Here is a 56,068-nt window from a genome sequence, read left to right on the forward strand (position 1 = left end):
CTCAGCACGCTGGCGCGCAATTTTGAGGCGCTGGGCGATGCCCGACACATTATTGGTTCCGGTCCGTTTGTGGTCAGCGATGAGAAGCTGGGCCGCGAGGTGGATCTGAAAGTTCGCGCAGACTACCAGTGGGGACCGAAGAACGGTTCACAGCAGGGCCGCGCCAATCTGGATGCGATTAAAATTATCGTCACCCCGGAAGACAGCGTGCGCATTGGCGCACTGCTGGCAGGCCAGGCGGGAGCCATTCGCCAGGTGCAGGCCTACGATGAAAAACAGGCCGAACAGCAAAACTTCCCGATTTACGCGGCACCCACTCGCGGGATTAACGACAGCCTGAGCTTCCGCCCGGACAACGCGCTGGTCGCCGATGTGAAAGTGCGTAAAGCCCTGCTGCACGCTACCAACAGCCAGCAGATCGTCGACACTCTGTTCTCACCAAACTACCCGGTGGCGAAGTCGGTGCTGGCCAGCTCGGCGGCGGGCTTCGTTGACCTCAGCGACCAGCTGAAATTTGACCCGGCGCTGGCCAATAAACTGCTGGATGAAGCGGGCTGGAAAGCGGGCAGCGACGGCATCCGTCAGAAAGACGGCCAGAAGCTGGCGCTGACGGTGTATGAATCGCTGCCGCAGCCGCAGAATAAAGAGGTCTTACAGCTGGTAGCACAGCAGTGGAAACAGGTCGGCGTCTCGCTGGCGGTGAAAGCGGGCGATGCGGGCAGTAAAACCGTCGATAACCTCGACCCGCAGAAAACCCCGGTTTCCGTCACCGAAGTGGGTCGTGCCGATCCGGACGTAGTGAAAAGCCAGTTCTATCCGACCAACCGCGATGGCCTGTTGCAGAAAGGCGGCTCGAGCAGCCTGGTGAAAACCTTCCGCGACGACAAGCTCAACGGCATTCTTGAAGGCATCGCGGCCGAAACCGATCCGCAGAAACGCCTGGCGCTGACCGGCGATGCGCAGCGCTATCTGATCGAGCAGGCCTATAACATTCCGATCTTTGAAGAACCGCAGGTGTTTGCCGGCGCGCCGTGGCTGAAGGGTCTGACCTTCGAAGCCGTAGGTCGCCCGAGCTTCTACGGTGCCTGGCTGGAAAAACACTGAGGTAAACAGCGATGACGGGATATTTCACTCAGCGACTGGGACAGGCTCTGCTGGTGCTGTGGGTGGCGTTTACCGTCTCCTTTGTGCTGCTACAGGTGCTGCCCGGCGATGCGATTCTGATTAAATTTCAGAACCCTGATTTAGGACTGAGCCCGGCGCAGATCGAAGAGATGCGCCAGTCTTACGGGGCCACCACGCCGCTGTGGCAGCAGTATCTGCACTCTCTCGGCAGTATGCTGCGCGGAGACTTTGGCTTCTCCGTGCAGGCCGGGGTGCCGGTCAGCGAACTGCTGGCCGAAAACTTCCCTGCCACGCTGCGCCTGGCGCTGCCGGGCTTTGTGCTGGCCACGCTGCTGGCGGTGGTGATTGCCTTCAGCTCCAGCCTCACCGGGCTGCGCTGGCTGCGTAACGCCCTGCAGTCGCTGCCGTCTCTGTTTATCTCAATCCCCACCTTCTGGCTGGGGATTGCGCTGATTCAGGTCTTCTCCTTCCAGCTGCGCTGGATACCGGTTATCAACCCCGGCGAGTGGGTCGGTCTGATCCTGCCGGTGATCACCCTGGCGGTGCCAATTTCAGCGCCGCTGGCGCAGATCCTGATCCGCAGTATTGATCAGGTGCAGACCCAGCCCTTTGTCGCCGTTGCCCGCGCCAAAGGAGCCAGCCAGCGGCGGGTGCTGTGGCACCACGTGGCGCGTAATGCGCTGCTGCCGGTGCTGACCATTGCCGGTCTGCTGCTGGGCGAGCTGATTGCCGGAGCGCTGATCACCGAAACGGTGTTTGGCCTCAGCGGGCTGGGCCAGCTGACTCAGCAGGCGGTGAACAATCAGGACGTGTCGGTGCTGCAGGCGATCGTGATGATTTCCGCTACCGGCTTCGTGCTAATCAATTTACTGGTCGACGTCTTCTCTCCATTACTCGACCCGCGTCTTAAGCACTATCAGAGGGCGGCATCATGAGCCTCGCCGATTTGAACAGCACACACAAAACGCGTCGCCTGCACTGGCGCAACATCCTGCCACGGCAGTTTCGTCCGGGGCTGGTGCTGGCCTGGCTGACGATCGCCATTGCCATTCTCTGGGCGCTGTTTCCAGGCTGGTTTACCGACTGGAGCGCCACCGAAGGGGTGGCGGGGGCGCAGCGCCTGGCACCGCAGGCCGGGCACTGGCTCGGCACCGATCAGCTGGGACGCGACCTTTACGCACGCATCGTCTGGGGCGCATCCCACTCGCTGAGCGGCGCGCTGGTGGCCGTGGCGCTGGGTCTGACGGTGGGTACGCTGCTCGGCGTGATCGCCGGGGCACTGGGCGGACGCAGCGAAAGCGTGGTCATGCGGCTGGTCGACGTGCTGTTAGCGATTCCCGGCCTGCTGCTCTCGCTGAGCATTATCATTTTGCTCGGCTTCGGCACCGTTAACGCGGCGATTGCGGTGGGGATCACCTCCATCGCCAACTTCGCCCGCCTGGCCCGCTCGGAGGTGGTTCGCGTGCGCCATTCCGAATACGTTGAGGCGGCTTACGGCAGCGGCGGCACCTTCTTCGCGGTGCTTTGGCGGCACATTTTACCCAACTCGCTGACGCCGGTGCTGGCGTTCTCCGCGCTGCAGTTCGGCAGCGCCATTCTGGCGATTTCCACCCTGAGCTTCCTCGGCTACGGCACACCGCCGCCGACCCCGGAGTGGGGTCTGCTGATCGCCGAAGGACGTAACTATATTTCTACCGCCTGGTGGCTGACCACCTTCCCGGGGATTGTCGTGGTGCTGGTGGTACTGTCCGCCAATCGCATCAGCCATCATTATTCAGGAGGCCGCCGATGAGCGAATCGACCCAGCCGGTACTCAAAGTGAACAATCTGAGCATCGCCTACCGCAGCGGCGGCGAGCAAAAACGCGTGATCCACAACGTCTCCTTCAGCGTGGAGCGGGGCGAAGTGGTAGCGCTGGTCGGCGAGTCCGGCTCCGGTAAAACCACCACCGCACAGTCGATTATCGGCCTGCTGGCGGACAATGCGGTGCGCGAAGCGGGGCAAATCTGGCTGAACGGCGTGGAGATCACCCACTGGTCGCAGAAGCGCCTGGACGGCATTCGCGGGGCCGCCATCAGCCTGATCCCGCAGGACCCCGGCAGCTCGCTGAACCCGGTAAAAACCATTGGTGCACAGGTGGAAGAGATCCTGCTGCTGCATGAACCATTATCACGCCAGCAGCGCCGCGAGCGCGTGGTGGCGCTGCTGAAGCGCGTCGGGCTGTCGCATCCCGAACAGCGTGCGCAGCAGTATCCGCACCAGCTTTCCGGCGGCATGAAGCAGCGGGTGCTGATCGCCATTGCTATTGCGCTGAAACCGGCGCTGATTATCGCCGATGAGCCGACCAGCGCGCTGGATGTCACCGTGCAGAAGCGCATTCTCGATCTGATCGACGAACTGCGCCGTGAGTCGGGCACCGCGGTGCTGTTTGTCACCCACGACCTGGCCGTGGCGGCGGCGCGTTCCGATCGCATTCTGGTGTTCCGCCACGGTGAAATCCGCGAACAGGGCAGCGCGGAGGCGATTGTCCATTCGCCGCAGGACGCCTATACCCGCCAGCTGTTCGCCGATGCGCCCGCGCTAACCGGCGGCAGTTTCGCCCCGACTCAGCGGCAGCAGTTTTCCCAACCGGCGGTGGAAATCATCGGCCTGAACAAATATTTCTCTCTGGGTAAAGGAGAAGGTTTCCAGGCGCTGAACAACGTGTCTTTCAGCGTTCAGCGCGGTACGACGCATGCCCTGGTCGGAGAATCCGGGTCGGGCAAAACCACCCTCGCCCGCATCCTGCTTGGCTTCCAGCAGGCGGACAGCGGCAGAGTGGTGATTGACGGTATTGATGCCTCATCGCTGCGTGGCGAAGCCCTGCGCCAGCTGCGCCGAAAGATCCAGCTGGTCTATCAGAACCCGTTTGCCTCGCTCGATCCGTCACAAACGCTGTACCGGGTGATTGAAGAGCCGCTGCTTAACTACGAACCGCTGAGCCAGCAGGAACGCCGTCAGCGCGTGGAAGAAGCAGCGACCCGCGTGGCGCTGCCGCTTACCCTGCTGGACCGCAAACCGCATGAACTTTCCGGCGGTCAGCGCCAGCGCGTGGCGATTGCCCGTGCACTGATCCTGCGCCCGCAGATCCTGGTGCTGGATGAAGCTACGTCGGCGCTGGATGTCACCATTCAGGCACAGATCCTTACCCTGCTGCTTCAGCTACAGCAGGAACTGGGTCTGAGCTATCTGTTTATTTCACACGATCTCGCCACGGTCCGGCAGCTGGCGCACAGCGTTTCCGTGCTGCGTGCCGGGCGGCAGATCGATTACGGCAACACCGCCGAGGTGTTTAATCGCCCTGCCAGCGACTACACCCGCGAACTGATTGCCGCGATCCCCGTTTTGACTCGCGCTAAGGACACCGCATGACCGCTAAACGTCTTGGATTTTTCACCCGCCTGCTGGATAAAACCAGCGCGCAGGAACGCTATCACCTGGCCACGCTGCAAATTCAGCATGCGGAACGCTGGGGATTTGACACCGCCTGGGTCGCCCAGCACCACTTCCATGAACATGAGGGTGGCCTGCCTTCCCCGTTGCTGTTCCTCGCCAGCGTGGCGGCACAGACCTCGCGTATCCGCCTGGGCACGGCGATTATCACCCTGCCGATGGAAAACGCGCTGCGGGTCGCGGAAGATGCCGCCGTGCTCGATCTGCTCAGCCATCATCGCCTGGAACTGGGTCTGGGGTCCGGCGGCACGCCCACCTCATTCCTGCCGTTCGATCTGACTTTTGAGCAGCGTGCCGACGCCTTCTCGGCCAATCTGGATACGCTGCTACAGGCCTGGGGCAACGCACCGCTGGCTCATGAGGACAACCGACTGTATCCGGCCGCGCCGCAGCTGGCCGATCGCCTGTGGCAGGCCACGTTCTCCGTTGCCGGAGCCGCCCGCGCCGGTGCCGCCGGGCACGGGCTGATGCTGTCACGCACCCAGCCGCGCCCGGCAGGTCAGCCGGAGCTGCCGCTGGATGCCATTCAGAATCCGCTGATCGATGCCTATCTGGAGGCACTGCCTTCCGGTGTTGAACCGCGCATTCTGGCCTCGCGCACCGCCTTCGTCAGCCGCGACGGCAGTGAAGCGCGCCGCCTGGCCCTGCCGGGGCTCACCGCACAGGCGGAACAACATCGTGCCGCCGGGCATGTGGTGCCGGGCGATACGCTGGATGATTATATTGCCGTCTTTGATGCCCATCTCGGCACGCCGGAACAGGTTGTCGCCTCGCTGCGCAAGGACAGCACCCTGCCGCGCGTCACCGATATTTCGTTCCAGGTGCACTCTATCGATCCGCCGCATCAGCACATTTTAACCTCTATTGAACTGCTGGCCACCGAGGTCGCCCCGGCGCTGGGCTGGCGACCGGCCGTTAGCGCACAGAACCACAAGGAAACCGTATGACTCAGTCTCAGGATTTACTGCAAAAACTGGCCGACATTGCGGCAGACAGCCCGCTGGCGGAAGCCCGCCTGACACGCGAGGCCGCGACTACCCATACCCAGGGCAGCTACGATGTGTTGTTTAGCGGCAACGATTCGGGTGATTTCCCACTCTCTTTGCGCCTGGCTCTGGCAGAGCAGATTGCCCGCTGGCACGGCGAAGAAGCGCTGGCGGCACACTATGCCGGGCGGATCACCACCACTCCGGCAGAAGATCGGCTGGCCTCCGCGCTGGCACATGCCGAGCTGCTGACCTTTAAACCGGCCAGCGCAGAACCGTCCCATTTGCAGGTGCTGGAACAGGCGGGATGGAGTAAAGAAGCCATCGTGACCCTCTCTCAACTGGTGGCGTTTATCAGCTTCCAGAGCCGTCTGCTGCGCGGTTACCGCCTGTTGAACGGCGAAAACGGTTCGGCGGCCAGCTCACAGCCGGTTACTGCGGCCGCCTGGCGCACCGAACCGCAGACCCTGAGCGGCAAAAATGCCCCACCGGCCTTCACGCGCGAAGAGCTGGGCTGGGAACCCTGGCTGGCGGCCAAACCGCTGGCCGAGTTCAACGCGCTGGAAAAAGCCACGCTGGCCAAGTTCGGCCACACCGATTCTGATTACTTCCGCCTGCTGGCGCGCAACCTGCCGCTGCTGGAACAGCGCACGCTGACCGATAAGGGGATTTTCTTCACCTCCGGCGGGCTGCCGCGCAAGGAGCGAGAGCTGGCCGCCACCGTCGCCAGTAAGGTCAACGGCTGTATTTTTTGCGCCTCAGTTCACGCCCGTAAGGCCGCGCAGCTGTCGAAACAGCCGGAAGACATTCAGCGCCTGATTGATACCGCCCCCGGTAAACCGCTGGCGGTGGATCAGTCCCCGCGCTGGCTGGCGCTGATCGACTTCGCCGCTTCGCTGTCCGCCACACCGCCAACGGCCAATGTTAAGCAGCTGGCGACCCTGCGTGAACAGGGGCTGAGCGAACTGGAGCTGGTGGATCTGATCCAGTCTACGGCGTTCTTCGCCTGGGCTAACCGCCTGATGCTGACTCTCGGCGAACCGTACACCGAAACCGTCTGACTTGACAGGGGAGCTGCGGCTCCCTTTTTAACAGGAGTGCTCTATGTCACAACTGCAACCCGCACTGGATCACGTGGTGATCAACGTCGGCCCACAGCTGGATGAGGCGGCAGCGCTGTTTCAGCGTCTCGGTTTCCAGCTCACCGCACGCGGCCACCACTCGCTGGGTTCAAGTAATCACCTGGCGATTTTCGACAATAACTACCTGGAACTGCTCGGTTATGAGCCGGATCGCGGCAATCTGCGCCGCGATCTGTGGCAATCGCCGATTGGCCTTTCCGGGCTGGTGTGGAAAACCAACGATGCCGATACGGTGTACCAGCATCTGCAACAGCAGCAGCTGGCCGATACGCCACCGGGGTCGTTTTTCCGTCCGGTCACACTGCCGGACGGCAGTGAGACGGAAGCCCGTTTTCGTACCGTCAGACTGCATGCCGATCGCGTACCGAACGGCCGCAGCTTCTTTTGCCAGCATCTGACTCCAGACGCGGTCTGGCAAAAAGACTGGCAGGTACATTCGAACGGCGTCACGCAGATCCGTGAATTCGTTATCGCAGCGGATCATCCCGGACAGGCCGCCGAGGTTTATCTTCAGCTGTTCCCTTCCGTGGCGCTACAGGAAACGGAAAGCGGTGAACGGGTCATTGATGCAGGCGTGGCGCGGATACGCTTTGTTCCGACCGAGGCGGCGAAAGCCGAGTTCGGCACGCTGCCGAACGACTACAACGGTTCGGCCAGAATGGTGGCGCTAAGCCTGCACAGCACCTCGCTGGAACAGGTGAAAAACAGCCTGTCCCAAAGCGGTATTCCTTTCCATGAGGATCGGCAGGGCGTTCGCGTTGATGCCCGTCACGCATTCCAGCTGGCGCTGCGCTTTACGCAGTAAACCGGGGCGAAAAGGTCAGTACGGCGCCATGGGTCACACGGACCAGGCAGGTCAGAGTCGCTTAGACCGGTCGTAAAAACAGCGGGCATTTGCCCGCTGTTTAATTTAACCGTCGGCAAAAAACCGGTGCTTAGCCGAGATACTCGATAATCGACAGACCGCCGTTATAGTCGGTGCTGTAGATAATGCCTGCGGCATCCACAAACACATCACACGACTGGATCACCTGCGGGCGTCCCGGCCTTGTATCCATCATTTTTTCCGGGGCGGCAGGCACCAGCGCACCGGTTTCCACCGGGTGATACGGATTGCTGATGTCGTAGGCACGCACGCCAGCATTCTGCCAGGTAGCAAAGATCAGCGATGAGCTGACAAAGCTTCCCGGGCGGTTTTCATGCAGGTTGTGCGGACCAAAGTGCGCCCCTTTCGCCACGTAGTCGATTTCACCCGGCTGCGGGAAGGTCGAGATGCTGACCGGGTTGGACGGTTCACGAATATCAAACAGCCAGATATGCTTTTCCCCGTCTTCCTGGTTATCCAGCACCGCTTCATCCAGCACCACCAGAAGATCGCGATCCGGCAGCGGCAGCGCAGTATGCGTTCCGCCACCGAACGGCGGGCTCCAGTTGCGATGGCTGATCAGCGTCGGCTGACTGCGGTCGCTAACGTCCAGCAGCGTCAGGCCGCCGTCACGCCAGCTGCCATAGGCAGTATCGCCGCTGATAATCGCATGATGCAGCGCATAGCGTTTACCTTCCGGCCAGTCGGGCTGTTCGCCTTCTGCGGCGTTCATGCCCGGCAGCCACCAGCGGCCAGCCACTTCCGGCTTTTGCGGATTGGCGAGGTCGATGGTCAGGAAGATATAGTCGGTAAAACCGTCCAGCAGCGCGGAAACGTAGGCCCAGCGGCCGCCCACGTACCAGATGCGGTGAATACCAATACCGTTCAGTGGCAGGAAGCTGATTTCACGCGGGCGGTCGGGAGTCGAGATATCAAAAATGCGCAGACCGGCGCTCCAGCCCTTATCCTGCACATCGCTGACCGTCTCCCCCACCGAGCGGGTGTAATACACCTTCTCATCGGCAAATCGCACGTCGGCAAACAGATCGCGGGCGTTGATCACCAGCAGCAGATCGTCATGCGCCTGGAGATGCACATTCCACGTTCCCGGCGGCGCGGCAATATAGCCCGCAAGCCGGGGGTTTTTCGCATCACGGACATCAATAATTGAAAAACCGGAAGAAACCATATGGCCCACGTAGGCATAGCCACGGTGAACCATGACCTGTACACCGTCCGGTCGCCCACCCTGGTCGCTGTGACCAATCAGGCGCATGTTCCGGCTGAATTCCGGGATCGGTAAACTGTCTGACACGCTGTCGTCCTTACTTTTTGTATTTCGCTTCCAGGGTAGCAAACCACGGCGCCACGAAGTCTTCGGTCTGGCCCCAGCCCGGGATGATTTTGCTCAGGCCCGCCACGTTAACCGGGCCAGGCTGGGCTGCCAGCAGCGCCTGCGGAATGGTGGTGGCTTTGAACTCGTAACTGTCCGGCGTGGCTTCACCCGCCAGCTTCAACGCCACCAGGCGTACGTTGGTGGCACCGATCAGTTTTGGATCGACCGCCGCAGTGACTTTCCACGGGCTGCCGGCTTCACGCATCAGCTGCAGATCCTGGTTGGAAACGTCGATGCTGTAGAGTTTGATTTCGGTACGGCCATTCTCTTTCAGTGCCTTCATCGCCCCCTGGCTGAAGGCGTCCCAGGTTCCCCAGATCGCATCCACTTTGCCTTTCGGGTATTTGGCCAGCAGCGCGCCCACTTTATTGGCGGTATCACCCTGCACATCGGAGGAAACAGCACCGACGGACTCCAGCTCGTGAATACCCGGGTTTTCCTGCAGCAGCTGCTTATAAGCGGCCTGACGACGTTCCATCGGCGGGAAACCGGCGACCCACAGTTTGATGATGTTGGCTTTACCGTTGTGATCCTGCACCAGCTGACCGAAGGAGAGTTTGGTCAGCGAGGCATCGTCCTGCTGGGTAACGGTCGCGCCCGGAATAGTGCCATCAACGGAGGTATCAAACACCGACACCGCAATGCCGCTGTCGACGATCTTTTTAATCAGCGGCGCGGCATACGGCGCGCGCCCCTGTGACAGAATGATCCCGTCATACTTCTGGCTGATCGCCTGGTTGACGAAATCCTGGAATTTCGCGTCGTCGCCGTTAGTTAAAAAAGTACTGACCTTAAAGCCCAGCGCTTTACCCTGCTGGATCGCGCCCTGTACAAACTGCGTGGTGTTATCGTCGGAACCGAGGTTACGGATCACGGCGATACGTACCGGGCCATCATGGCTGGCAATTTTCTCCGGTACCGGAGTCGGCGTGGCGGCATGAACGGGCAGAGCGCTGGCAACTAACAGAGCCAGTACGGAAAAAATTGGTTTCATCAGAGATCCCTGTGTCAAAAAGTAAACTGGAGAATAAACGGCACGATAAGTCACTTTTTCATGCCTGTAACTGACTGACAAAGAAGTAAAAGGAATAAGTAACTATAAAAAAAGTATTAGCCTGTGGCAAAGGCTCTACAGCAGGATAGAGGCAAAGAAACACTAAGGATTATCATGGACATTACTGCAATTCAGGTCGTTCCCGGCCCCGCTAACTATTATTCCCATCCCGGCGCACTGACGCGTCTGGCAGATTTCTATAGCGAAGAACAACTTTCACATGCCGTGTGGCTTTACGGCGAGCGCGCAATTCATGCCGCGCGACCTTTCCTGCCTGCGGCATTCTCACAGAACGGGGCGCGACACCTGCAATACGGCGGTCACTGTACCGACCCCGATCTTGCCGAGCTGGCTCAGGCCGCCGGTGACGATCGCCAGGTGGTGATTGGCGTAGGCGGCGGTGCACTGCTGGATACAGCCAAAGCGCTGGCTCGTCGTCTGAGTCTGCCGTTTGTTGCCATCCCGACCATCGCCGCTACCTGTGCCGCCTGGACCCCACTTTCGGTCTGGTACAACGCCGCCGGTCAGGCCTCACACTATGAAATTTTCAACGATGCTAACCACCTGGTGCTGGTGGAACCGGAGATCCTGCTGCAGGCCCCGGTTGAGTATCTGTTGGCCGGGATCGGCGATACGCTGGCGAAGTGGTATGAAGCCGTGGTGCTGGCACCCGAACCCAAAAAACTGCCGCTGACTGTACGTCTGGGCATTGATACTGCTGCCACCCTGCGTGATGTGCTGCTGGGGCAGAGTGAAGCCGCGCTGGCTGACCAGCAGAAAGGCGTGCTGAGTCAGGATTTCATGGACGTGATTGACGCCATCATCGCCGGCGGCGGCATGGTAGGCGGCCTCGGCGAACGCTATACGCGTATCGCGGCGGCGCATGCTGTGCATAACGGTCTGACCATTCTGCCGCAGACGGCACGCTATCTGCACGGTACTAAAGTGGCCTACGGTATTCTCGTGCAGTGCGCGTTGCTGTCCGATGAAGCCGCCACGCGTCAGCTGATTGCGGCCTATCAGCGCTTCAATCTGCCAACCACGCTGGCGGCGCTGGGCGTGGACGTCAACGATCCGGCCCAGATCGATCCGGTCATCGCGCACACCCTGCGTCCGAAAGAATCGATCCATGCACTGCCGATCCCCGTTACGCCGGAAAGTCTGCGTGCAGCGTTCCTTCACGTTGAGTCCTTAGGTCAGTAAAACGCAGAGTGGACTCATCTTTACCCGGGGTGAGCCAGATATTTATCCACAGAATCGGGGGATAATTCAGTGAGTAACTGTATTAAACCTGAGAAGAAACACCTTGAAAAAACCATTAACGAATTGATAGGTGGTGGTTTTTTTAATTTGTGAATCGGCCAGGGGTGAACGATCGCCGTGGCCGATTTTATCACCGATATTTCAGACCAATCCGGGAACCCTGCGTGACAATGTCACGAAAATCATGCTGCGCGATGGGGCATGGAGACAAAGGCATTTTTTGCTATTCTGTCAGCGCGACTTTCCCGTCAGAAGCCTAATGAGTAAACCATGATGAAGGATAGAACAGATATGGCGCAGTCCCGTGAAGATAAAACCAAAATTATCGGCGTGGTCAGCGATGAATTTACCAATCCCTACACCGTCACCCTGCTGAATGAGCTGAGCCGCCAGTTAAACCAGCGCGGCTGCGTTACGGTGCTGCTGAACGTTAACTCGCGTGACGGCTTGCAGGCTGCGCTGAGCAGTGCAGCCGCGTTAAAGCCTGATGCGCTGATTTTCCTCTCTTCCCTTTTCAGCGACGAGTTGCGTATTGCCGCCGATATTCTGCCACAGGTTCCGGCCATTTATATCGGCAGTGCCGCACCAGACGCTACGGCAGACAGCATCGGCGTTGATGGCCACACCGCCGGTAAGCAGGTTGCCAGGCTGCTAAGTTCACAGGGCTATTCCCGTTTCGGTTATCTGCAGGCGCAGGACTCCGCACCGCTGCCGCAACAGGCAGGCTACAGTGAAGGGCTGACGGCAGCACATCATTCCGTCAAACAGGTGCTGACCGCCGGAGGCTTCGATCGTGAACACGCCTGGCGCGCCACGCTGGCCTACCTGAAGCAAACCTGGGCTTCCGAACGTATCGATGCCCTGTTTTGTGACAACGACGAGCTGGCGTTTGGCGCACTACAGGCAGTGCGTGACTTTGGCGAACGGGTTCACGTTGGCGTTGTTGGATCTGGGGACACCAGTGAAGCGCACTCCGCAACCTGGCATCTCACCAGCCTGTCGCAGCGCAGCGATCTGCTGGTTGGCGAAGCGCTCAGCCGCCTGCTGGATAACCACAGTGATCCGGAAGGCGCATGGCGTCACGGAGAACTGAAAGTCCGACATTCACACCTGAGCCGCGAGACCTTCAGTGAGCCCTCGCAGTGTGGCTGCGCCAGCCGTCATTGATCCGACGATGACAGCGCTACGATCCTTTTCATCCTGATAAACAGCCCGGAGCCGATTCCGGGCTGTTTTCTTTCATACCAAAACCGATCCCGGCTAAAGATCCTTTTAACATCCACTGTAGTAAGAGGATTCACTTTGAATATCCACTATAGAGAGAAGTACGCTGAAATAACTACTGTGGAGAGTATTAACCACTATAGAGAGTGATAACCACTGCAACGAGTAGATAACCACTGTGGTGAGAGCACTATCCACTGTGATGAGTAACGGCGAAATAAAGTGGGTTTAAAGAGGTGGAAACTTAAATGTTAGTAATTACTAACATGCCATATAACAAGGCATTACAGGTTAGTGGTCACCAGGGCGGCGCGGAATAACCACTGTAGAGAGTAACGCCACTCATTACAGTGGTTACCCTACTCTCTACAGTGGTGATTATTGATGGGAGGGAGGAAGATCGCTCACTACAGTGGATAGTGAATTGACGATCTTCTCTCTACAGTGGTTAATTAATCAGGATTTGCGGCCCTTGCGGATCTTCTCCAGCAGCTCCAGCTCTTCACGGGAGAGCATCACCATCTCCCCTTCTTTCTCTGTGCTGTCCGGGATGTCATCAAACTCGTCTTCGCCAATGTCAGGCAGACTGAGCGGGATGTCCGCCGGGCGCAGCTTTGGCCGTCTGTAGTGGATAACAAAGTACACCACCTTGCCGCGCTTCACTTCGGTATAGTCGAGGTAGCCAATTTCTTTCAGCTGCTCCATCGCCTTACGCACCGTGGCATTCTGCGTGATCGTTCGCGAGGTCAGATTCAGCCTTGCCCGCAGGCGGGCCATAGAGATCGGTGCCGGTGAAGGCGGCAGGCTTTCAATAAACGTATAGAGTGCCTGCGCGGACTCTTTACGCGAAAGTTCATTGATCGCCCTGAGCTGCAGCAGCACCTTTTTATCAAACTGATAGAGCTCAAAGATCTTCGGATCGGCCTGAAGCGTTACCGAGTCATTTTTGGTGCTGTACTTCGCCGACTGAACCAGGTGAGTCACGTAGTACTCCCCTTCTTTGCTGCTGAAAGCAATGGTGTTGGTCGCAATGCGCGTCAGAGACGCATCCAGACGGCTTCTGAGCCGCGCAGAGGACCTGACCGAGGGTATCCCACAGAGTTTGGCAAAATCGATGAAGGGCAGCGTTACGCTGTCTCCCAGCACCTTGTATTTAGCAAACGCATGAATGATCCCGACCCAGGTCTTAAAGTCGTTGTCCATATCCAGTCGGGCACCGGTGATCTTTATATTCTCATACCCTTCCGACTTGACGATCGACAGCTGCTTTAACTCTTCCGTGACGTCCATCGTCGACATCTGGTTCTTACGCCCGCGCGCGGTGGATTTCAGCGTGGGAACAAACAACCCCAGCCGCATCAGCGCCACGGGCTGCACGGTATTGTTGGTGTTAGGCGTGAGGTTGATAACTTCGCCGGTGCGTTTATCCGTTTCACTGAAAGCGTCGGCTATCATTTTGTTTTCTGGATCTTTATCCGGCATTTTTCACATTCCGTAAACTCACAGGCGAGGATCGCGATTACAGGTTACAGTGGATACTAACACTCACTATAGCGGATGTTCTACTCGCTACAGAGGTTTTATTACTTATCACAGTGGTTAGTTTACTCACCACAGTGGATAACAACCCCTTCCAGGAGCAGGTGTAGCGCGGCCTGAGCGCATGCAGGGATCTTTATGGTTCTTATAAGGTTCTTTATGGATCTTGTTACTGGATCTAAGCAGTGGATAAAATTACGTTATTTCAGGTCTGAAAACTGTGGAAAAGATCCGGTAACCGCCGATCCAGATTTATCTGTTCACTTAACATCCCGCCACCGCCGCATTTCTGAACGAATTCAGGCCCGATAAGGTTATTCACCGCGATTTCACTCCTTTCCTCACTACAGTGGTTTTGATCTACTCTCTTCAGCCGTTATCCGACTCTCTACAGCGGTTGTTTTACTCACCGTAGCGGTTATTTTACTCCTTACAGTGGATAACGATCGGGTCTGAGACCAGACAGGACAAGGGCTGTGAGGGTGCGGGGATCTTCTTGGATCTATTTATGATCTATTCAGGATCTAATTATTGGATCTGGCCTGTGAATAACGGGGAAAAAATGCACAATCCCGATGTGAATATGAGTAAAACAACGATCTTTTCTTTCAGTCATCCATTTAGAGATAAAAGCCACCTTTATGTTGATAATTATCTTCGTATGTAGGATTATTGATTTTAAGACGATAAGCTACATAAGTGGAGACATTGATGAATATGGATTCGCATCAGACTGAAAAGATCGCCCAGCGGGCAGGTAAAATGCTGACTTCTCTGACTGAACACATTCAGGCACAGAAAGAAGAAATGCGTGAGAACGAATACTTTCAGGTCTACGCCAAAGCCGCACTGGCTAAACTACCTAAACTGACTCGTGCAAACGTTGATTATGCCGTCAGTGAAATGGAAGAAAGCGGGTATGTTTTTGATAAACGCGCTGCGGGTTCCTCAACCAAATACGCAATGACTATCCAGAATATTGTGGATATCTATCAGCACCGTGGTGTACCAAAATACCGTGACCGTCATGCAGAAGCGCTGACCGTATTCGTCGGCAACCTGAAAGGCGGCGTGTCAAAAACTGTCTCCACCGTTTCTCTGGCGCATGCGATGCGTGCTCACCCTCACCTTCTGTTTGAAGATCTGCGCATTCTGGTTATCGATCTCGATCCTCAGTCTTCAGCCACCATGTTCCTTAACCACACAAGAGCTGTGGGTATTGTGGAAACCACTTCTGCACAGGCGATGTTACAGAACGTCAGCCGTGAAGAGCTGCTGGAAGAATTTATCGTCAGCTCGGTCGTGCCCGGTGTCGATGTACTGCCCGCCTCGATTGACGATGCTTTCATTGCTTCCGGTTGGGAAGGTCTGTGTAGTGAACATCTGCCAGGCCAGAATCCGCACGCCGTTCTGCGGGAAAATGTCATCGACAAATTAAAGTCAGATTATGACTTTATTTTTGTTGATAGTGGGCCCCATCTTGATGCGTTCCTGAAAAATGCCATTGCCGCTGCGGATCTGTTAATGACTCCGGTGCCACCGGCTCAGGTTGATTTTCACTCAACGCTTAAATATCTGACACGTTTGCCAGAGCTGGTCAGCATTATTGAATCCTCCGGCTGCGGTTGCCGCCTGCTCGGCAATATTGGTTTTATGTCCAAACTGTCTAACAAACCGGATCACAAAGTTTGTCACAGCCTGGCAAAAGAGATTTTCGGCGGCGATATGCTGGACGTTGCCCTTCCCCGCCTTGATGGCTTCGAACGCTGCGGCGAATCCTTCGATACCGTTATTTCTGCCAACCCGGCGACTTACATCGGCAGCAGCGAGGCGTTAAAAAATGCCCGTGCCGCAGCCGAAGACTTCGCCAAAGCGGTCTTTGATCGCATTGAATTTATTCGCATTAACTGAGGTGCCTGATGAACATTAAACGAAATACTATCGGGCGTACCTTCAGTGCGCCGGTATTAAACAGCGAACCGCAAGCAGAACCGGTCAAACAGATATTTACGCTGTCATCAGGCAAAAAAGCCGTTTTTACCCGCGTTACCGTTGCGGCAGCGGATGTCGCCAGCAAAACGTTCGTGGTTCAGGAAACCAACGGACGTGACCAGGCCGCGCTGACGCCTGAATCCCTTGAAGGCATTACCCGTACGCTGCGCCTACAGCAATTTTTCCCGGCGATTGGCGTGCGCAAAGGTGAGACGATTGAGATCCTTGATGGATCGCGCCGTCGTGCTTCTGCCATTCTGTGTAACGTCGGGCTGGATGTACTGGTCACCGATGTACCGCTGACCGCTGCCGAAGCCCGTAACCTGGCGCAGGATATTCAGACCGCGCGCGAACACAACATTCGCGAAGTTGGCCTTCGTCTGCTGGCGCTGAAGGAAAGCGGACTGACTCAGAAAGAGATCGCCGAGGATGAGAACCTGTCACAGGCAAAAGTGACCCGTGCACTGCAGGCTGCCAGCGTTTCTGCTGAGCTGCTGTCCATTTTCCCGGTGCAGTCTGAGCTGACCTACGGCGATTACAAGAACCTGCTGGCTGCGGAAGAGATGCTGGCCACCATGGATATTTCCATACCCGAACTGCTGGATAATATTGGCAGTGCGGTAGAAAACATCCGCGCTCAGTCATCTCTGGCTGAAGATGAAGTGAAGAATAAAATCATCGCGGAAATCAGAAAGGAAGCAGCCTTACTGGTGATGACTCCGGAGAAGGATAAGGTTATCACCACGCCGCTGTGGGACTTCAGCGACAAGAACCGCTATGCGCGCAAAAAGACGCGTGGACGCACCTTTAGCTATGAGTTCAATCGCCTGCCAACCGATTTGCAGAGTGCGATAGACAGCGCCATCGCTGCGGTACTGGCTAAGCATTTGAAGAGCTAATTTTTATTCTTCCCTGCATCGGCAACTCCAGAGAGGGTCAATGATGCAGGGTGTTTCTACTGATTTCCCGTCATTGAATTTCATGCCTTTCTCCCCATCAATTTCACTATTAATTTGCTGTTTTTAAAGGGATTTCACTTTGAATTTCACGATGAAATCTCCATGATTTCACTGCCTCAAGCCCTCAAGCCCTCAAGCCCTCAAGCCCTCAAGCCCTCAAGCCCTCAAGCCTCAAAGAACATGGAGCTGAGTATCAGGTTTTTAATATTGAGGTACTAAGTATTGAAAACCAAGCATTGAGCATCGAGCGTAAGGATTCAGGCGCAGATTTAATTATAAGTTCTTGCATGTAAAAACATAAAAATTAACTGCCTGACTGCCTGACTGCCTGACTGCCTGACTGCCTGACTGCCTGACTGCCTGAGTAAGTGAGTGAGTGAGTGAGTGAGTGAGTGAGCGTACAGCTCCTGTAAATGAGTGACACACATTTCGCCATGGGCTTATCTCAAGCCGCTCAGAACTCTTCCCGCATTGATAAATGTACACCCTTGCAAGCTCCGAAGGATGGACATATTAACGTTAATAAAACACTTGCGTGCATAGTAAATTGAGCGGATTGGGCGAAAATGCTGAAGAGCTGAAGAGCTGAAGAGCTGAAGAGCTGAAGAGCTGAAGAGCTGAAGAGATAAGTTTGCGATTGCAGGAGGTGTTATGCCGAAGAAAGAAGATAAATAAGATAACCGGAAGTGGGTCAAACCAACCGGAACTGCCTCCTGCCTGAGAGGTTGTCGTGGCTAAGCAGGGGGCAATATCCGGCTGGCTTTTAAGCGTTGAGAGCGCACAGCTCGTTCCAGTAGCTAAAGCGAATATGGCGCTTCAGTTCCCGGCTGAGGTTAAACAGATTCACGAATCCTCCTCTGTTGACTAGCGTTTAGCACTATCGCGACGCGGTCTGACAACCACGTCTGCAATCTGAGTGTCTTCTGAAGCGTCAACCACCAGACGCACCGCCGCCGCAACGGATTCCGGCGTGCTGTAGGCAAGGGGATCGATAGCGGCAAAATCACCGGCTCGCTCTCGACTTTTGCGGTTCATCGGCGTATCGGTCGGGCCCGGTGACACTGTCGCAACGCGCACGCCGTTTTCGCTCTCTTCAGTGCGCAGGGCATGGGCCAGAGCGTTGAGCGCAAACTTGCTGGCTGAGTACACCGCGTGTCCGGCGAGTGCCAGCGTGCCGGAACCTGAATTAATAAACACCACCTGGCCCTGCTCTTTTCGCAGTAAAGGCAACGCCAGTCGGGTCAGTTCTGCAGGGGCAAAAAGGTTGATAGAAAACTGCTTCTGCCACTGCTCGGGAGTGGCCTGTTCCACGCTCAGCCTTTCCGAAATCGCCGCTGAGTGGATCAGTACGGCAACAGCCGACAGGCGATCGGTAAAGTTTTTCAGAGCCTGATTATCGAGAAGGTCCAGCTCTACGGCTTCGATATGCTGGATTTGCTGTAGCTCAGCCAGCGCTTCAGCCGAGCGCCCGATGGCGTAAACCTGATGGTCGGTTGCCAGGTCGCGCGCGATGGCCAGGCCGATACCACTGGTGGCTCCGGTGACAATGGCCACCGGACGGGAAGATGCAGTCGTCATATTCACTCCATGTCATAAATGACAGTGACGCTACCATTCACACCGGCTCAGAGCGAGAGACTTATTCTGCTTTGGATACCCGCCAGGCGGGAATGATATTGCCCGCTCAGCACGGGCTAAAACCGGCGACCAGCGTATCAATCGCCAGCCGTAAACGCTGTGGCATTGCGGCAGTTTTTAACCATACCGCAGAGATGGGTAGCCCTTGAGCCTGGCTCTGCGGAAGCAGCTCAATCAGCTCGCCGTTACGGATATGCTCTCCGACCAGCCACTGCGGCAGCTGCGCAATCCCGTACCCGTCCAGTACCGCACGGTAAACTGCGCTCAGCGTGCTAAACCGCAGGCCCTCCTCGGGCTGCCACCAGAACGGTTTTCCGTCGCTGTCTTTCACTATCCATGACTGGGTACGTCCCTGCTCCGGCAGCGTAATATGCCGATGTTTTGCCAGTTCGCTGAGCGAGGCCGGTATGCCAGAGGCCTGAAGATAGTCCGGTGAAGCACACAGCTGCATCTGCTGCACCCCAAGCTGGCGGGAAGTGAGATCGCTGTGATGACCCGGGCTGCCGATGCGCACGGCCAGATCGATTCCCGACTCCGCAAGATCAATACGTCGGGTGGAAAAGTGCATATCAAGCGTGAGTCCGGGCCAGCGACGCGTCAGCGGCAGCAGCAGCGGCATCACCTGCTTCTCGCCAAACAGCGGCGGAGCGGCGACCCGCAGGCAGCCAGTGGGGATGGAGGCGTGCGCGGTGAGTCGGTTTTCTGCGGCATCAAGATCGGCAAGGATGCGCAGACAGTCCTGATAAAATCGCTGGCCCTCGCTGGTTAATGACAGCGTACGCGTGGTGCGTAAAAAGAGTTTAACCTGCAATCGCGCTTCGAGCCGGGCTATTGCCTTGCCTACCGTGGACCGCGACTGACCAAGCTGCTCTGCCGCCAGGCTGAATCCGCCCGCCTGCGCTGCCTGTACAAAAGCCCTGATACCACTGAGTCTGTCTCCGGGGATCATGGTCACCTCTGGGTTATGGACGACATCAATTCGCCAGTATGACGAATTATCAGCGCAGATGGCGAAAAAAATACACGTTAACCTTGTGCTGACCGATTTCGTATCACAGGAACGCACAATGACCGATCGAGTAAACAATACGCCCCGACAACAGATTGGACTAATCACCGGGATCTGCATCGCCAGCTTCGCCGGCTGCCTTGACTTCACTATTGTTAACACCGCTCTGCCCGCCATCCAGCAGCATTTCCCTGCCGGGCTTGACGGTGTGCAGTGGGTGATGACGCTGTTCGTGATTGCGCTCTGCTGCTGTATGGTACTGGCCACCAGACTGGCCGATCGCTATGGAAAACGCGAAGTGCTGTACGGCGGCATGCTGTTGTTCACCCTGGCTTCACTGAGTGCCGGGCTGGCAGTCAGTCTGCCGATGCTGGCCGTCAGCCGGTTGATTCAGGGAGCCGGTTGCGCGGTGCTGTATACCGCAACGGCGGCGATACTGGTTGAATCGATAGCTGAATCACAGCGTGGGCGGGCGCTGGGCCTGCTGTTTGCCGCGAACGGATTGGGTCTGACGCTGGGGCCGGTTGCGGGCGGCGTGCTGGTTGAGCTGCTGGGCTGGCGGGCGGTGTTTCTGATCAACGTTCCACTGATGGCGTTCAGTTATTTTTGCTGTTTGGGAAAGATAGCCGTAAAGCTGGGTTCGAAAACCCAGTCTGTCGATTACCCGGGTTGGATACTGCTGATCGGCGTACTGGTCCCACTCCTGCTGCTGACGGTTTATATCAGCCGCTGGGGCGCATTCAGCCTGGCCTCTCTGCTGCTGCTGGCTATCTCACTGGCGTCGCTGTTGCTGTTTATCCGCTATGAGCGCCGGGCTGCCAGTCCGCTCATTCAGCTGGGTGTTCTCCGTAATCAACTGTTCCGCCGTGCCTGCGGGCTTTCCATTCTGCTGGCAGTGTTCTACTGCTCCGCCTTCCTGTTGATGCCGTTTAAGCTACTGGAGCTGTATTCGCTGAACGCGGCGCAGCTGGGCGTGATGCTGCTGCCGGTGACGCTGGTGATGGCACTGGTCTCACCGCTGACGGGAAAGTTAAGCGACCGCTTCGGCCCGTGGCCGGTGCTGGCAGCGGGGTTTGTTATGCTGGCATTGTCGGGGATGTTGCAAAGTCGATTATCCGCACCGCCGTCGCTGGCGATGACCGTTGTGGCCTTTGTGCTGATGGGCGCAGGCTGGGGCGCTATCCTCGGGCCATCCGTTGCTGCCGCGCTGGCTGCGCTGCCTGAGGCGTTGCACGGTCAGGGAATAGGGATTTCATGGACGCTGCACAATCTTGGCGGGGCGCTGGGTTTAACGATCGCCACGCAGATCTATCAACGACTGGGAACGGAAACAGGTTACAGCTGGGTCATGGTTATTTTGGCGCTGCTGTCACTACTGGGGACGGGGCTGGCATTTGTTTCATGGCGCAGCACCCGCCGGAAACTGGCTGATGCTGCTACCGGTGCTGAGTAGGAACTCAACCGGAGATAGTTTTCGCCGCAAAGCGCTTACGTAATTTTTGCAGCTTAGGCGGGATCACGGCCAGGCAGTAGCGGTTTTCCTGGCCTTCACCGGCCCAGTAGTCCTGATGATAATCCTCTGCCGGATACCATGGCGCGTCATCTTCAATCGTGGTGACGATGGGATCGCTGTGATCGGCCTGCGCACGGACAATCGCGGCGCGGGCTTCTTCTTCCTGAGCCGGGTTCGTCGGGAAGATAGCAGAACGATACTGCGTGCCGATATCGTTACCCTGGCGGTTCAACTGGGTTGGATCGTGAGTGGCAAAGCTGATATCCAGCAAATCGCCATAGCCGATCTGCTGCGGGTCAAAACCAATACGGATGGCTTCGGCATGGCCGGTATCGCCATTGCACACCTGGCGATAGGTCGGATCGACCGTATGGCCGCCAATATAGCCGCTCTCGATGGACTCGACGCCAGCGATCTGTTTAAAAACGGCTTCGGTACACCAGAAACAGCCGCCTGCGATAGTTGCGTATTCAGTTGCCATTATTTTACTCCTCCAGGGAAATCCCCGTTTATCAGCCTTTCTATATAAGAGCAGCCAGCGTCATTTACAAGTCAGCGGCCACGCTTTTTTCACTCAGCCTGGCCGACTGGGGAAAAATCTCCAGCTGCAGATGCAATGCATGGCAGGCTCGCAGCAGGGTATCAATATGACACACCCCGGTTTTTTCCAGTCGGGAAATCGCCGACTGCGTGGTGCCACAGATCTCGGCCAGATGCTGCTGGTTGATGCCCTGTGCACTGCGAACACTGCGAATAACGATGCCAAAGTCGGCGGGTGTTCTGATTTTCATTCGCGCTCATCCTGCTGTGGGTGAGTACACATTATAGCAGTGATGCGATAAAGCGAATTTATAGCAGTACCGCTATATAGAGTGAATGATCGTAAAAAGATAGCCATTACGGGCTTTCTGCTTAGTTCATTTAGGAATGGGTTATAACGGTTGGTTATTGGCTGTGGTGCGGTGAAGCAAAGAAAATGGAGCTAATTTATAACATATTGATTTATGTCAATACAGTGTTAAAAAAGGTGTATTTTGAATAACTCACTGACCGCACTGCTGGCCGAAACGCTTCTCTCCCGCCATCCCGGAGACGCGGAGCGGAAAAACGCCCGTGAAGGCGCGAAGGATTATTTTGCCTGCCTGTTCCCGGTACTGTACGGCAGCGTGGTCGACAGCGGACTGGAGCCGGTTATCCGGGTTTTCCCCGCGCTGCATTCAAAGGAAAACCTGGCGCTGCAGCTGGGCTACATCAGCCACGCGCTGGACTTCGACGACTATCATCCTGCCTTTCGCGGCCATCCGACCACGGTCGTGCTGTCAACGCTGCTGGCGCTGAGCAAGGCCTCCCCGACGGTGAGCATTGATGCTTTCCTCGATGCCTATGTCGTGGGCGTGGAGCTGGCGGGCAGACTGGGCAAAGCCATCGGCACCCGTCACTACAGCGCCGGTTTCCACAGCACTGCGACTCTCGGTACCATCGCCGCCGCCGGTGCGGCCTGTCGCCTGTTGAATCTGAGTGTCCGCACCACGCAGATTGCCCTCGGTCTGGCGGCTACTCAGGCTTCCGGTTTACGCAGCCAGTTTGGCTCTGCGGCCAAGCCGCTGCACGCCGGACTGTCGGCGCGCAGCGCGGTGAACAGTGTGCAGCTGGCTCAGGCTGGTTTTGGCGGTCAGCCGGATGGCGTGCTGGAAAGCTTCCTGCAGATCCTGGGTTTCGATGCCGCACAGCCGGAACAGCTGCTGGCGGAGTGGGGCAATCCGTGGCGCATTATCGCGCCGGGTCTGGAATTTAAACGCTATCCCACCTGCGGCGGCACGCACAGCGCGGCTGAAGCGGCGTTCGTTTTGCGTCAGCAGCTGGAGGAAAGAGGGCAGGGCGCTGTCGCTCAGATCATTGACCACATTGAGGTCAGCTTCCCACCGGGGGCCGATACCGCGCCGAATATCATCGCACCGAAAAACGGCGTGGAAGCGCGCTTCAGCCTGGAGTACGTCATTGCCGATGCGCTGATCGGCGGATCGGTGGCGCTGGAAAACTACACCGAAGCGCCGGTAAAGGCCGATATCGCCGAACTGGCCGCGCGCGTCAGTCGCCACCCGGACCCGACGGCACCTGCCGATGAGCTGGACCCCGATCGCCGTTTCCATCGTGTGACGCTGTTTCTTAACGATGGCAGCCAGCTCAGCCACTGCGTCACCCGGCAGGAAACCGCTGCCGCCTATACCGACGTGGAGGCAAAACTCCGCAACAGTCTCAGCGCGCTGCCTGCGCTTCTGGCGCAGGGCGTGTTTAACGATGCACAGCTTGGCAGCGACGCCGCACTGCATCGTCTCATTTCATTGCTCAGCAAATAACGAATAAGGGTTTCTCATGTCCGTAGAAAAAACCGCATCACGCCAGCTGCGCCTCGGCCTGTTTGTCCAGGCGCTGGGCCACCATGTAGGTGGCTGGCGCGCAGAAGGCGCTAAAGGCTCGCCGACCGACGTGGACTGGTTCACCTGGATCGCCAAAAAAGGCGAAGAGGGCCGTTTTGATATGTTCTTCGTCGGCGATGCGCTGGCCACCAGCGTTCACCGCCTGCCGTCGACTATGTCGCGCCTGGAGCCGCTGACGCTGCTCTCCGCGCTGGCGGTGCAGACGAAACACATCGGCCTGGCGGCGACCGCCTCCACTACTTTCGATGAGCCGTTCCACCTCGCACGTGCGCTGTCTTCCGTCGACCATATCAGCCGTGGACGCGGTGCGTGGAACGTGGTGACCTCGTTCTCTACCGATGCGGCACGCAACTTCAGCCGCACCGATCTGCCTTCACACGCAGAGCGTTACGACATTGCCCGCGAATTCCTCGATGTCACTTTCAAGCTGTGGAACGGCTGGGAAGAGGGCGCTATCGTGCGCGAGAAGGATACAGGCCGTTACTCTGACGAAGCCAAAATTCATGCCGCGAACCACAAAGGCAAATACTTCCAGGTGCAGGGCCCGCTGAACATCGCCCGTTCACCGCAGGGACGCCCGGTGATCATTGAAGCTGGTTCATCCCCTGCCGGGCAGAAACTGGCGGCAGAAACCGCCGAAGTGGTGTTTACCGCCGCGGCATCGCTGGAAGAGGGCCAGGCCTTCTACCGTAGCCAGAAACAGTTCGTGCGTGAAGCCGGTCGTCACCCGGACCATCTGCTGATCCTGCCGGGCGTGATGCCGATCGTCGGCCGTACCCGCGAAGAAGCGCAGGAAACCTGGAACCAGCTGAACGAACTGGTGGATATCGATAACGGCATCGAACAGCTGTCGGCGCGTTTCGGCGTGGATATGACCGCTTATCCGCTGGATGGTCCGGTGCCGGAGATTGGCGGAACCGAAGGCGGCCAGAGCCGCGTTAAGCTGCTGACTGAACTCGCCGCGCGTGAAAATCTGACCCTGCGCCAGCTGGCTGCCGTGGCGGCCGGTTCGCGCGGTCACCGCGTGATTGTCGGCACTGCGTCTGATATCGCAGACGACTTCCAGCAGTGGCTGGAGCAGGAAGGGGCGGACGGCTTCAACATCATGCCGGCCGTGCTGCCAAACCAGCTGGAGCTGTTTGTGGAGCTGGTGGTGCCTGAACTTCAGCGCCGTGGCCTGTTCCGTACCGAATACCAGTTCACTACCCTGCGTGAAAACCTCGGCCTGCCGTCGCCGGAAGAAAATTTTGCTGCCGTGCCTGCACTGGCGACTGAGAAGGAATAAACCATGAAAAAAACATTACTGACCGCCGCCGTTCTGAGCCTGTTCCCACTGACTTCTGCGCTGGCCGCAGACCAGGACGTGGCCTTCAGCAGCAGCGTCAAGCCAAAGGCGGATGCTGCCCTGCACGCCACGCTGCCCGCCGACATCCTGAAGAAAGGCTTTATCGTCGCGGGTACCAACCCGAACACGCCGCCGACCACCTTCTATCAGGCGGATAATAAAACCCTCGCCGGGCGCGAAATCGACATCGTCAGCGCGGTGGCCGATCGTCTGGGGATCGCGGTTCACTGGCGCGATACCGGCGGCTTTGACAACATCATTCCCGGCCTGAAGTCCGGGCGTTACGATCTGGCTGCGTCTAATATCGACGCAAATAAAAAGCGTCTGCAACAGGTTGATTTCGTCGGCTATTACAACGCCTCCAAGCTGGCGCTGATCTCGCGTAAGGATGCCGCACTGGGGCCGTTTAACACCTTCCAGGAACTGTGCGGTAAAACCGTCGGTGCCGGTGCGGGCACCTCGCAGGTGACGCGCCTGCAGCAGGCGAGCGACGCCTGTAAAGCCGATGGTAAACCGGAAATTACTATCCCGATCTTCCCGGATCGTCCGGCGGGTGTGCAGGCGGTGATCAGCGGCCGCGTGCCGATGTTCTTCGGCCCGTATGAAGGCCTGCGCTATCAGGCCAGCCACGTGAAAGCGCTGGCGCTGGCGGGCGAGATCACCATCGAAGACACCATCGTATCGATTGCCCTGCCGAAAGAATCGCCGCTGGAAAAACCGGTTCAGGCAGCACTGAACTCGCTGATCGCGGATGGTACTTATCAGCAGATCCTTGATAAGTGGGAAATCGGTTTTGGCGCGGTGAAAAGCGCCGGTCTGAATGAAGAGATCGCCAAATGAGTCTGCGGCCTGACGAAGACAGCGCAGGCCTGCGGATAGTCGGGCATCGTCACTACGGGCGCTGGTTCAGCGCCCTGATCGTACTGTTGCTGGTGGCGCTGATGGGATCGTCGGTGGTCAGCAACCCCCGTTTCGAATGGGACGTGGTGGCGGAAAATCTGACGGAAGCGTCGATTATCAGCGGCGTGCTGATGACCATCAAGCTGACGGCGATCTCGGTGCTGTTTGGTTTCGCGGGCGGGACGCTTCTGGCGCTGATGCGCCTCTCTGCCAACCCGGTGCTGGCGTGGGTCAGCTGGGTCTATACCTGGTTTTTCCGCGCGGTGCCGATGCTGGTTCAGCTGTTCCTGTGGTACAACATCGCCGCGCTCTATCCGAAGCTGTCGCTCTCTCTGCCGTTTGTCGGCGAAGTGTGGACCGCCACCACTAATGAAATCATCAGCCCGTTCAGCGCGGCGGTGATTGCGCTGGTGATGCACCAGTCGGCCTATGCGGCGGAGATCATCCGCGCCGGTATTCAGAGCGTGAATCCGGGCCAGCTGGAAGCGGCGAAAGCGCTGGGCTATCGCCCGGGGCAGATTTTCCGTCAGACAGTACTGCCACAGGCGATGCGTACCATTCTGCCGCCTGCCGGTAATGAAGTGATCGGTCAGCTGAAAACCACCGCCGTGGTGTCGGTGATTGCCCTGCAGGACGTTCTCTACTCGGCGCAGATTATCTATCAGCGCACCTACGAGGTGATCCCGCTGCTGCTGGTGGCCACCGGCTGGTATTTACTGATGACCTCGGTGCTGTCCGTCGGCCAGTACTATGTTGAAGCCTGGTTCAGTCGCGGTAACGCACCGGTGAAACGCAGCTGGTTCCGCCGCACGGCAAACGTAGAGGAGCACCAGTCATGAGTGAACCCATCCGACTGCGCGGCATCCGCAAACAGTTTTCCGGTAAAACGGTGCTGCACGATATCAATCTGGATATCGCCGCAGGATCGGTAACGGTGATCCTCGGGCCGTCCGGCTCGGGGAAATCGACGCTGCTGCGCTGCATTAACCATCTGGAAAAACTCGATGCCGGCACTATCCACGTCGGCGAAGCGCTGGTTGGCTATCGCCGCAAAGGCCAGCATCTGGTTGAGCTGGCGGAGCATCAGGTAGCCCTGCAACGGCAGAGCATCGGCATGGTGTTTCAGCAGTTCAACCTGTTCCCGCACCGTACCGTGCTGCAAAACGTGATGGACGCGCCGCTGCGTATCCGCAAGGAGAAACGCGCGGTAGTGGAAGCGCGTGCGCTGAAGCTGCTCGATCAGGTCGGGCTGGCACATCGCGTCAGCGCCTGGCCGCGTGAGCTTTCCGGCGGTCAGCAGCAGCGTGTGGCGATTGCTCGTGCGCTGGCCATGGAACCGGGTGTGATGCTGTTCGATGAGCCGACCTCGGCGCTGGACCCGGAACTGGTGGGCGAAGTGCTGCAGGTGATGAAACAGCTGGCGCACTCGGGCATCACCATGGTGGTGGTCACCCATGAGATCGGCTTTGCCCGCGAAGTGGCGGATAACATCGTGTTTATGGATAACGGCACGATTGTCGAAAGCGGGGATGCGCGCACGCTGCTGGACAGTCCGCAGCATCCGCGCCTGCGCGAGTTTCTCGCCAGCGTGCTGTAGTTTTTTGCCCGGCAGGGCAGGGGAGGGGCGTAACCGTCGCAGCAAGCGTATGACGGTTACGCCGTTCGCAGATTTTACAGCAGTTCGTAATCGTTAAACTCCAGCGGCGTTTCACCGCCGTTGGTGAGTTCCACCAGGCCCGCCCCGGTGAGGAACGCATCACCGCGATGCACCCAGATCTCCTTCACGCGATTCGGTTTACCCGGCTCCGCCAGCAGTAAACGCCCTTCGGTAAAGAACACTCTCACTCCCGGCCCGTGCTGCTCATACTGCGGTGCCACTTCACCCGGCTGTAGCCGAACCTTCCAGCCCTTCACCGTTTTCTCATCCAGTACCGGGTGGAACAGCGGGCTGTCCGGGCGCGTGGCGCCGCCAAAATTCTGCGGGCCATTTTGTTTAATCTCAAACGACACCTGATGATTAAGGGTATTGTCGGTATTGCTGACCTTGTCCTCATCCGACTTGCCCTGATGCTGGCCGAACTTCACGTCGCCGGTCTTCATCCAGTGATCTTTGGCCGGATGATCCGGGTACGAGATGTGCACCATGCTGCCGCTGACGTGGGTGTTCACGTAATCCAGGTGCTGCTCGTGAAACTCGGTGGACTGACCCGGACGGATCATTACCCGCATCACGGTGACGTACTGGTTTTCCATAATCACGTGGTGCAGCGGTTCCAGATCGGTGGCGATGGCTTTTTCCGCCGCAGAGGCGGCCGGAATGGCACTCAGAACCAGCCCGCCAACAAACAGCGCCTCAATCAGCGTTTTCATTTTAAACGTCATCATAACTCCTTACAGGGGTAAATAAGACCGATGGCATCACTCAACCAGGGTGACCCAGTTAGCGCCTTTGCCGGTGGGATAGCGGCCAAGCAGCGTCAGCGCGCCGGTCGACGAATTGATGGCATACAGCGACAGCTGCTCCGATTTCTGCCCGGACTCAATCAGGAAGCGGCCGCTGTTATCGATGGCAAAGCCGCGCGGCTGTGCTTCGGTTTTAATGCTTTGCAGCCGGGTCAGATGACCATCACCGGCATCGACCGAGAACGACGTCAGCGTGCTGCTGGTGCGCTCGGTGGAGTAGAGAAAGCGACCGTCCGGCGTCAGATGAATATCCGCCTGCCAGATGCGCGGTTTGCGCGACGGCGGCAGGTCGTCATCGCCGGTCAGCGGGCGCGCTTCACCGCGCTGCATATCCTCATCCGGCGAGATGGACGACACGTCTTCGTGCGCCGTCGCGCGGCCTGCATCGTCCAGGGTGACGCGGGTGATATTGCCCGCCATCTCGTTCAGGATGTACATGTTGCGCTGGCCCTGCTTATCACGGCGGGGGGCGATAACAAAGTGACGCGGCCCGGTTGCGGCCTCGTGCTGGATATTGATAAACGGCGGATCGAGCGGCGTGACCTTCCCGGTTGCGCCGTCAAAGCGGTACTGCAACAGCTGGTCAGTTCCAAGCTGGGTGACGTACAGATGGCGGTTTTCCGCATCCACCTGCACCGCATGGGCACGCTTGCCGGTGTGGACCACCTGTACCGGCTTCTCCACCACGTTGCCCGCGCTGTCGATCGCGTTGATGCTGAACAGATCGCCGCCGAATGAGGCACTGAGCAGGTAGTGCCCCTGCCTGTCGGTAGACAGATACGCCATGCTCTCCGGCAGCGGGGTTTCGCTGGCTTTCAGCAGCGTGCCGTCGGGCTGGATATGATAGGCCACGACGCGATACGGTTTGCTGCGTACCGAGACGTAGAGCATTTTCTTATCCGGCGACACGACGGATGACATCGCTTTTTCTCCGGCGGGGAAGGTGCCCGTCGATTCGAGCGCCGGTTTGGTTTTATCCAGCTTATAGCCGGTCACCGTGCCGCTCGCGGCGTTAGACACATACACCAGGCTCTGCGCCTGGGCGCTGGCTGCGGCGCAGGAGAAGGCCAACAGCATGGCTGCATACAAAGGTTTGTTCATTGGGGGTTCCTTGCCTGTTTTTGTAGGGTACAGCTCAGGAGTTACCAGCGGGTGCTGAACACCTCGCACAGCTCCGCGACCGCCGCCTGGCTCAACGGTTCTGGTTTATCGGCAGAAAGCAGCCACAGGCGCGCGGTTTCTTCCAGCTCCTCCAGCGCGGCGGTGGCGGTGGCCACGTTTTTGCCCCAGATAACCGGGCCGAGACGCTCCAGCATTACGCCGCGCACCTCCAGCGCCAGGCGAGCTACCTGTTCGGCCACGTCTGCGGCACCGGGGCGCTGATAGCTAATCAGCGGGATGCGGCCCACTTTCATCACCTGATAGGGGGTGATCGGCGGCAGAATGCTCTCCTGCTGCCAGACACCCGCCAGCGTCAGTCCAACCAGATGGGTGGAATGGGTATGAACCACCGCTCCCGCCTCCGCGTTACGGTCATAAACCTGGCGGTGCAGCTGCAGGGTTTTCGACGGTTTATCGCCGGAGACCCACTCACCGCTGGTGCTGACCTTGGCAATCTTTGCCGGGTCAAGGCGGCCGAGGCAGGCATCCGTTGGTGTAATCAGCCAGCCGTCTTCCAGGCGGGCGCTGATGTTGCCGGCGGTGCCGACGGTGTAGCCGCGCTGAAACAGGTTGGCACCGGCCCAGCAGATCTCTTCGCGAAGTTGGTTTTCATTACTCATAATCATTCCCTGCAAAATGGATTAACGGTCGGTCGTCAGCGGTTTACCCAGCTGGCCGTCGGTTTTCAGATCCAGCGGTTCCACTTTCCCCATGATGAACAGGAAGTTGAATGCGCCGAACAGACAGATACCACCGGCAACCAGCAGCGGTATCACAAAGGAGCCGTGGCTCAGCGTCAGCATCAGACCGGTGAACGATGCGGTGACGATGCCTGCCAGGTTTCCGGCGAAGTTCTGGATGCCGCCCAGCGTGCCCACGTAGCCGGAAGACGGTGCCACATCGGCCGGTAACGTCCAGATATTGGCAGCGGTAAAGGCCAGACCGGCATAGGTCAGCGAGAACAGCACCAGAATCACCGTAATGCTGTTGGTGAAGGCGGCGAAGGCGATAACCGAGGAGAGCAGCATCCCGGCAATCAGACAGGTTTTACGTGCGGTGGTCAGCGAGAAGCCCTTGCGGTACAGCCAGTCGGAACAGACGCCGCCGAGCAGACTACCCGGGATACCCATCAGTGCCGGGATCGCGCCCAGCGTACCCAGCTCCTTCAGCGAGAAGCCGTGCGCGATGGTCAGATAGGTCGGGAACCAGGTGACGAAGAAGTAGGTGGCAAAGTTCATGCAGAAGAAGCCAATCATCATGCCCCACACGGTGCGGTAGCGGAACAGCGCTTTGATGCTGACTTTCTCGCTCTTGTCCACCACGTGTACGCTGCGATCTTCCAGCAGGTTCTGGCGCTCCTGCTCGTTCAGCCCCTTCATATCTTCCGGTTCGCGGTAAAAGGCCAGCCAGATAACCATCCAGATCAGGCCAATCGCGCCGGTGACGATAAACGACGTTTCCCAGTTCCAGGTGCTGATCAGCCAGGCGACCAGCGGCAGGGCGATGGCGCTACCGGCACGCGGGCCTGCATCGAAGATGCCGCTGGCGGTGGCGCGTTCTTTCTTGGCAAACCAGGAATACACCACTTTGGCACAGCCCGGATAGCCGCCGGATTCCCCGATGCCCAGCAGCAGGCGTGCGCCAAACAGCGAGGCAAAACCGCGACCGAAGGCGGTAAAGACGGTAAACATCGACCACCAGCCGACGGCGATAGCCAGACCGGCACGAGCCCCCAGGCGGTCAATCAGACGACCGGCCGGGATCTGCATCAGGGCATAGGTCCAGAAGAAAGCGCCGAGGATCAGGCCCATACTGGTATCATCCAGTCCGAGGTCGGCTTTGATGTGCGGCGCGGCGATGGCCAGGTTAATGCGGTCTATGTAGTTGATGGCGATAGCAAAAAAGCAAAATGTTATCATCAGCCAACGGATCTTTGGGTATCTACGCATGGTGAATTCCTTTATTATCTTGATGTTATTTGACCTGGCGTGCGCACGCGGGTAAGTCGTTTGTTACAGATTAATTGTTATCGGCTGGTGATAAAATACCGGTATCTGATAACATGTCGTTAAAAGTAAGCGGTTACAAAATACAGTCAAGCCAAAAGTAAGCGCTTTCAAAATGAATCGTCAGTTGTCTGCAAATTTTGTGGACGAGGTCACTAATTTCAGTCTGGAGTTCTAACATGTCCGATAAGTCCCTTCTGCCTGGCCGCGTGTCGCTGGAAGATGTCGCAAAGCGATCCGGCGTATCGACCGCAACCGTCTCCCGCGTGCTGAACGGCAGCACCACGGTCAAAGCGGCACGGCGCGAGGCGGTAGAACGCGCCTGCGAGGAACTGGGATATGTGATTAACCGGGCGGCTCGCACTCTGGCCTCGCGCCGCAGCATGACCATCGGTGCCGTGGTGCCGACGCTGGCGACGGAAACCTTCTCGCGCCCGCTGGCGACCTTTCAGCAGAAAATTCACCAGTCCGGCTACACGCTGCTGCTGGCCAACTCTGATTTTGACCCGGATACCGAGCTGAAAGAGGTGAACAAGCTGGTGGAGTACGGTATCGATGCGCTGATGCTGGTGGGTAACTCACACCATCCCCGCCTGTGGGAGCGCATTGAGCAGCAGAATATTCCCTGTATCCAGACCTTCTCGGTGGACCAGCGTTATCCCAGCGTCGGCTATGACAACGAACAGGCGGCGGAAGAGCTGACTGCGCATCTGCTGGGGCTGGGGCATCAGCGTTTTGCGGTGATTGTTGGTACGCCGCCGTCGAACGATCGCGTTTCCGATCGTATCAGCGGCACCCGGCAGGCGCTGGCTAAGGCCGGGCTGGCGCTGGCGGAGGAGAATCTGGTGAACAGCGCGTTCACCATGAACGATGCGCGGCAGGCGATGTTCCGTCTGCTGGACGGCCCGACGCCGCCAACGGCGGTGATCTGCGGGAATGACCTGCTGGCGTTTGGCGCGATGCGCGGGGCTGCGGAGCGCTATCTGCGCATCCCGAACGATATTTCCATCACCGGCTTTAACGACTATGAGTATTCAGAGCATCTGGAGCATCCGCTGACCACCATGCGCGTGGAGCTGGATCGCATCGGCGAGCATGCGGCCGACTATCTGCTGGCCGCGCTGAATGGCGAAGAGGCCCCGCGCCAGACGCTGCTGAAGCCGGAACTGATCGTGCGCAGCAGCACCGGATCGGCCCCGCGTCAGCCTCGCTGAGCGGCTTTCGTTACAGGGCCGCAGAGCACCCGGAACAGGTGTGTCCGTGAGTCACTTTCCGCGCTGAGCTACTCCCGCCAGCTTAACCCCGAGGCCTCGAAGATACGGCGGGCCTCGGCGGAGCGCAGAAATGTCAGCAGCAGCGCGGCATCTTCAGGCTGCCCGGCCTCACTGAATACCCCGGCGGAGAACGACAGGGTTTTCTCTGCCCCCGGCGGCAGTGGGCCGATAATCTCAATCCCCTCCACGGTCAGCAGCTCGCTGATCTGCTGCACGGCGATATCCGCCTGACCCTCCACCAGCAGCCGGGCGGTAAAGCCCTCGGGGATGGTGGTGGCCCGCCGGTTAACCTCGTCGGCAATGCCCAGATTTGCCAGCAGCTGCTGGAAGTAGATGCCGCTCGCCCCGGCCAGTGAATAGCCGACGGAGCGCGCATTCAGCAGCGCCTCTTTTAGCGCCGCCACGCTGCTGATATCCGGATGCGTCGCGCCGGGCAGGGCAGCGAGGCCAATCTGCGAATCCACCAGCTCAATCCGGCTGGCCGCACGCACCTCACCTGCGGCTATCAGCCGGTCCAACGCATCGACGGTGACAATTACCGCATCGGCACGCTGCCCGGCGGCGATGTTTTTTTCAATCACCACCGTCGGCCCCCACGCGATATCCAGCGTAATGTCGGGATACTGCTGCTGCCACAGCGGCAGCAGCCGGTCAACGGCGGCGCGGATGGCCAGCACGCTAAATACGCGCAGCGTTGTTTTCTCGGTCATGGTCTGACTCCTGGTTATCACAGTTTGCGCAGATAGCTGTCGTCCAGCTCGCCCGGCGTGCGAACGCCCAGCAGCGCCAGATCGCGGTCGATTTCATCGCGCAGGATGCCCATCGCGTGCTCCACACCTGCCTGCCCGGCAACCACCGTTGCGTAAAGGAAAGGGCGACCGAGAAATACGAAGTCTGCCCCCAGCGCCATTGCCTTCATCACGTCGGTGCCGCGCCGGATGCCGCTGTCGATAATCACCTTCATATCGCCTTTCGCCGCCGCAATTTCCGCCAGCGTATACAGTGGCGGAATGGTGTGGTCCAGCTGACGCCCGCCGTGATTCGACAGGATCACCGCATCGGCACCGAGATCGCGGGCGATAAACGCATCCTGCGGCGACATCAGTCCCTTAATCACCAGGTTACCGCGCCATTTTTTGCGAATGGCTTCCACATTTTTCCAGCAAAGTTTGTCGCGGGCGTTGGTGTTGCGCACCTTGCTGGACATCATCGGCGGGCCGCGTTCGGCATCGGTATTTTCAAAATGCGGTGCGCCGTGGCGCAGGAATGTTTGTGCCACGGTGCCCAGCAGCCAGCGCGGGTTCATCGCGCTTTCAAACGCCACCTTCGGCGTGATTTTGATCGGCATACTGAAGCCGCTGCGGGTGTTGTGCTCGCGGTTGCCGAGCATCGGCGTATCGCCGGTCACCACCAGCGTCTGATACCCGGCGGCCTCCACGCGGTCCACCAGCCGGTCGATGCGCGGCTGATCCCCGGCCAGATAGGCCTGGAACCAGGCGTCCGGGTTGGCGGCGTGCACATCTTCCAGCTTCACCAGCGACGAGGCGCTGAGGATCATCGGCACGTTCATGCTGCGGGCGGCGCGGGCGAGGGCGATATCGGCCTGATAGGCCACGAAGGACGCGCCGCCCAGCGGGGCCACGCCAAACGGGTGCTGATAGCGGTGGCCAAACAGATTCACCGACTGGTCGCGGCCGGAAACGTCGCGGAACATGCGCGGGATAAATTTAAAACGCTGATAGGCATCAAAATTTCCGGCAATGCCCTGGCCGGTTTCCACCCCGCCCGCCACGTACTGATAAATCATATTCGGCAGGCGGCGGCGCGCGTGGCGCTCAAAGTCATCCAGCGCCAGCAGATCGCGAAACTGGCGCGGCAGCTTTTTTGCCACGGACGGGCTGACCGCCGCGCTGTGCGGCACGGCAGCGGTCGGGAGAGATGATGAGTTTGCAGGCGTTGTCATAGAGCGTTCTCACTGTCCATTTTTAGCGTTGTTGCCGGGCCAGGTGGCAGAGCAACCTGTTGCGTCGGGCATTAATTTTTGTAAGCGCTTTCAATTTTGCTGCCTTGCACATAAAATTTCAACACCGTACGAGCGATGCCAACCTGTTTTTATGTGATCGGCATCACTTTACAGAAACAATTGTAAGCCCTTACATTAAGCCTGTACCCCGACAGACTGGAGTTGAAATGACATCGCGAATTGTTTTACTGCATGCCACCCCGGTGGCCATGGAGCCGATCCACACCGCCTTCGCCGAAATCTGGCCGCAGGCGGAAACCATCAATCTGCTGGATGACGGCCTGTCGATTGACCGCGCCCGCAGCCCGGAGCTCACCGAGGCGATGATCGATCGTTTTGTGCGCCTGGGTGAATACGCAGCGGATATGCAGGCCGACGGCATTCTGATCACCTGCTCGGCGTTTGGCCCGGCGATTGACCGGCTGGCGGAAAAACTGACCATTCCGGTGCTGCGCCCGAACGAGGCGATGTTCCGTCAGGCCATCGCGCAGGGCAGCGATATCGGCATGCTGGCCACCTTTGGCCCGGCGGTGGAAACCATGACCGCAGAATTTGACGAGTACGTGGCGCGCACCGGTTCGACCGCGCGGCTGACCACCGTGCTGGTGCCGGAGGCCATCGATCTGCTGAAAAAAGGCGATGCGCAGAGCCATAACCGGCTGGTGGCCGCGCGAGCCGCTGAGCTGGCGCACTGCGACGTGATTATGCTGGCGCACTTCTCCACCTCGCGTGCCGCCGCCGCCGTCCGCGAGCAGGTCAGCATTCCGGTGCTGACCGCGCCACACGCCGCTGCCAGCCTGATGAAGGCCAGCGTAACCGACACCGGGGAGGAGTAAATCATGCTGATTGGAGTGATTGCCGACGATTTTACCGGTGCCAGCGATATTGCCGTGACGCTGTCGAAAGGGCTGGAAGGGGAAGGCGGGCTGCGCACCACGCAGTATCTTGGCGTGCCGTCGGTGCAAGCCGATGCCTCGGTCGAGGCGGGCGTTATCGCGCTGAAAAGCCGCTCGCTGCCGGTGGAAGAGGCGGTGGCGCAGTCGCTGGCCGCCTGCCGCTGGCTGCAGGAACAGGGCTGCGAGCAGATAATCTTTAAATACTGCTCCACTTTTGACTCTACCGACAAGGGCAATATCGGGCCGGTGACCGACGCGCTGGCCGCGCACCTTGAAGCGCAGAGCGTAGTGATGTGCCCGGCGTTTCCGGCGATGGGCCGTACGCTGTATCAGGGGCATCTGTTTGTGCACGACAAGCCGCTGAACGAATCCGGCATGCAGCACCATCCGCTTACGCCGATGACCGATGCCGATCTGCGCCGGGTGCTGGCGCGGCAGTCGCAAAACCGCGTCGGGCATATTGCGTGGCAAACGGTCAGCGCGGGCAGCGGGGCGGTACAGGCCGCGCTGGTCGCTCAGGCAGAAGAGGGCAGGGTGCTGGTCATTGTTGATGCCATCAGCAATGACGATCTCACCACTATCGGCAGCGCCTGCCGGGGAGCCGCGCTGGTGACCGGCGGGTCGGGGATTGCCCGGGCGCTGCCGCATAACTTTATTGCTGACGGGCGGGCGCAGGGGCAGCGCGCGGGCGTGCCGCAGGTGAGCGGCGCGGAAGCGATCCTCGTCGGCAGCTGTTCCGGTGCCACGCGCGGGCAGATCGCCGAGCATGAAAAGCAGCATCCTGTGCTGATGATCGAGGTGAAAGAGGTGCTGAGCGGCGCAACGGGTCCGCAGCAGCTGGTTGACTTTATTCTGGCGCATCAGGGCCAGGCTCCGCTGGTCTATTCTTCCGGCGATCCGGAAACGGTGCGCCAGCTACAGCAGGAATACGGCCGCGAAAAGATTGCCGAAGCGCTGGACACGCTGTTTGGCCTGACGGCACGGCAGCTGGTAGCCGAAGGCGTACGGCGGCTGGTGGTGGGCGGTGGCGAAACCTCAGGGGCGGTGGTCAGCGCGCTGGATCTGGATGCGTTAACCATCGGGCAGGAGATCGATACCGGCGTTCCGGCGATGGTGTCCGGCGGCGAGCGGCCGATTGCCCTGGCGCTGAAATCAGGCAACTTCGGCGGCAGAGACTTTTTCGCCCGGGCGCTGAATACGCTGTAACGCCACAGAAACGGAGTAGTCAGCTCTCTGCTCCGTTTCTGCTATATGTGTTTTTGTTATTAAATATTAATTTTAATTATTTTTAGGAATTAAATCTGCCTGATAGCGTAAATTTTCTACTAATAACATAATGAAAAGTGGGAAAATTTATGGCTTTCAAAATCAGTCGCGTGGCTGCTTTATTACTCGCTCTGGGAACCCTCACCAATGTGGCAGCAGCAGAGCAGGCGCTCTCTCTGCAGGGCAAAACCATCGGAATCGCCGTAGTCGGCACCCAGCACTTCTGGGATCGTGAGGCCTATAAAGGCGCCACGGAAGAGGTGGAAAAACTGGGTGGTAAGGTGGTGGGTGTTGACGGCGGCCGCGATAACCAGGTGCATGCGGATAACCACGACATCCTGCGCGCACGCAAGGTGGATGCGGTGATCAGCATCCTCGGTGACAGCTCGGTTGAGCCAAAATTCAAGGCGCTGCGTGATGCCAACATTCCGGTATTTACCGTCGATCACGTCTCGCCGTATTCGGTGAACAACACCACTTCAGATAACTACAGCCTCGGCAGCACCATTGGCCGCTACACGGCGGATGCGCTGGGTGGCAAAGGCACCGTGGCGGTGTTCAACGCCTTCTCGAACTCGCTGCGCATCTGCGGCATCCGCTACGATCAGTGGAAATATGTATTGCAGGACTACCCGGGCATTAAGATCCTCCAGCCGGAGCTGGCCGAACAGTTTGCCAACTCGCCGGAAGATGCACGTAAGAAAACCCTCGAACTGCTGAGCCAGCATCCGAAAGGCACGCTGGATGCCATCCACGTTGCCTGCTGGGATCAGCCGGCCATCGGTATCGTACAGGCGCTGGAAGAAACCGGCCGCGACAAAGACGTGAAAGTCACCGCGATTGATGCCGGTCCGGATACGCTGGAAATCATGGCCGAGAAAGACAGCCCGTTCGTGGCCAACGTCGCGCAGCAGCCACGCCTGATCGGCACCACCTCCGCCGATAATGTCGCCCGCTACTTCGGCGGTGCGAAGCTGCTGCCGCAGACCTTTGTGCCGGTGCTGCCGGTACAGGGACCGGAAGAGGCGAAAGCGGTGTACAAACAGCTGGGCTACGGCGATCTGAAGGAGTAATCGCGGCGTGACTCAGTCTCTGCACAAGGCCGCCTCGGGCGGCCTGTTTATGCAGCACATCCGCAAAACCTTTGCCGGTGTGACTGCCCTCGACGGGGTTGAACTTCACGTTCACCCCGGTGAAATTCATGGCCTGATCGGTGAGAACGGCGCGGGGAAATCCACGCTGATTAAGATCCTGGCGGGGGTGTATGCCCCGGACAGCGGCGATATCAGCGTCGGGGGCCGACGGCTGGCCAGCGTGACCCCGGCGGCGGTGCAGCAGGAAGGCATCCGCTTTATCCACCAGGAGCTGCATCTGATCCCCCACTTCACCGTGGCGGAGTCGGTGTTTATCGGTCAGGAGCGCTGTCATCGTCTGGGGCGGCTCGATCGCCGGGCGATGCGTGCGGACAGCGAAAAATTCTTTCGTGAGGTGCTGAATATCCGGCTGGACGGCAACCGCCTGATCCGCGACCTGTCGCAGGCCGAGCTGAAGCTGGTGCAGATTGCCCGCGCGCTGATCGACGGTGAAGCCCGGCTGGTGGTGTTCGACGAACCCACCGCGCCGCTGGAAGCCCGGGAGTCGGCGCTGCTGTTTGCGGCTATCAGGGCGCTGAAAGCGCGCGGCATCGCGATTATCTACGTCTCCCACTACCTGAATGAAATCACCCAGATTTGTGACCGCGTGACGGTGCTGCGCAACGGTAAACAGGTTGCCACGCTGGACGAGGTCAACGCCGATGACATCGACCGCCTGATTGAGCTGATGGTGGGCCGCGAACTGACCACGCTGTTCGCGCCTCCGGCGGAAAAACCGCCGTCGACCACGCCGTGGCTGTCGCTGGAAAACCTCGGCAGCGATGCGTTTCGCCACATCAATTTCCAGTTGGCACCGGGCGAGATTGTCGGCATCGCCGGGCTGTCCGGCTCCGGGCGCGAGCAGCTGATCGATGCGCTGTACGGCCTGTATCCGCTGCGCCAGGGCACGCTGCGTATTGCCGGTAAGGCCGTGCGGTTGCGTTCCCCGGTGCAGGCGATTGCCGAAGGGATTGCGCTGGTGCCTCGCGATCGCCGCCATCACGGGCTGATCCAGCCGCTGTCGGTGGCCGACAACATTAATATTGCCTCGCCGGGCAGCCTGTCGCGTTTCGGCTGGGAGCTGAAAGAAAAGGCGCGGCAGAACGCGCTGGCGCTGGCGGAAAAGCTGGATATTCGCCCGCGCAACGTGCGCCAGGCGGTACGCTTCCTCAGCGGCGGCAACCAGCAGAAGGTGATTCTGGCCCGCTGGCTGAACAGCCACAGCCAGCTGTTTATCCTTGATGAGCCGACGCTGGGCGTTGACGTTGGCGCGCGCGCCGAAATCTACCATCTTACCCGCCAGCTGGCCGATAAAGGGCGCTGCGTGCTGGTCTCCTCCAGCGATGCCAGCGAGCTGATTGGCCTCTGCGATCGCCTGCTGGTGATGCGCCGTGGCGAAATCGTGGCCGAAGTGCCAACCCATAATCTGACCCAGGACGGGCTGCTGGCGCTGACCAGCGGCGGCAGTGAACAGGAAACCCCGTAATGAGCGATCTCTCTCAGCCAGGTCTGCGGCGCAGGCTGGCCTTTCCCATCGATAAAATACCGCTGCTGCTGTTTGCCGCGCTGCTGGTGTTCTTCTGCTTCCAGGCACCGTGGTTCCTCAGCTGGCAGAACGTCAGCGTGATCCTGAAACAGACCGCGCCGCTGGCTATTCTCTGCTTCGGCCTGGCCTGCGTGATCATCGGCGGCGGTGATGATGTGGTGTCCGGCGGCATCGATCTGTCGCTGCCGGCCATTTCGGTGCTGGCGGTGGCGATAATCAGTATCGGCGTACAGATCGAAGCGAATATCTTTCTGCTGGCGCTGCTTGCGGTCGCCGCCGCGCTGCTGGCCGGACTGGTGAACGCACTGATGGTGGTACGGGTGGGGCTGCCGCCGCTGCTGGCGACGCTGGCCAGTTCGGTGGCCATCGTTGGCCTGACCAACTATCTGACCCGCCAGCGCAGGATCAGCATTGACGCGCCGTGGCTGGTGGCCTTCCGCGACGGAACGCTGCTGGGTCTGCCGTGGGCGGTATGGTTTATGCTGGCGGTGTTTGTACTGTACCAGTTTGTGGTGCATCACAGCCGCTGGGGGCAGCATCTGCAGGCCAGCGGCGGCAGCCGGGAAGCCGCCGAACTGGCCGGACTGCCGGTGAACGCATTAATGCTGCGTTCCTACCTGCTGGCCGCCGCCGCCGCCGCGCTGGCCGCGCTGACGCTGCTGGCGCGCGGTTCCGGCAGTTCGCCCGGTGCCGAAGAGCCGCTGCTGCTGGAAATGGTGCTGGCCACCTTTATCGGCACCGCGTTTTCCCGCCGCCGGGTGGTTACCGTGTGGGGCGCGCTGCTGGGGGCGCTGCTGGTCAATGCGCTGTCCAACGGGCTGGCCCTGATGCGGGTGGATATTTTCTGGGTGGGAACGGTGAAGGGCGTGCTGATCCTGCTGGTTCTGGCCGCCGCTGCCGTGCAGCGTCGGGGGCAGCCATGAGCAAATCAACACAGGTATTAACCGCGCGCACCGCCTCTCAGGGCGGCAGCCTGCTTTCACTGCTGGCCCGCTATGGATTCCAGCTGATCCTGCTGCTGTTTATCCTGTTTTTCGCCCTCAACAGCCCGGTATTTTTAACCGCGGATAACCTGGCCAACATCCTGCAGGGGAACGCCATTCTGCTGATCGTCGCGCTGGCGATGACGCTGGTGGTGATCGCGGGCGGCATCGATCTGTCGGTGGGCGTGGCGCTGGACTTCGGTGCGGCGTTTGCGCTGGTGGCGCTGAAAACCTGGGGCTGGCCGTGGCAGGGGGCGGTGCTGGCCGCGCTGGCCGGAGGGGCGCTGGTCGGTCTGGTGAACGCCATTCTGATCCTCGGTTTCCGGGTGAAGCCGTTTCTGGCGACGCTGGGCACCTGGTTTATCGGCAGCAGCCTTGAGCGGGTGCTGACCGACGGCGGCGGGCCGATTGCCTATCGCCGCATGGCCGCCGAATACCATGAGATCGCGGTCGGTTCGCTGTGGGGCATCGCCATTCCGGTGGTGATTGCTGCGGTACTGATGCTGATCTGCTATCTGCTGCTGGAGCGCACGCTGTTCGGCAAGCGCATCCACGCGGTGGGCCTCAACCCGGTCGCCTCGCTGAATGCCGGGGTGAACGTTAAGCGCAACCTGCTGTGGGTGCTGATCGCCAGTTCGGTGCTGTGCGCCATCGGCGGGATTATTCTGTCCGCAAACCTGCGGCAGTTCAGCCCGCTGGCCGGGCAGTCCTATCTGCTGGATGCCATCGCAGCGGTGTTTATCGGCACCGCATTCCATGCGCAGGGCAGGCCGAACGTGCCCGGAACGCTGGTGGGCGTGCTGTTCCTCGGCCTGGTGGCCAACGGTCTGAACCTGATGGGGCTGGATTTTATTCTGAAAGACGCACTGAACGGTCTGGTGCTGCTGGTGGCGCTGGTGCTCTCCTTCTGGCAGGGCAGGCTGCGGCAGTCGCAACAGTGGCGAAAAAAGGAGGCGGCATGAGCCAGTTTGACGCGGTATTTGTCGGGTTAACCACGCTGGATATCGCCGGACGGCCCATTCGCGGCATTCCGTCCGGCGGCGGCGTGGAGTTTATTGAACAGATCCGCCTGAGCCCGGCGGGCACCGCCTGCGGGGCGGTAATGAACGCTGCCAAGCTGGGCATTCACACCGCCGTTGCGGCCTGCCTCGGCGACGATGAAAAAGGGGATTTTATCGCCGGGGTCTGGCGGCGGCTGGGCATTGACGGCTTGCTGATCCAGCGTACCCAGGTCAGCGAAACGTCGGCGACGATTCTGGCGATCCGCCCCAACGGCGAGCGCCCGGCGCTGCACTGTCGCGGCGCGTCGGACCATCTGTTTATCGACGAGGCGGATTTCCCCCGGGTGTGCAATGCGCGTTTTCTGCACCTCGGCGGCAGCGGCCTGCTGGCGGCGATGGATAACGGCCAGAGCGCGAAACTGCTGGCCTGGGCGCATCAGCACGGCGTGACGACCAGCTTCGATCTGATTGCGCCAAATGAACAGACGCTGGATCTGCTGACGCCTATGCTGCCGCATATCGACTACTTTATGCCGTCAATGGAGGAGGCCGCGCAGATTTCCGGGCAGCAGGAGCCGCAGGCGATGGCGGACTTCTTTCTCGATCGCGGCGTAGGTACCTGTATCTTTAAGGACGGCGCGCGGGGATCGTGGGTGTTTGGCCGGGGCGGCCAGCTGCGTATTCCGGCCTGGCAGGTCAGGGTGGTGGATACCACCGGCTGTGGCGACAGCTACTGCGGCGGCTTTATTGCCGGGCTGGCGAAGGGGCTGGACGTTGAACAGGCCTGCCGGGTCGGCAGCGCGGTGGCCTCGCTGGTCGCCAGCGGCCTGGGTTCGGATGCGGGCGTGGTGGACTGGGAAACCACTCAGGCCTTTATGGCCACCACGCCCACGTTGCCATTATCAGGCTGACGGCCAGCGATAGTGCAGGGGTTCGCCGCTGAGGAAGCGTTGTAAATCAGCGGCGATCATCGCAGTGTGCTTCACCAGTGTTTCCCGGGTCGCCCCGGCGATATGCGGGGTGATCACCACGTTATCAAACTCGGTAATAAACGGATGATCGCGCCAGATCGGTTCGCTGGCGAAGACGTCCAGCGCCGCTCCGGCAATGCGCTTTTCACGCAGGGCGACAATCAGATCTTCTTCGACGATCACCGCCGCGCGCGAGGTGTTAATCAGCCGAGCTTCCGGCTTCATCAGCCCCAGCAGGCGCTGGTCAATCAGTCCGGTGGTCTGCGGCGTCACCGTCAGATGCAGGCTGACGTAGTCGGACCCGGTAAACAGCTCCTCCAGCGTGGCTTTGCGCACGCCCGGTTCGTCAATATCCTCTGCCGCTACACGTGGATCGGCCACCAGCAGCGACATGCCGAACGCCCGCGCCAGGCGACCGACGCGCTGGCCGATGCTGCCGTAGCCCACCAGACCCAGCGTTTTATTGCGCAGTTCGCCGCCCTTGAACACCTCGTACGGGCTGGATTTATCCACGTCCCACACCACGTCCTGGCGCAGCCCCTGCTGAGTGGCGTTGCTGCCCTGAGTGGCGCGGGTGAATTCGCCGCGCTTCAGCGCGCCGTGCGCCTGCGGGATATGCCGCGCCAGGCTGAGCATCAGTCCCAGCGTCAGCTCGGCGGCCGCATCGGCATTGCGTCCCGGCGTATAAAGCACCGGAATATTGCGTGCCGCCGCCGCCTTCAGATCGACATTCACCGGATTGGCGCGGGTGCAGGCAATCAGCTTCAGCTGCGGGCAGGCGTCAATCACCCGGGCGGTAATGTCATCGTAGCTGACAATCAGCACATCGGCGTCCTGGCCGTGGGCAATCAGGGCGTCTTCGCTCAGTTTGCTGTCGCCCGCCGCCCAGCCGGTCACCACCAGATCGCCGTACTGGCGGAAGGCATCAAGGGAACCGGCATACTCGGCGGTAAAGAGAATTTTCATAAATCGGCTGAATCCTGTGCAAGTTGAGTTAAAGCGTCGTCCCGCGCCTGCCAGACCGGCAGCAGCTGTTCGCGCAGCTGGCGGAAGACCGGGAACAGGCGCTGGTACTGAATATGCGATCGTGCATCCGGGTGCCAGATCTGGCGATCCCCTGGCTGTAGCGACTCGGCGCTGACCGGCTGACCGAGCGCCATGGCCGCCAGGATCGCTGCACCGCGCGCGCCGGGCTCGCTCTGCGGGCTGACGATCACCCGGCGTCCGGTGCAGTCGGCGATGATTTGCAGCCAGAACGGCGAGGCCGTGCCGCCTCCGGCCAGATAAAGATCGCCGCCCGGCGGATAGTCGCTGAGCACGTCGGTAATCGCCCACGCCAGCCCCTCAAAGACCGCACGCAGCAGGTGCGCGTTGGTGGTGTCCTGGCTGATGCCGAAGAAACCGGCGCGGGCAACCGGACTGTAAAACGGCGCGCGCTCGCCGTTGAGGTACGGCTGATAAAACACACCGCCGCTGCCGGGGGAGAGGGCACTGATTTCCGCGCCCAGCTCGCTGAAGCTGCGGTTGGCGGCCAGATGGCTGATGGCCCAGTCGAGGTTCGGCGTGCCCGACTGCATGGCGAACAGATTCAGGAACTGACCCTGCCAGGCGTGGCTGACAAATCGGGTTTTGCGGCTGACCTGGGTCAGATCGTGACAGACGATGCCGGTACAGCAGGTGGTACCCAGCAGGGTAAAGACGTCGCCGTCATGCACCGCTCCGATGCCGAGCGCGCAGGCGGAGACGTCCAGCGCCCCGGCGGCGACCGGCGTACCGGCAGACAGCCCGGTGGCAGCGGCGGCGGCGGTGCTCAGCTCCCCGGCCAGTTCGTGCGGGGCCAGCAGCGGCGGGAACAGCGGGCGCAGGCTTTCAATACCCAGCTCTTTTAAGACCGTAGCGGAAAGGGTGCCCTGATGCAGATCCAGCAGCGAGGTGCCGGCATCGGTTAGCTCCAGGTTGGCGCGGCCGGTCAGGCGAAAACGAATCCAGTCCTTGGCGAAGAAAAACCACTGTGCATCTTCAAGCCGCTCCGACTGATGCTGCTGCAGCCAGCGCAGCTGCAGGCTGCTGTTGCAGGGCAGCAGGCGGCTGCCGCAAAGCTCAAACAGCGTCTCCTCCAGCCCGTCACGCGCGGCGAGTTCGCGAATGGAGGCCGCGGTGCGGGTGTCGCTCCACAGCAGCGCATCGTGCAGCGGCTGGCCCTGTTTATCAATCAGCCATGCGCCTTCGCCCTGGCCGGACAGCCCGATACCGCGCAGCGTCCCTTTTGCCAGCAGCGGCGATGCGGAGAGCGTTTTCAGCGTGCTGACCACGTTCTGCCACAGCGCCTCCATCTGCTGCTCCTGGTGACCGGGGGCGGGGGTCAGCGTGCGGTTGCTGACGGAGGCGACTTCCAGCTGGTTAAAACGGGCGTCAAACAACACCGATTTGGTTTTTGAGGTACCGACATCGATGCCAATAAAGTAATCCATAATGCAGCCTTTAATACGGTAAGCCCTTCAGCCTGCGGATAAAAAACCGTGCCGAACGCGAAGCTTTGCAGAAATTTTCTCCATTATTGCCACAGGTTTTCAGAACACGAAAGACAGAATCAGGCTCCAAATATTCTCTTTGGTTATAAGGCATATCATTTCAGTCGTTTCCAATAGTTTCCCTGCTGCTTAATATCACCAGGCAATTAGTGCTATCGATAATTCACAAATAAGAATCAGTTTAATTAATCAGCATATTTCGCTGATACGACGGCAGAAAACAGGCAACAGATGATCGTTTTACGCAACGTTTCTAAAATATTTAACGCCCGATCGGGTCCGGTGACCGCCGTTGACAACGTCAATCTGCAGGTAGAGCAGGGCCAGATTTACGGCATTATTGGCTACAGCGGCGCGGGAAAAAGTACGCTGATCCGCCTGCTGAACGGTCTGGAAAAACCCACCTCCGGCAGCGTGGTGATTGCCGGGCAGGACATTGCTCAGGCCAGCGGTGAAGCGCTGCGCCAGGCGCGGCTGAAAATCAGCATGGTGTTCCAGCATTTCAATCTGCTGTGGTCGCGCACCGTCAGCGAAAATATTGCTTTCTCGCTGCAGATTGCCGGTGCGCCGAAAGCGACGATCCAGCGCCGTGTGCAGGAGCTGATTGAGCTGGTCGGGCTGAACGGTAAAGAGCAGGCCTATCCCTCGCAGCTGAGCGGCGGGCAGAAGCAGCGCGTGGGGATCGCCCGCGCGCTGGCCAACAGCCCGGACGTGCTGCTGTGCGATGAAGCCACCTCGGCGCTTGACCCGCAAACCACCGACGCGATCCTCGATCTGCTGTTGGATATTAACCGCCAGCTGAAGCTGACCATTGTGCTGATCACCCATGAGATGCACGTGGTGCGCAAGATCTGCCACCGCGTGGCGGTAATGGAGGCCGGGCACATCGTGGAAGAGGGCGAAGTGCTGTCGGTGTTTACCCACCCGCAGCAGCCGATTACCCGCCAGTTTGTGAAGCAGACCACCGAATACAGCAGCGCCGATACGCCGTTTAATGCCGATTTGGTGGACGCGGCGGCGGGTGCAGTACTGAAGCTGACCTTTGTCGGCCAGAGCACCCGCCAGCCGATCGTCGGTGAACTGACGCTTAAATACGCGCTGCCGTTCAATATCTTGCACGGAAAAATGACCCAGACCGCCAACGGCACTTTTGGTGAGCTGTGGCTACAGGTTCCGGCCAGCGATACCCAGCTGGAGAGTATTTTGGCCGATCTGCACGACCACGAAATTTCAACCGAGGTGGTGAAAAATGTTTGAGTCCCTGTTTCCGCACCTGAAGGTTGACCAGCTGTGGGCCGCCACCGGTGAAACCCTGTATATGACCGCGCTGTCCGGTCTGGCCACCTTTGTGCTGGGTATTGTGCTTGGCCTGGCGCTGTTCCTGACCGCGCGCGGCGGGCTGTTCCAGAACCGTGCGGTGTACGGCGCGATTTCCATTCTGGTGAATGTGTTCCGCTCCATTCCGTTCATTATTTTGATTGTGCTGCTGATTCCGTTCACCAAAACGCTGATCGGCACCATCCTTGGTGCTAACGCCGCGCTGCCCGCGCTGATCGTCGGCGCGGCCCCGTTCTACGCCCGCCTGGTGGAGATCGGCCTGCGCGAAGTGGACAAAGGGGTGATTGAGGCTTCCCGCTCGATGGGCGCGAAGCTGAGTACGCTGATTTTCCGCGTGCTGCTGCCGGAGTCCTCACCGGCGCTGGTGTCCGGTATTACCGTGACGCTGATTGCGCTGGTCAGCTACAGCGCGATGGCCGGGGTGATCGGTGCCGGTGGCCTCGGTAACCTGGCGTATCTGGAAGGTTTTCAACGTAACCACGGCGATGTGACGCTGGTGGCGACGGTAATGATTCTGGTGATTGTTTTTATCATCCAGTTTTTAGGTGATGTGCTCACGACACGGCTCGACAAACGTTAACTTTTAGGAAAATCCAAAATGAAAAAAACACTGACGCTGCTGGCTGCAGCAACCCTGGGTGCCCTGAGCCTGAGCGCATGGGCAGACACGCTGACCGTTGGGGCGTCTAACGTGCCGCACGCGGAAATTCTGGAGCAGGCGAAGCCGATTCTGGCGAAGCAGGGTATCGATCTGGAAATCAAACCGTTCCAGGACTACATCCTGCCGAACACCGCGCTGGCCAGCCGCGATATCGATGCCAACTATTTCCAGCACATTCCGTATCTGAACAGCGTGCTGAAAGATCACGCCGGTGATAAGACCTATGATTTCGTCAGCGCCGGTGCGATCCACATCGAGCCTATCGGCATCTATTCGAAGAAGTTCAAATCGCTGAAAGAGCTGCCGGAGAACGGCAAAGTGATCATGCGTGATGCGGTAGCGGAAGAGGGCCGTATTCTGTCCATCTTCGAGAAAGAGGGCGTGATTAAGCTGAAGCCGGGTGTGAACAAGGTGAATGCGCGCATCAGCGACATCGTGGAAAACCCGAAACACCTGAAGTTCCTGCCGAACGTTGAAGGCGCGCTGTTGCCGCAGATGTACAACAACGACGAAGGCGACGCGGTGGTGATCAACGCTAACTACGCGATTGACGCCGGTCTGGACCCGGTGAAAGACCCGATTGCGGTGGAAAGCGGTGAGAACAACCCGTATGCCAACATCATTACCGTGCATCGCGGTGATGAGAACAAGCCGGACATCAAAGCGCTGGTCACCGTGCTACACTCTAAACAGATCCAGGACTGGATCCGCACCAAATACAAAGGCGCGGTGATCCCGGTTAATAACTGATTTAACGCAGCGTAAAGGCCCGGAACAGGGGGGAGAATACTCCTCTGTTTCGGGCTTTTTTATGGCAATAAAATGGATTTTCCTCCCGACCTCTCTATCGCGTTTGTTAATTGGTTTCAATTTCGAGTTGATGTTTTGTGATAAAAATTTGCTACATCCGATTGACTGTCTGTATTGGCTTTGCGCATTTCCCTTGAAATTATGAATTGCAGTTTCTACACTGAAATTCATAAGCTATAGCTTATAAAAGGACATGCAAGGAGCAAGGGAATGTGGACGGTAATAGTGGGGCTGTTATTCGATCGCTGGTTACATGAGCAGGAACTCGGTTTACAGGAAAAAGTGTTAGCCGATCTGATTCGTCTGAGAACTTTTGGACCTTCACTTTCGCGGCCTTATGCTGATACGGTGAAGGGATCGCGCTATAAGAATATGAAAGAACTCCGTATTCAGTATGCTGGATTGCCGATACGGGCGTTCTTTGCGTTTGACCCAGTCAGACAGGCAATTGTACTTTGCGCCGGCGACAAACGTAACGACAAGCAATTTTATGAAAAGTTGATCCGTATTGCCGATGAGGAATATTCGTTTCATCTTTCTGATTTAGAGGGCAAAAATGAGAACATTAGATGAAGTCATTGCGGCTCGATCGCCGGAAAGTCAGAAACGGATCACCGAACTGGCTGATGAACTGATACTTGAAACCGGTCTGCAAATGATCCGTGAAGAGCTTCAACTATCGCAAAGACATGTGGCTGAAGCCATGGGTATCAGTCAGCCCGCAATCACACAGCTTGAACAGCGTGGCAATGAGCTGAAGCTGGCTACCCTAAAACGCTATATTGAAGCGATGGGCGGTAAGTTAAGTCTGGATGTCGAGCTTCCATCCGGTAAGCGCGTTGCATTTCATATATAAACTTAAACCAGACCACAGTGATTGTGGTCTGGTTATGCTTTGTGCCGTTAAACACTAAAGGCACAATGTTTTTGTGTATATAGTCTACCCTTAATCGCTGGACTCCATAACAAAGTCGGAGAGACAGCGATGAGCAATGATAAACGCAAACCTACCACCAACGATGCCGGTAATCCGGTTGCCAGCGATGAATACTCTCTTTCAGTTGGCCCGGACGGGCCTCTGCTGCTGCATGACCACTACCTGATTGAACAGATGGCCAACTTTAACCGCGAGCGTATCCCCGAGCGCCAGCCGCATGCCAAGGGCAGCGGGGCATTTGGCCGTTTTGAAGTGACAGAGGATATCAGCCGCTATACCAAAGCCGCGCTGTTCCAGCCAGGGGTGAAAACCGAGGTGGTGATGCGCTTTTCCACGGTAGCCGGGGAGCGGGGCAGCCCGGATACCTGGCGCGATCCGCGCGGCTTCGCCATCAAGTTCTACACCAGTGAAGGCAACTACGACATGGTGGGGAACAATACCCCGGTGTTCTTTATCCGCGACCCGCTGAAGTTCCAGCATTTTATCCGTTCGCAGAAGCGCCGCGCCGATAACAATTTGCGCGATCACGATATGCAGTGGGATTTCTGGACCCTGTCGCCGGAATCGGCGCACCAGGTAACCTGGCTGATGGGCGATCGCGGCATCCCGAAAAGCTGGCGGCATATGGATGGCTTCTCCAGCCACACTTATATGTGGGTGAACGGGCAGGGCGAGAAGTTTTGGGTGAAATACCACTTCAAAACCGACCAGGGCGTGGAATGCCTGCACCAGCAGGAGGCCGATCTGCTGGCCGGGCAGGACGGCGATTATCACACCCGTGACCTGTATGAGGCGATCAAACGCGGGGAGTACCCGAGCTGGACGCTGTATATGCAGATTATGCCGTTCGCCGACGCGGATAATTATCGCTTTAACCCGTTCGACCTGACCAAAGTGTGGCCGCACGCGGATTACCCGCTGATTAAGGTCGGCAAGCTCACGCTCGACAGAAATCCGACCGATAACCATGCGCAGATTGAGCAGGCGGCCTTCGAGCCGAACAATCTGGTGCCGGGCATCGGCATCAGCCCGGACAAGATGCTGATTGGCCGCATGTTTGCCTATGCGGATGCGCACCGCGCGCGGCTGGGGGTGAATTACAAGCAGATCCCGGTTAACGCGCCGCATTCGCCGGTGAACAGTTACAGCAAGGACGGCGCGATGCGCATGAATCCGGTGTCCGACCCGGTTTATGCACCGAACTCCAAAGGCGGCCCGGTGGCCGACGGCCAACGCTACCCGACGGATTCCACCTGGCATGCCAGCGGTGAGATGGTTCATGCACCGTACAGCCTGCATCGTGACGATGACGATTACGGCCAGGCGAACACGTTGATTAATCAGGTGATGGACGATGCCGCCCGCCAGAGGCTGGTGGATAACGTCAGCGGCCATCTGCTCAACGGTGTGGAGGAGCCGGTGCTGTCCCGCGCCTTTGAATACTGGCGCAATATCGATAGCCGTATTGGCGATCGCATTGCGCAGCAGGTCACCGCCGAACGTGCTAAACGCCCTTAATCCTTACGGCCTCCTTCGGGAGGCCATTTTTCTGCTGTTTACTTCAGCGAATAATAACTAACCTTATAATTTTTAAGCATTCGTCTGCAATTTTTTGCAACGTTACACTGCCCCAAAGTGATTTTTAGCGGGGCGGTCATGATTAAAGTCAGCGGATTAAATAAGAAGTTTAAGAGTTATCAGGCGCTTAACGACATCAGTTTCAGCGTCCGACGCGGCGAAGTGGTGTCGATTATCGGGCCGTCCGGCTCGGGAAAATCCACGCTGCTGCGCAGCCTGAATCTGCTGGTGAAACCCGACAGCGGCCAGCTCACCATCGGTGATGAAACGGTCGATGCCGCTTCCCTGACCCACCGCAACACCACCCGCTTTCGTCGCCAGAGCGCGATGGTCTTTCAGCATTACAACCTGTTTAAGAACAAAACCGCGCTGGAAAACATCTCCGAAGTGCTGATCTACGGCCGTGGCTATCGCCGGGATGAGGCGCGCGATCGGGGGATGGAACTGCTGACCAGCGTCGGGCTGGCGCATAAGGCCGACGCCTGGCCCATTACGCTGTCCGGCGGTCAGCAGCAGCGCGTCGGCATCGCCCGGGCGCTGAGCCTGGAACCGGAAGCGCTGCTGCTGGATGAACCCACTTCATCGCTCGACCCGGAGCTGCGGCGCGATATTCTCAACCTGATCGCCAGTCTGGCCGAGCGCTCGCTGACCATGCTGATCGTCACCCATGAAATGAAGTTCGCCCGCGATATTTCACAGCGGATATTTTTTATGGAGCAGGGGCGCATCCTTGAGCAGGGCGCGCCGGATGTGCTGTTTGATCCCGTCACGGAAAACCGCGCGCACCGCTTCCTCCACGAATTTGCCTGATACCACGATAAGGACATCCCGCCATGAATTTTGACGTTGGCTATATGCTGGGGATTATTCCCCAAATCCTGACTTACCTGCCGATCACCCTGTTTATTTCGCTGTGCTCTATCGTGCTGGCTACCGTGCTGGGAGCCGGGCTGGCCGTGTTGCTGCGCGGCATCCGTCCGCTGGCGCTGTTCGCCCATCTGTATATCTCCTTTTTCCGCGGTACGCCGGTGCTGGTGCAGCTGCTGATTATCTACTTCGGCCTGCCGCAGCTGTTTCCGGTGCTTAACAGCCTGAGCGCCACGCACGCGGTGATCATCGGTCTGAGCCTGAACAGTGCCGCCTATCTGGCCGAGGTGTTTCGCGCGGCCATCGACTCGGTGGATCGCGGGCAGTGGGAGGCGTCGCTGGCGTCAGGCCTCAGCCATGTCAACGCGGCGAGGCGCATTCTGCTGCCGCAGGCGTGCCGCAATGCCATTCCCGCCGCCGGAAATATCTGGATTGGCCTGATTAAGAACTCGTCGCTGGCCTTTACCCTCGGGGTGAGTGAACTGCTGGCGGGCGGCAAGCTGATCGCCACCGAATCACTGAAATTCTTTGAAGCCTATTTCGCCGTCGGGCTGGTGTACTGGGCGCTGACCATTGTACTCAGCGCGCTACAGCGGCAGCTGGAACGCTATATCGGCAAACCTTACGTCCTCTGACTAACCGGGAAAAACAATAATGAAAGGGTATAAATTTGTACTGATTGCCGGCGCGCTGGCACTGCTGAGCGGCTGTGATAATGCCGCCGATAAATCTGCGGAGCAGCCGGTGCTGAGGGTGGGCGCCACGCCGGACGGCTATCCGCACTATTTTAAGCAGGGTAACGAAATCAAAGGCTTCAGCGCTGAGATCCTGCAGGCGGTGGCGGAGAAAATTCACTACAAAATCGAGTGGGTGACCTCCGACTGGGTCGGGGTGCTGGGCTCGCTGGAAACCGGCAAAGTGGATACGGTGGGCAATTTCGCCGACACCCCGGAGCGCCGCAAGAAATATGATTACAGCGTGCCGTATTACTACTCTGCGGCGGCGCTGGCGGTCAGTGTGAATAACAACAGCATCCACGGGCTGAGCGATATGGCCGGGAAAACCGTGGCCGCCGAGCTGGGTTCGAACTATGCCAAAGTGCTGAAAGAGTTTGACCCGGAAAACAAAATCAAGCTGGTGACCTTCGAAGGGTCCGATGTGGTGTTTAACAGCGTGGCGCAGGGCAAGGTGGATGCTTTTGTCTCCGGCCAGGTGATCCTGCTGGGGCAGATCAAACATAAGAATCTGCCGCTGAAAGTGGTGGGTGAAACCTTTGGCGAGAAGCAGGTCGCGCTGCCGTTCCGCAAGGATGCCCGGGGTGAGGAGCTGAAGGCGAAGGTGGATAAAGCGCTGACCGAACTGCGCGCCGACGGCACGCTGAAGAAGATCTCCGAGAAATGGTTTGATACCGATCTCACCGTCAGCACCCAACCGGCGAAGGGGTAAATTATGTCACTGCATCTGGCGCTGTTTCTGGAAACCACCGGCTGTCACTATGCGGGCTGGCGGATGCCCGGCGCGGCAAAACCGAATCCCACCGACTGGCCGCTGATTAAATCTCTGGCGCAAAAGGCCGAGGCGGCAAAGTTCGATCTGATTTTTATGGCCGACAAGCTGTCGATTGATGATGTATACGGCGACAGCGTGACGGAAGCGGTCCGTCATCGCGTGACCGAGCGGCCGGAACCGTTCACCGTGCTCTCCGCGCTGGGCGCGGTTACCGATAAAATCGGCCTGGCGGGGACCATTTCCAGCTCGGTGATCCAGCCTTTTGCCGCTGCGCGCACCCTGGCGACGCTGGACCATCTGACCGGCGGGCGCGCCGGCTGGAACGTGGTGACCTCGACCAGCGATGCCGAAGCGGCCAATTTTGGTCAGACGCTGCTGAGCCACGAACAGCGATACGAAAAGGCAGAAGCGTTTATCGAAGCGGTCCGTACGCTGTGGGACAGCTGGGCGGATGATGCGATTATCGGCGATCGTGAAAATGGCATTTACGCCGACGGCAGCCGGATTCGCTATGCCGGTATTGACAACGACTGGTTCAGCAGCCGCGGGCCGCTGAATATTTCCCGCCCGCCGCAGGGCCATCCGGTGACGTTTCAGGCCGGTGGTTCAGGGCCGTTTATGGAGCTTGCGGCACGCACGGCGGATGCGGTGTTTGCCGCCGAAAAACCCGATCTGGCCTCGGCTCAGGCCTGGTATGCGGCGGTCAAAGCGCGGGTGGTGGCCCACGGTCGAACGCCAGACAGCCTGAAGATCCTGCCCGGCTTACAGCCGGTGATTGGTCGTACGCAGAAGGAGGCCGACGATCTGCTGAATGAGCTGAAGCAGCTGCATCATCCGCTGGCTACGCTGACCCATCTTTCAAACACCATGAACTACGACTGGGCGCAGCACGATCTTGACGGTCCGGTGCCGGATATTGTCGGCCAGCTGGCGAGAAAAGAACGCTTTGCGCCGATGCTGAGCCATGCGAGAGAGCAGGGAATGACCGTGCGGCAGTTTACCAAATGGGTCGCCGGGTCCGGATTTATCGTGGCGGGAACCGCACAGTCGCTGGCGGCACGTATCGCCGAGTGGTATCAGCAGCGTGCGGTGGATGGTTTTGTGGTGATGCCGCCGTGGATTCCCGAAGCCTCGGATGCCTTTTTCAACGACGTGGTGCCGCTGCTACAGGAGAGGGGCGTGTTCCGCACAGCATATCAGGCCGATACGCTGCGCGGTCATTTAGGCCTGGAGCGCCCGGCGCGTTAATCCACGCCCAGCCTGCTGAGTACTGGCCACTGTAGCATCAGTGTATCCACCAGCGTATTCAGTTCCGCTTCCGTCGCGCCTTCGCGGGCGCGTACGGACATCCCCTGCAGCAGGCAGCCCAGCCAGGCGGAAATGCCTTTCAGGTCCGCCCGCGGGTCCAGCTCGCCGGCCGTCTGACGGTCCTGCAGAAACTCCAGCAGATTCTGTTCCTGGTTGTCGTGCCGCCTGCGCAGCATTTTCGCCACGTCTTCAGAGCTGGCGGAAAGACCGGTTGAGGTGCAGATAAAGAAACAGCCGCCGGGCTTTTCGCTGTCGGTAAAACAGGCCGCCGTTGAGCGGAAGTAGTTTTCCACGCCGCTGGCCACGCAGCTGTCCGGGCAGGAGAGTGCTGCGGCACTTTTACTGGCGAACTTCTCGGTATAGCGATCCACCGCCGCGCGGAACATTCCCTCTTTATTGGTAAATTCAGCATACAGCGTTGGCGCTTTTGCGCCCGTCGCCGCCACCAGATCGGCCAGCGACGTAGCTTCATAGCCATGACGCCAGAACAGCTCCAGCGCGATATCCAGCGCCGCTTCCCGATCGAAGGTTTTTGGCCGTCCCCGGCCTTTACGTGTAGCTGCGTCCTGCTCAGTCGTTGTCATCATTCCTCGCTTAGCATTACCGCACAAATGATTAAATTATCAATCAGTATAAAAACATTGTTAGCCGCTGTCGAGCGGTACGTAATGGCGGATTTCGTCTGGCGTTATGCAAAAAAGTGCTCACTATAAAAATAGTAAATTCAATGAATTAGTTATTATATTATCGATCGTTAATAAAATGGTGTTGACGATACGTACGACGGAGGATAACATTTAATTATCGATCGTTAATTAATAACGACGCAAACTAACCGAACAGCACAAAATCGAGAGTAAATATTATGAAAACCATTAAAATGACCATCGCTGCAATCGCTCTGGCTTCCGTTTCTTTCACCGGCTTCGCGGCCGATCTGGTTAACAGTGCACCTCAGCAGCAGCAACAGATTGGGGTTGTTTCTGCCGGCGGCGCGTCAAATCTTTCTTCACTGGAAGCGAAACTGGCGGCGAAAGCCGAACAGGCAGGCGCGAAATCTTTCCGAATCACCTCGACTTCTGGCGATAACAAACTGCACGGTACAGCGGTTATCTATCAGTAATTCATCTATCACAGGAAAAGGCATCAAGGGGACATCATGAACATTCGTAAAACGGCCCTTGTTGCAGTCATCCTGAGCACGGTTTCCGGTGCCAGCCTGGCAGCACAAACAGAGGGTTACCTGACCACGGTGCAACAGCCTTCAACCACCAGTTTTGTCACCGGCAGCACCACGCTGGTTGCACTGACGACCCAGCTGTCGGGCAAGGCCACCGCCGTGCCTGCCAGAGCGATTCGCACCGCAGCGTATACGGAACCGAATAGCCTGCTGGGTACCACCATCAGCTATCACTGATATGCACTTCTTATCGGACGCCGCTTCTTAACAGCGGCGCCTTTCTGTTTTGGCAATTTACGTACTATCCTCACCCCCACTCTATAAGGAATCGATAATGCGTATATTTGGCTATATCAGCGAAAAAGAAAGTCGATATTCAGACAGCAAAACGCCGTTTTTACCGGGGTATAATTTCCACGAGCGTCATCAGTCCGGGCCTATTCGTGCCAGCGCAGAGGCTATCCTTGATGCCGTTGCCGCGTACGATATGCGTGGCGATCCTCTTTCTAATGCTTTCATGACGTTGCGCGAGTTGCCTGGTAAGTTTTTCCCCGCGAATAAATCTCGTGAGCCACAGGCAGCCTTTGGTGTGCATACCTTCACCCCGCTGGATCGACAGCCGGACCGTCTGACTTACGGCCTGACCGGGCGGTTCTGGCGACCTGATATGGGCATTATTCCGCTGCGGGATGTGCACAAATTCTTTGCGTTCAACGAGCCCGGTGTGGCCCGCCTGGTGTTGCATT

General features: G+C 58.6%; 54 protein-coding genes (2 of these 54 only partly in view). 38 read left to right on the forward strand and 16 right to left on the reverse strand.

What is annotated here, in order from left to right; translation table 11 throughout:
* The 7 genes in view from IBT46_RS06860 to IBT46_RS06890 are tightly spaced (at most 43 nt apart) and all read left to right on the forward strand, a layout consistent with a single transcriptional unit that may run on beyond the window.
* Window positions 1–1,104 carry the 3' portion of a TIGR04028 family ABC transporter substrate-binding protein gene (locus IBT46_RS06860; protein WP_200545000.1) on the forward strand. The gene continues 525 nt to the left of window position 1, outside the view, so 1,104 of the gene's 1,629 nt are visible here — the last part of the coding sequence; the start codon falls outside the window, past its left edge; its stop codon occupies window positions 1,102–1,104.
* Window positions 1,105–1,115: 11 nt separating this feature from the next.
* The gene (locus IBT46_RS06865) at window positions 1,116–2,060 is read left to right on the forward strand and encodes an ABC transporter permease (protein WP_200545001.1); all 945 of its coding nucleotides are present in this window, start codon (window positions 1,116–1,118) and stop codon (window positions 2,058–2,060) included.
* Window positions 2,057–2,917: an ABC transporter permease gene (locus IBT46_RS06870; RefSeq protein WP_200545002.1), complete on the forward strand. Its 861-nt coding sequence runs from the start codon at window positions 2,057–2,059 to the stop codon at window positions 2,915–2,917. The genes IBT46_RS06865 and IBT46_RS06870 overlap by 4 nt, the downstream gene beginning before the upstream one ends.
* On the forward strand, window positions 2,914–4,536 hold the full coding sequence (locus tag IBT46_RS06875) for an ABC transporter ATP-binding protein (protein WP_200545003.1): 1,623 nt from the start codon (window positions 2,914–2,916) through the stop codon (window positions 4,534–4,536). The genes IBT46_RS06870 and IBT46_RS06875 overlap by 4 nt, the downstream gene beginning before the upstream one ends.
* Window positions 4,533–5,564, forward strand: a complete 1,032-nt coding sequence (locus tag IBT46_RS06880; protein ID WP_200545004.1) for a putative FMN-dependent luciferase-like monooxygenase — start codon at window positions 4,533–4,535, stop codon at window positions 5,562–5,564. Before IBT46_RS06875 ends, IBT46_RS06880 begins: the two co-directional genes overlap by 4 nt.
* Entirely contained in the window at window positions 5,561–6,664 is a 1,104-nt protein-coding gene (locus tag IBT46_RS06885) for an alkylhydroperoxidase domain protein (protein ID WP_200545005.1), read from the forward strand. The genes IBT46_RS06880 and IBT46_RS06885 overlap by 4 nt, the downstream gene beginning before the upstream one ends.
* A 43-nt stretch (window positions 6,665–6,707) precedes the next feature.
* Complete coding sequence (locus IBT46_RS06890; protein WP_200545006.1) at window positions 6,708–7,550, forward strand: VOC family protein; 843 nt, start codon at window positions 6,708–6,710, stop codon at window positions 7,548–7,550.
* A 130-nt stretch (window positions 7,551–7,680) separates the two neighbouring features.
* On the opposite strand, the gene IBT46_RS06895 is transcribed toward IBT46_RS06890, so the two are convergent.
* Entirely contained in the window at window positions 7,681–8,886 is a 1,206-nt protein-coding gene (locus tag IBT46_RS06895) for an LVIVD repeat-containing protein (RefSeq protein ID WP_200545067.1), read from the reverse strand.
* A gap of 49 nt (window positions 8,887–8,935) precedes the next feature.
* The gene (locus IBT46_RS06900) at window positions 8,936–10,000 is read right to left on the reverse strand and encodes a sugar ABC transporter substrate-binding protein (RefSeq protein WP_200545007.1); all 1,065 of its coding nucleotides are present in this window, start codon (window positions 9,998–10,000) and stop codon (window positions 8,936–8,938) included.
* Between the two features lie 174 nt (window positions 10,001–10,174).
* Here IBT46_RS06900 and IBT46_RS06905 point away from each other — a divergent pair, with 174 nt between their 5' ends.
* Together IBT46_RS06905 and IBT46_RS06910 are read left to right on the forward strand one after the other, a co-directional pair.
* The gene (locus IBT46_RS06905) at window positions 10,175–11,263 is read left to right on the forward strand and encodes an oxidoreductase (RefSeq protein WP_200545008.1); all 1,089 of its coding nucleotides are present in this window, start codon (window positions 10,175–10,177) and stop codon (window positions 11,261–11,263) included.
* Between the two features lie 330 nt (window positions 11,264–11,593).
* Window positions 11,594–12,490, forward strand: a complete 897-nt coding sequence (locus tag IBT46_RS06910; protein ID WP_234479998.1) for a substrate-binding domain-containing protein — start codon at window positions 11,594–11,596, stop codon at window positions 12,488–12,490.
* Between the two features lie 513 nt (window positions 12,491–13,003).
* On the opposite strand, the gene IBT46_RS06915 is transcribed toward IBT46_RS06910, so the two are convergent.
* On the reverse strand, window positions 13,004–14,029 hold the full coding sequence (locus IBT46_RS06915) for a RepB family plasmid replication initiator protein (RefSeq protein ID WP_105591681.1): 1,026 nt from the start codon (window positions 14,027–14,029) through the stop codon (window positions 13,004–13,006).
* Window positions 14,030–14,803: 774 nt separating this feature from the next.
* Here IBT46_RS06915 and IBT46_RS06920 point away from each other — a divergent pair.
* Window positions 14,804–15,997: an AAA family ATPase gene (locus IBT46_RS06920; RefSeq protein WP_200545069.1), complete on the forward strand. Its 1,194-nt coding sequence runs from the start codon at window positions 14,804–14,806 to the stop codon at window positions 15,995–15,997.
* Window positions 15,998–16,005: 8 nt separating this feature from the next.
* Window positions 16,006–16,977: a ParB family protein gene (locus IBT46_RS06925; protein WP_200545009.1), complete on the forward strand. Its 972-nt coding sequence runs from the start codon at window positions 16,006–16,008 to the stop codon at window positions 16,975–16,977.
* A gap of 924 nt (window positions 16,978–17,901) precedes the next feature.
* On the opposite strand, the gene IBT46_RS06930 is transcribed toward IBT46_RS06925, so the two are convergent.
* Window positions 17,902–18,615: an SDR family oxidoreductase gene (locus IBT46_RS06930; protein ID WP_200545010.1), complete on the reverse strand. Its 714-nt coding sequence runs from the start codon at window positions 18,613–18,615 to the stop codon at window positions 17,902–17,904.
* A gap of 106 nt (window positions 18,616–18,721) precedes the next feature.
* Window positions 18,722–19,624 (reverse strand): LysR family transcriptional regulator, encoded by a 903-nt coding sequence (locus tag IBT46_RS06935; protein ID WP_200545011.1) that lies wholly within the window; start codon window positions 19,622–19,624, stop codon window positions 18,722–18,724.
* Window positions 19,625–19,742: 118 nt separating this feature from the next.
* Between IBT46_RS06935 and IBT46_RS06940 the strand changes: the two genes are divergently transcribed.
* Complete coding sequence (locus IBT46_RS06940; protein ID WP_200545012.1) at window positions 19,743–21,137, forward strand: MFS transporter; 1,395 nt, start codon at window positions 19,743–19,745, stop codon at window positions 21,135–21,137.
* A gap of 4 nt (window positions 21,138–21,141) precedes the next feature.
* Here IBT46_RS06940 and msrA read toward each other — a convergent pair whose 3' ends face one another.
* Both msrA and IBT46_RS06950 read right to left on the reverse strand, forming a co-directional pair.
* On the reverse strand, window positions 21,142–21,678 hold the full coding sequence (msrA, locus tag IBT46_RS06945; RefSeq protein ID WP_200545013.1) for a peptide-methionine (S)-S-oxide reductase MsrA: 537 nt from the start codon (window positions 21,676–21,678) through the stop codon (window positions 21,142–21,144).
* Window positions 21,679–21,742: 64 nt separating this feature from the next.
* Window positions 21,743–21,988, reverse strand: a complete 246-nt coding sequence (locus tag IBT46_RS06950; RefSeq protein WP_200545014.1) for a helix-turn-helix domain-containing protein — start codon at window positions 21,986–21,988, stop codon at window positions 21,743–21,745.
* 243 nt (window positions 21,989–22,231) lie between these two features.
* On the opposite strand from IBT46_RS06950, the gene IBT46_RS06955 reads away from it, so the two are divergent.
* The 5 genes from IBT46_RS06955 to IBT46_RS06975 are packed head-to-tail and all read left to right on the forward strand — an operon-like array spanning window position 22,232 to window position 27,477.
* Window positions 22,232–23,554: an MmgE/PrpD family protein gene (locus IBT46_RS06955; RefSeq protein WP_200545015.1), complete on the forward strand. Its 1,323-nt coding sequence runs from the start codon at window positions 22,232–22,234 to the stop codon at window positions 23,552–23,554.
* 16 nt (window positions 23,555–23,570) lie between these two features.
* Complete coding sequence (locus tag IBT46_RS06960; RefSeq protein WP_105591673.1) at window positions 23,571–24,920, forward strand: LLM class flavin-dependent oxidoreductase; 1,350 nt, start codon at window positions 23,571–23,573, stop codon at window positions 24,918–24,920.
* 3 nt (window positions 24,921–24,923) lie between these two features.
* Complete coding sequence (locus IBT46_RS06965; RefSeq protein WP_200545016.1) at window positions 24,924–25,820, forward strand: ABC transporter substrate-binding protein; 897 nt, start codon at window positions 24,924–24,926, stop codon at window positions 25,818–25,820.
* Entirely contained in the window at window positions 25,817–26,719 is a 903-nt protein-coding gene (locus IBT46_RS06970) for an amino acid ABC transporter permease (RefSeq protein WP_200545017.1), read from the forward strand. Before IBT46_RS06965 ends, IBT46_RS06970 begins: the two co-directional genes overlap by 4 nt.
* Complete coding sequence (locus IBT46_RS06975) at window positions 26,716–27,477, forward strand: amino acid ABC transporter ATP-binding protein (RefSeq protein ID WP_200545018.1); 762 nt, start codon at window positions 26,716–26,718, stop codon at window positions 27,475–27,477. The genes IBT46_RS06970 and IBT46_RS06975 overlap by 4 nt, the downstream gene beginning before the upstream one ends.
* A 74-nt stretch (window positions 27,478–27,551) precedes the next feature.
* On the opposite strand, the gene IBT46_RS06980 is transcribed toward IBT46_RS06975, so the two are convergent.
* From IBT46_RS06980 to IBT46_RS06995, 4 genes are read right to left on the reverse strand one after another with little or no spacing between them, the layout of a single operon-like run.
* Window positions 27,552–28,265 (reverse strand): hypothetical protein, encoded by a 714-nt coding sequence (locus IBT46_RS06980; RefSeq protein WP_234479999.1) that lies wholly within the window; start codon window positions 28,263–28,265, stop codon window positions 27,552–27,554.
* Between the two features lie 33 nt (window positions 28,266–28,298).
* A complete protein-coding gene (locus IBT46_RS06985; RefSeq protein WP_200545019.1) occupies window positions 28,299–29,444 on the reverse strand; it encodes a beta-propeller fold lactonase family protein in 1,146 nt (381 codons plus the stop codon).
* 41 nt (window positions 29,445–29,485) lie between these two features.
* On the reverse strand, window positions 29,486–30,124 hold the full coding sequence (locus IBT46_RS06990) for an aldolase (protein WP_105591668.1): 639 nt from the start codon (window positions 30,122–30,124) through the stop codon (window positions 29,486–29,488).
* Window positions 30,125–30,145: 21 nt separating this feature from the next.
* Window positions 30,146–31,453 (reverse strand): MFS transporter, encoded by a 1,308-nt coding sequence (locus tag IBT46_RS06995; protein ID WP_105591667.1) that lies wholly within the window; start codon window positions 31,451–31,453, stop codon window positions 30,146–30,148.
* Between the two features lie 236 nt (window positions 31,454–31,689).
* Between IBT46_RS06995 and IBT46_RS07000 the strand changes: the two genes are divergently transcribed.
* The gene (locus IBT46_RS07000) at window positions 31,690–32,724 is read left to right on the forward strand and encodes a LacI family DNA-binding transcriptional regulator (protein WP_105591666.1); all 1,035 of its coding nucleotides are present in this window, start codon (window positions 31,690–31,692) and stop codon (window positions 32,722–32,724) included.
* A gap of 68 nt (window positions 32,725–32,792) precedes the next feature.
* Here IBT46_RS07000 and IBT46_RS07005 read toward each other — a convergent pair whose 3' ends face one another.
* Together IBT46_RS07005 and IBT46_RS07010 are read right to left on the reverse strand one after the other, a co-directional pair.
* The gene (locus IBT46_RS07005) at window positions 32,793–33,494 is read right to left on the reverse strand and encodes a substrate-binding domain-containing protein (protein ID WP_200545020.1); all 702 of its coding nucleotides are present in this window, start codon (window positions 33,492–33,494) and stop codon (window positions 32,793–32,795) included.
* Window positions 33,495–33,511: 17 nt separating this feature from the next.
* Complete coding sequence (locus IBT46_RS07010; protein ID WP_200545021.1) at window positions 33,512–34,747, reverse strand: alpha-hydroxy acid oxidase; 1,236 nt, start codon at window positions 34,745–34,747, stop codon at window positions 33,512–33,514.
* Between the two features lie 227 nt (window positions 34,748–34,974).
* Between IBT46_RS07010 and IBT46_RS07015 the strand changes: the two genes are divergently transcribed.
* The 7 genes from IBT46_RS07015 to IBT46_RS07045 all read left to right on the forward strand — a co-directional run bounded on the left by IBT46_RS07015 (window position 34,975) and on the right by IBT46_RS07045 (window position 42,543).
* Window positions 34,975–35,643 carry an aspartate/glutamate racemase family protein gene (locus IBT46_RS07015; RefSeq protein WP_200545022.1) on the forward strand — a complete coding sequence of 223 codons (669 nt, stop codon included), beginning with the start codon at window positions 34,975–34,977 and terminating at the stop codon, window positions 35,641–35,643.
* Window positions 35,644–35,646: 3 nt separating this feature from the next.
* Complete coding sequence (otnK, locus tag IBT46_RS07020; protein ID WP_200545023.1) at window positions 35,647–36,909, forward strand: 3-oxo-tetronate kinase; 1,263 nt, start codon at window positions 35,647–35,649, stop codon at window positions 36,907–36,909.
* A gap of 149 nt (window positions 36,910–37,058) precedes the next feature.
* On the forward strand, window positions 37,059–38,042 hold the full coding sequence (locus IBT46_RS07025; RefSeq protein WP_200545024.1) for a sugar ABC transporter substrate-binding protein: 984 nt from the start codon (window positions 37,059–37,061) through the stop codon (window positions 38,040–38,042).
* Between the two features lie 49 nt (window positions 38,043–38,091).
* A complete protein-coding gene (locus IBT46_RS07030; protein ID WP_200545071.1) occupies window positions 38,092–39,588 on the forward strand; it encodes a sugar ABC transporter ATP-binding protein in 1,497 nt (498 codons plus the stop codon).
* Window positions 39,588–40,571: an ABC transporter permease gene (locus IBT46_RS07035; RefSeq protein WP_200545025.1), complete on the forward strand. Its 984-nt coding sequence runs from the start codon at window positions 39,588–39,590 to the stop codon at window positions 40,569–40,571. Before IBT46_RS07030 ends, IBT46_RS07035 begins: the two co-directional genes overlap by 1 nt.
* Window positions 40,568–41,593 carry an ABC transporter permease gene (locus tag IBT46_RS07040; RefSeq protein WP_200545026.1) on the forward strand — a complete coding sequence of 342 codons (1,026 nt, stop codon included), beginning with the start codon at window positions 40,568–40,570 and terminating at the stop codon, window positions 41,591–41,593. Before IBT46_RS07035 ends, IBT46_RS07040 begins: the two co-directional genes overlap by 4 nt.
* On the forward strand, window positions 41,590–42,543 hold the full coding sequence (locus IBT46_RS07045; protein WP_200545027.1) for a carbohydrate kinase family protein: 954 nt from the start codon (window positions 41,590–41,592) through the stop codon (window positions 42,541–42,543). The genes IBT46_RS07040 and IBT46_RS07045 overlap by 4 nt, the downstream gene beginning before the upstream one ends.
* Here IBT46_RS07045 and IBT46_RS07050 read toward each other — a convergent pair.
* The gene (locus IBT46_RS07050; RefSeq protein ID WP_200545028.1) at window positions 42,535–43,569 is read right to left on the reverse strand and encodes a 2-hydroxyacid dehydrogenase; all 1,035 of its coding nucleotides are present in this window, start codon (window positions 43,567–43,569) and stop codon (window positions 42,535–42,537) included. The two genes, IBT46_RS07045 and IBT46_RS07050, sit on opposite strands and share 9 nt — an antisense overlap.
* Window positions 43,566–45,074 (reverse strand): FGGY-family carbohydrate kinase, encoded by a 1,509-nt coding sequence (locus IBT46_RS07055; RefSeq protein WP_200545029.1) that lies wholly within the window; start codon window positions 45,072–45,074, stop codon window positions 43,566–43,568. Before IBT46_RS07055 ends, IBT46_RS07050 begins: the two co-directional genes overlap by 4 nt.
* 291 nt (window positions 45,075–45,365) lie before the next feature.
* Between IBT46_RS07055 and IBT46_RS07060 the strand changes: the two genes are divergently transcribed.
* From IBT46_RS07060 to IBT46_RS07105, 10 genes are all read left to right on the forward strand, one after another.
* Window positions 45,366–46,391: a methionine ABC transporter ATP-binding protein gene (locus IBT46_RS07060; protein ID WP_200545030.1), complete on the forward strand. Its 1,026-nt coding sequence runs from the start codon at window positions 45,366–45,368 to the stop codon at window positions 46,389–46,391.
* Window positions 46,384–47,052, forward strand: a complete 669-nt coding sequence (locus tag IBT46_RS07065) for a methionine ABC transporter permease (RefSeq protein ID WP_105591654.1) — start codon at window positions 46,384–46,386, stop codon at window positions 47,050–47,052. Before IBT46_RS07060 ends, IBT46_RS07065 begins: the two co-directional genes overlap by 8 nt.
* 18 nt (window positions 47,053–47,070) lie before the next feature.
* On the forward strand, window positions 47,071–47,883 hold the full coding sequence (locus IBT46_RS07070; protein ID WP_105591653.1) for a MetQ/NlpA family ABC transporter substrate-binding protein: 813 nt from the start codon (window positions 47,071–47,073) through the stop codon (window positions 47,881–47,883).
* Between the two features lie 270 nt (window positions 47,884–48,153).
* On the forward strand, window positions 48,154–48,516 hold the full coding sequence (locus IBT46_RS07075) for a type II toxin-antitoxin system RelE/ParE family toxin (protein WP_200545031.1): 363 nt from the start codon (window positions 48,154–48,156) through the stop codon (window positions 48,514–48,516).
* On the forward strand, window positions 48,500–48,799 hold the full coding sequence (locus tag IBT46_RS07080) for a helix-turn-helix domain-containing protein (protein ID WP_200545032.1): 300 nt from the start codon (window positions 48,500–48,502) through the stop codon (window positions 48,797–48,799). Before IBT46_RS07075 ends, IBT46_RS07080 begins: the two co-directional genes overlap by 17 nt.
* Before the next feature lie 129 nt (window positions 48,800–48,928).
* Complete coding sequence (locus IBT46_RS07085; RefSeq protein ID WP_200545033.1) at window positions 48,929–50,398, forward strand: catalase; 1,470 nt, start codon at window positions 48,929–48,931, stop codon at window positions 50,396–50,398.
* 138 nt (window positions 50,399–50,536) lie between these two features.
* A complete protein-coding gene (locus IBT46_RS07090) occupies window positions 50,537–51,268 on the forward strand; it encodes an amino acid ABC transporter ATP-binding protein (protein WP_200545034.1) in 732 nt (243 codons plus the stop codon).
* 23 nt (window positions 51,269–51,291) lie between these two features.
* Entirely contained in the window at window positions 51,292–51,960 is a 669-nt protein-coding gene (locus IBT46_RS07095) for an amino acid ABC transporter permease (RefSeq protein ID WP_200545035.1), read from the forward strand.
* Window positions 51,961–51,979: 19 nt separating this feature from the next.
* Window positions 51,980–52,771 (forward strand): amino acid ABC transporter substrate-binding protein, encoded by a 792-nt coding sequence (locus tag IBT46_RS07100; RefSeq protein ID WP_200545036.1) that lies wholly within the window; start codon window positions 51,980–51,982, stop codon window positions 52,769–52,771.
* Window positions 52,772–52,774: 3 nt separating this feature from the next.
* Entirely contained in the window at window positions 52,775–54,082 is a 1,308-nt protein-coding gene (locus tag IBT46_RS07105; RefSeq protein WP_234480000.1) for an NtaA/DmoA family FMN-dependent monooxygenase, read from the forward strand.
* Here IBT46_RS07105 and IBT46_RS07110 read toward each other — a convergent pair.
* Window positions 54,079–54,729 carry a TetR/AcrR family transcriptional regulator gene (locus IBT46_RS07110; RefSeq protein WP_305038804.1) on the reverse strand — a complete coding sequence of 217 codons (651 nt, stop codon included), beginning with the start codon at window positions 54,727–54,729 and terminating at the stop codon, window positions 54,079–54,081. The two genes, IBT46_RS07105 and IBT46_RS07110, sit on opposite strands and share 4 nt — an antisense overlap.
* 278 nt (window positions 54,730–55,007) lie before the next feature.
* On the opposite strand from IBT46_RS07110, the gene IBT46_RS07115 reads away from it, so the two are divergent.
* The 3 genes from IBT46_RS07115 to IBT46_RS07125 all read left to right on the forward strand — a co-directional run.
* Window positions 55,008–55,265, forward strand: a complete 258-nt coding sequence (locus IBT46_RS07115) for a YdgH/BhsA/McbA-like domain containing protein (RefSeq protein WP_200545037.1) — start codon at window positions 55,008–55,010, stop codon at window positions 55,263–55,265.
* A 36-nt stretch (window positions 55,266–55,301) separates the two neighbouring features.
* Window positions 55,302–55,559, forward strand: coding sequence for a hypothetical protein (locus tag IBT46_RS07120; RefSeq protein WP_200545038.1), 258 nt, complete (start codon window positions 55,302–55,304; stop codon window positions 55,557–55,559).
* Between the two features lie 97 nt (window positions 55,560–55,656).
* Window positions 55,657–56,068: the 5' portion of a hypothetical protein gene (locus IBT46_RS07125; protein ID WP_200545039.1), read on the forward strand. Its footprint extends 176 nt past the window's final position; the window shows 412 of its 588 coding nt (coding positions 1–412); it begins with the start codon at window positions 55,657–55,659; its stop codon lies off the right edge, out of view.

The organism is Erwinia sp. S38 (genome assembly GCF_016624545.1).
Classification (GTDB): domain Bacteria; phylum Pseudomonadota; class Gammaproteobacteria; order Enterobacterales; family Enterobacteriaceae; genus Erwinia; species Erwinia coffeiphila.

Bases quoted from the DNA above. Each gene is read 5' to 3' on its own strand.
- IBT46_RS06865 (WP_200545001.1), top strand. From the start codon at position 1,116: ATGACGGGATATTTCACTCAGCGACTGGGACAGGCTCTGCTGGTGCTG.
- IBT46_RS06870 (WP_200545002.1), top strand. From the start codon at position 2,057: ATGAGCCTCGCCGATTTGAACAGCACACACAAAACGCGTCGCCTGCAC.
- IBT46_RS06875 (WP_200545003.1), top strand. From the start codon at position 2,914: ATGAGCGAATCGACCCAGCCGGTACTCAAAGTGAACAATCTGAGCATC.
- IBT46_RS06880 (WP_200545004.1), top strand. From the start codon at position 4,533: ATGACCGCTAAACGTCTTGGATTTTTCACCCGCCTGCTGGATAAAACC.
- IBT46_RS06885 (WP_200545005.1), top strand. From the start codon at position 5,561: ATGACTCAGTCTCAGGATTTACTGCAAAAACTGGCCGACATTGCGGCA.
- IBT46_RS06890 (WP_200545006.1), top strand. From the start codon at position 6,708: ATGTCACAACTGCAACCCGCACTGGATCACGTGGTGATCAACGTCGGC.
- IBT46_RS06895 (WP_200545067.1), bottom strand. From the start codon at position 8,886: ATGCGCCTGATTGGTCACAGCGACCAGGGTGGGCGACCGGACGGTGTA.
- IBT46_RS06900 (WP_200545007.1), bottom strand. From the start codon at position 10,000: ATGAAACCAATTTTTTCCGTACTGGCTCTGTTAGTTGCCAGCGCTCTG.
- IBT46_RS06905 (WP_200545008.1), top strand. From the start codon at position 10,175: ATGGACATTACTGCAATTCAGGTCGTTCCCGGCCCCGCTAACTATTAT.
- IBT46_RS06910 (WP_234479998.1), top strand. From the start codon at position 11,594: ATGATGAAGGATAGAACAGATATGGCGCAGTCCCGTGAAGATAAAACC.
- IBT46_RS06915 (WP_105591681.1), bottom strand. From the start codon at position 14,029: ATGCCGGATAAAGATCCAGAAAACAAAATGATAGCCGACGCTTTCAGT.
- IBT46_RS06920 (WP_200545069.1), top strand. From the start codon at position 14,804: ATGGATTCGCATCAGACTGAAAAGATCGCCCAGCGGGCAGGTAAAATG.
- IBT46_RS06925 (WP_200545009.1), top strand. From the start codon at position 16,006: ATGAACATTAAACGAAATACTATCGGGCGTACCTTCAGTGCGCCGGTA.
- IBT46_RS06930 (WP_200545010.1), bottom strand. From the start codon at position 18,615: ATGACGACTGCATCTTCCCGTCCGGTGGCCATTGTCACCGGAGCCACC.
- IBT46_RS06935 (WP_200545011.1), bottom strand. From the start codon at position 19,624: ATGATCCCCGGAGACAGACTCAGTGGTATCAGGGCTTTTGTACAGGCA.
- IBT46_RS06940 (WP_200545012.1), top strand. From the start codon at position 19,743: ATGACCGATCGAGTAAACAATACGCCCCGACAACAGATTGGACTAATC.
- msrA (WP_200545013.1), bottom strand. From the start codon at position 21,678: ATGGCAACTGAATACGCAACTATCGCAGGCGGCTGTTTCTGGTGTACC.
- IBT46_RS06950 (WP_200545014.1), bottom strand. From the start codon at position 21,988: ATGAAAATCAGAACACCCGCCGACTTTGGCATCGTTATTCGCAGTGTT.
- IBT46_RS06960 (WP_105591673.1), top strand. From the start codon at position 23,571: ATGTCCGTAGAAAAAACCGCATCACGCCAGCTGCGCCTCGGCCTGTTT.
- IBT46_RS06965 (WP_200545016.1), top strand. From the start codon at position 24,924: ATGAAAAAAACATTACTGACCGCCGCCGTTCTGAGCCTGTTCCCACTG.
- IBT46_RS06970 (WP_200545017.1), top strand. From the start codon at position 25,817: ATGAGTCTGCGGCCTGACGAAGACAGCGCAGGCCTGCGGATAGTCGGG.
- IBT46_RS06975 (WP_200545018.1), top strand. From the start codon at position 26,716: ATGAGTGAACCCATCCGACTGCGCGGCATCCGCAAACAGTTTTCCGGT.
- IBT46_RS06980 (WP_234479999.1), bottom strand. From the start codon at position 28,265: ATGATGACGTTTAAAATGAAAACGCTGATTGAGGCGCTGTTTGTTGGC.
- IBT46_RS06985 (WP_200545019.1), bottom strand. From the start codon at position 29,444: ATGAACAAACCTTTGTATGCAGCCATGCTGTTGGCCTTCTCCTGCGCC.
- IBT46_RS06990 (WP_105591668.1), bottom strand. From the start codon at position 30,124: ATGAGTAATGAAAACCAACTTCGCGAAGAGATCTGCTGGGCCGGTGCC.
- IBT46_RS06995 (WP_105591667.1), bottom strand. From the start codon at position 31,453: ATGCGTAGATACCCAAAGATCCGTTGGCTGATGATAACATTTTGCTTT.
- IBT46_RS07000 (WP_105591666.1), top strand. From the start codon at position 31,690: ATGTCCGATAAGTCCCTTCTGCCTGGCCGCGTGTCGCTGGAAGATGTC.
- IBT46_RS07005 (WP_200545020.1), bottom strand. From the start codon at position 33,494: ATGACCGAGAAAACAACGCTGCGCGTATTTAGCGTGCTGGCCATCCGC.
- IBT46_RS07010 (WP_200545021.1), bottom strand. From the start codon at position 34,747: ATGACAACGCCTGCAAACTCATCATCTCTCCCGACCGCTGCCGTGCCG.
- IBT46_RS07015 (WP_200545022.1), top strand. From the start codon at position 34,975: ATGACATCGCGAATTGTTTTACTGCATGCCACCCCGGTGGCCATGGAG.
- otnK (WP_200545023.1), top strand. From the start codon at position 35,647: ATGCTGATTGGAGTGATTGCCGACGATTTTACCGGTGCCAGCGATATT.
- IBT46_RS07025 (WP_200545024.1), top strand. From the start codon at position 37,059: ATGGCTTTCAAAATCAGTCGCGTGGCTGCTTTATTACTCGCTCTGGGA.
- IBT46_RS07030 (WP_200545071.1), top strand. From the start codon at position 38,092: ATGCAGCACATCCGCAAAACCTTTGCCGGTGTGACTGCCCTCGACGGG.
- IBT46_RS07035 (WP_200545025.1), top strand. From the start codon at position 39,588: ATGAGCGATCTCTCTCAGCCAGGTCTGCGGCGCAGGCTGGCCTTTCCC.
- IBT46_RS07040 (WP_200545026.1), top strand. From the start codon at position 40,568: ATGAGCAAATCAACACAGGTATTAACCGCGCGCACCGCCTCTCAGGGC.
- IBT46_RS07045 (WP_200545027.1), top strand. From the start codon at position 41,590: ATGAGCCAGTTTGACGCGGTATTTGTCGGGTTAACCACGCTGGATATC.
- IBT46_RS07050 (WP_200545028.1), bottom strand. From the start codon at position 43,569: ATGAAAATTCTCTTTACCGCCGAGTATGCCGGTTCCCTTGATGCCTTC.
- IBT46_RS07055 (WP_200545029.1), bottom strand. From the start codon at position 45,074: ATGGATTACTTTATTGGCATCGATGTCGGTACCTCAAAAACCAAATCG.
- IBT46_RS07060 (WP_200545030.1), top strand. From the start codon at position 45,366: ATGATCGTTTTACGCAACGTTTCTAAAATATTTAACGCCCGATCGGGT.
- IBT46_RS07065 (WP_105591654.1), top strand. From the start codon at position 46,384: ATGTTTGAGTCCCTGTTTCCGCACCTGAAGGTTGACCAGCTGTGGGCC.
- IBT46_RS07070 (WP_105591653.1), top strand. From the start codon at position 47,071: ATGAAAAAAACACTGACGCTGCTGGCTGCAGCAACCCTGGGTGCCCTG.
- IBT46_RS07075 (WP_200545031.1), top strand. From the start codon at position 48,154: ATGTGGACGGTAATAGTGGGGCTGTTATTCGATCGCTGGTTACATGAG.
- IBT46_RS07080 (WP_200545032.1), top strand. From the start codon at position 48,500: ATGAGAACATTAGATGAAGTCATTGCGGCTCGATCGCCGGAAAGTCAG.
- IBT46_RS07085 (WP_200545033.1), top strand. From the start codon at position 48,929: ATGAGCAATGATAAACGCAAACCTACCACCAACGATGCCGGTAATCCG.
- IBT46_RS07090 (WP_200545034.1), top strand. From the start codon at position 50,537: ATGATTAAAGTCAGCGGATTAAATAAGAAGTTTAAGAGTTATCAGGCG.
- IBT46_RS07095 (WP_200545035.1), top strand. From the start codon at position 51,292: ATGAATTTTGACGTTGGCTATATGCTGGGGATTATTCCCCAAATCCTG.
- IBT46_RS07100 (WP_200545036.1), top strand. From the start codon at position 51,980: ATGAAAGGGTATAAATTTGTACTGATTGCCGGCGCGCTGGCACTGCTG.
- IBT46_RS07105 (WP_234480000.1), top strand. From the start codon at position 52,775: ATGTCACTGCATCTGGCGCTGTTTCTGGAAACCACCGGCTGTCACTAT.
- IBT46_RS07110 (WP_305038804.1), bottom strand. From the start codon at position 54,729: ATGATGACAACGACTGAGCAGGACGCAGCTACACGTAAAGGCCGGGGA.
- IBT46_RS07115 (WP_200545037.1), top strand. From the start codon at position 55,008: ATGAAAACCATTAAAATGACCATCGCTGCAATCGCTCTGGCTTCCGTT.
- IBT46_RS07120 (WP_200545038.1), top strand. From the start codon at position 55,302: ATGAACATTCGTAAAACGGCCCTTGTTGCAGTCATCCTGAGCACGGTT.